Source organism: uncultured Methylobacterium sp. (genome assembly GCF_964251405.1).
Taxonomy (GTDB): Bacteria; Pseudomonadota; Alphaproteobacteria; order Rhizobiales; family Beijerinckiaceae; genus Methylobacterium.
This window is the reverse complement of the sequence record NZ_CAXUJR010000001.1, coordinates 40,601-85,588: the sequence shown is the minus strand read 5'-3', so window position 1 is coordinate 85,588 and position 44,988 is coordinate 40,601. Positions and strand designations below refer to the sequence as shown.

Genomic DNA, 44,988 nt, shown 5'->3' with positions numbered 1-44,988 from the left:
CTCGAAGCCGGCCATATCCGTGCCGGCGAGACCCTGACCGACGCCCGCGGGCGCCATTCCGCGATCGTCCGGCCCGACGGCACCCTGATGGCCGGCCCGGCGATGGGTTCGATCCACAAGATCGGCGCCCTCGTCCAAGGACTTCCGGCCTGCAATGGCTGGGATTTCTGGCACGCCAAGCGCGACGGCCGGCCGGTCGTGATCGACGTCTTCCGTGGCAAGATGCGCGCCGCGATGGGCTCGGCGGCCTGAACCGCAGCTAAGGTCGCCGTGCGCGAGCCTTCGGGCGCTTGCGCGTCGGCGCCGCTCTTTCCGCCTCCGGGACCGTGTCCAGTGGGTCCGGTTCGCCCTGAGCCGCGGCCTGGATGCGGGGTTGCGGTTTCGGAGCCGGTCGGACCGTGATCACCGGCTCCATCGTCAGGAGAGGTGTCGAGCCGGCCTCGCGCCTTGGGCGTCCACGAGGCGCCTTCACCGCCTCAGGTTTCGGATCGAGGGCGTGAGCGATCACCTTCAGCATCACACCGGGCAGCGGTTCCGCGCCGAGGTCGCGCCTCGGCGTGAACCTCATGCCGACGGGTATCGATGCGCCGAGGCCCACGCGTGCGGAGAAGACCGTCAGCTCCAGCGGGAAATGCGTGAAGACGTGGCGCACGATGCCCGGCAGCCGTTTCCAGCGCGCGTCGAAGGGTGCGTCGAGGAGGGCGCGGCTGGGATCGTAATCGGCAGCCCAGTCGCTGGTCGGCGGCTCCGCCATCGAGCCGAGCAGGCCCTCCGGGGGGCGGGTGCGCAGGAGAATCGCCTCGTCGCCGCTCCGGATCGCCACGAAGGCCGAACCCCTGCGCAGGACGCCCGGCACCTTCTTGGTCTTGCGCGGGAACGTCTCCTGCAACCCGAGCGCCCTCCCTCTGCAGGGGTGCATCCAGGGACAGAGTGCGCAAGCCGGGCGCTTCGGCGTGCAGATGGTGGCGCCGAGATCCATGACGGCTTGCGCGAAGTCGCCGGGTCGCGCGGCTGGGACCAGATCCTGCGTCAGCGTGCGGATGACCGGGCGCGCGGCGGGGATCGGCGTCTCGATGGCGAAGAGCCGGGTCACCACCCGCTCGACATTGCCGTCCACTGCCGCTTCCTGCCGACCGAACGCGATCGCCGCGATGGCGCCGGCCGTATAGGCGCCGATGCCGGGAAGCTTGCGCAAGCCGTCGAGGGTGTCGGGGAAGGCACCGGCAGCGGCCACCGCCTTGGCGCAGGCGTGAAGGTTGCGGGCGCGGGAATAGTAGCCGAGGCCGGCCCAGGCCGACATCACCGCCTCCTCGGGGGCCTCGGCGAGGGAGGCTATGTCGGGAAAGCGTGCCAGGAAGGTCGCGAAATACGGCTTCACCGCCGCGATCGTCGTCTGCTGCAGCATCACCTCGGAGAGCCAGACCCGGTAGGGATCGGGCGTCTCACCGGCGAGCGACCGCCAGGGCAGGACGCGGCGGTGCCGGTCGTACCAGGTCAGGAGGTCGGTGGCCTGGGGCCGGGGAATCGACGCGTCGGGCGCTGGCATGCGGCACGGTCCATACGCTCAAGCCATCGGCCGGTCCAAGGGCAACGGTCTCCGCCACGTGCGACCCTCGACCCCTGCGCTATCGCCGTGATAGCCAAGCTCGACCGAACGGGCGCGAGGACAGGCCGGCATGCTCACGACCCAGGACCGCATCCTCATCGAGACCAGGGTTACCAACGACGGTCCGAGCGTCGCCGTCGCCTACGGTTTGTGGTTCTTCCTGGGCTTCCTGTCGGGCCACCGGTTCTATCTCGGCCGCCCGGTATCGGCGATCCTCCAGATCCTGTCCTTCCTCGTCCTGATAGGCTTCGTCTGGCTCCTGGTCGATGCCTTCCTGATTCCCGCGATGGTCCGCGAGAAGCAGGCCGAAATCCGCGATCGCCTGACTGTCGAGGCCGGGGGCGGAATCTAGCCGGGTCCCGCTTCGGCTCCCGCCCGCGTCGTGATACCTTGGCTTTCCGTCGGAGACAGGACATCCCATGGCGCGGGTCAAGCCGCTGGCGGAATTGCTCGAAGCCTGCGTCGGCAAAGCCTTCGCGGCACAGGGATTCGCCTCCACCGATATCATCGCCGCCTGGCCCGACATCGTCGGCGAAAGCCTGGGCCGCTTCTGCCAGCCGTGCAAAATCGAATGGCCGCGTCGCAAGCGCGGCGAGGAAGCGGGCTGCCCCGACCCCGGAACGCTGATCGTGCGCGTCGAGGGGGTGTTCGCCCTCGAATTGCAACATCTCGCGCCGGTGGTGATCCAGCGGGTCAACGCCCATTACGGCTGGGCCTGCATCGGCCGGATCGTCATGCGCCAAGGCCGGATCGAGCGTCCCATGCGGCGTCCCTCTCCCGCACCGATCGATCCCATCCGCCGCGGCGAAGTGGCGCTTGCGGTGTCCCGGATCGCCGACGAGGGCTTGCGCGATGCCCTGGATCGCCTCGGGATCGCGATCGTGGCGGAGCCGGCGAGGCGCTGAAGCGCGCACCTGCGCCTTGTCAGGCGGGCTCGGGGATTCTACCGCAGGCGCAACGAGCCTTGCGGTTCGACACGCCAGTGGAGCCCAAACTCATGATCACCCGGCGCGACGCCCTTAACCTCACCGGCCTCGCCATCGGCGCCGCCGTCCTTCTACCTCGCCTGTCGCTCCAGGCTCTGGCGCAGGACGCCTCCGCCCCGAACCTTTCCACCCTGATGGAGCCGGGGCCGCTCGGCGACGTCTGGCTCGGGCCCAAGGACGCGAAGGTCACGATCATCGAATACGCCTCGTTGACTTGTTCGCATTGCGCGGCCTTCCATCGCCAGACATGGCCGGCCCTGAAGGAGCGCTACATCGATACCGGCAAGGTCCGTTTCACCCTGCGCGAATTCCCGCTCGATCCGCTCGCCACGGCGGCCTTCATGCTGGCGCGCTGCGACGGCGAAGCGAAATACTATCCGATCACCGACCTTCTGTTCGACCAGCAACAGGCCTGGGCCTACGTCCAGAAGCCGCAATCGCCCGTCGACGCCCTGGAGCAGATGCTGCGACAGGCCGGCTACTCGAAGGACAAGTTCGAGGCCTGCCTCAAGGACCAGAAGATCTACAGCGCGGTGAACGCCGTGAAGCAGCGCGGCCTCGACGTTTACAAGGTCGATTCGACGCCGACCTTTTTCATCAACGGCGAACGCTTCAAGGGCGACATGTCGATCGACGGCATGGAGAAGATCATCAAGCCGATCCTCGGTGCGTGAGACGCGATCCGCCGACGATCTCGGCCCTGCGAAATCACCATCGCAGCCATGCTGCAGACGATCTGCCGAAAGCACCGGCAGAAGCGCGATTTCTCGATGTGGAACAAGAGCTTAAGTCGATCGTGCGGCGCCTTGACACTCAAGGTGGGCGAAACTATGGTGCGCCGCGCTTAAGGGGCGGTCTGGACGGTTCCCCTCGCTCTCGCCAATGTGAGTTTTCGCCGTGAGCGGCAACGAACCAAGCGACGAGCGTGGGACATCGTCGGGCGGGAAACGGGACGATGACCTCGCCGCGAGGCTCAAACGTCTCGAGACCCAGATCGAGCGGAAGCAGCCTGGTTCTGTTTCCGCCCATTCGTCGCGTCCGGGTTCTTCGACCGGGCCTTCGCCCCTCGGCCAAGCGATGCGACTCTCGACGGAGTTCATCGCGGGCGTCCTGGCGGGGGGCATTCTCGGCTGGATGTTCGATCGCTACCTCGGGACGAAGCCCTGGGGTCTGATCGTTTTTCTGATGCTGGGCTTCGCGACCGGCGTCTACAACGTCATGCGTGTTTCGAGCTCGCTCTCGAAGACGTCGAAGAAGGACCGGGCTCCTTAGACGGAGGCCGGATCGGGTCATCGCCGCGCAATGGCGATGAGAGTTGCAGGCGCGGGTCGTGCCGGGTTTCGTAGAGGACGGGAGCGGCAATGGCCGTAAAGATGGATCCGATCCACCAGTTCGAGCTGAAGCCGCTGGTCTCGTTCGGGCATATCGGGGGCCAGGAGATCGCGTTCACGCAATCGGCCCTCTACATGTTTGCGGCGGTGGGGATCATCGCCCTCATCACGATCGTGGCGACCTCCAACCGGTCCGTCGTGCCGGGCCGGATGCAGTCCATGGCGGAGGTCTTCTACGAGTTCATCGGCTCGACCCTGCGTCAGTCGGCCGGCCACGGCAGCGAGCGCTTCATGCCGCTGATCTTCTCGCTCTTCATGTTCGTGCTGGTGCTGAACATGCTCGGCATGGTGCCCTACGCCTTTGCCGTCACGAGCCACATCGTCATCACCTTCGCCCTCGCCTTCCTGGTGATCACCACCGTCATCGTCTACGGCTTCATGGCCCACGGCACCGGCTTCCTGAAGGTGTTCGTTCCCTCTGGCGTGCCCGGCTGGCTGATGCCGATGATCGTGGCCATCGAGATCGTGTCCTTCGTCTCGCGGCCGATCAGCCTCGCGGTTCGTCTCTTCGCCAACGTGCTCGCCGGCCACATCGCCCTGAAGATCTTCGCGGGCTTCGTGCCGGCGCTGCTCGCCGCGGGCGCCTGGGGCGTGATCTCTCCGCTGCCGCTGGCGCTCAGCATCGCGGTGACCGCGCTGGAGTTCCTGGTCGCCGGACTGCAGGCCTACGTCTTCGCGACGCTCGCCTCGATCTACCTGAGCGATGCCCTTCATCCCGGCCACTAGCGGCCGGCGACCTCCCTTCCGTCCCCGGTTCGCGGTCGCGGCCGGATTTCCTCTCCACGCAACGTACGCACCGACCTTAGGAGCAATTTGATGGATCCCTTAGCCGCCAAGTACATCGGCGCCGGCCTGGCCTGTCTCGGCATGGCGGGTGCCGCCATCGGACTGGGCAACCTCTTCGGCCAGTTCTACGCCGGTGCACTGCGCAACCCCTCGGCCGCCGACGGCCAGCGCGGCAACCTGCTCCTCGGCTTCGCCCTCACGGAAGCGCTCGGCATCTTCTCGCTGCTCGTGGCCCTTCTGCTCCTGTTCGCCGTCTGATCGACGACGGTCAGCCGATTTCTCGGACGGGCGGACCGGCCTTCGGGTCGTTCCCGCCCGTCCGACGTGAAGCACTGCTCGCGCAAGACGTTTAAGCGAAGGACGACATGGCTCAGCCGGCCCAACCGACCGCCCCCCATCAGGCCACCGTCGTGGTGCCGGATTCAGAGCATGGCGGCGGATTTCCGCCATTCGAGACACATACATTCCTGTCCCAGCTGATCTGGCTCGCGATCGCCTTCGGGCTTCTCTACTATCTCATGGACAAGGTCGCGCTGCCCCGCATCCAGGGCATCCTGCACGACCGCGCAACACGCCTTTCCAAGGATCTCGACGAGGCCAACCGTATGAAGGCCGAGGCCGAGGCCGCGGGTGCGGCCTACGAGAAATCCTTGAACGATGCCCAGGCGAAGGCCCGCGCCATCGCGGGCGAGACCCGCAATGCGCTCGCCCAGGAAACCGACGCCAAGCGCAAAGCGCTGGAAGCCGAGCTCAACGATCGTCTGGCGGCCTCCGAAGCGACCATCCGGTCGCGCACCGCCGAGGCGATGGGCAGCGTCCGCGGCATCGCCTCCGAGACGGCGTCTGCCATCGTCGAGCGGCTGATCGGCCACAGCCCCGACCAGGCCGCCCTCGACCGGGCGCTCGACAAGGCCGCCGCGGCCCACTGACCGGACCGGTTTGGCTGATGAGTTTCGCACCCGGTTCGACCGGCCGGGTGCCATAGGATGGTGGGACGACGAGCATGTTGTTGGAAGCTGAATTCTGGGTCGCGATCGCCTTCGTCCTGTTCATGGTCGTAGTCTGGAAGGTCGGCGGATTCGACCAGCTGACCAAGGGCCTCGATGGGCGGGCAAAGCGCGTGCGCAGCGAACTCGACGAGGCGCGTCGCCTGCGCGAGGAAGCGGCCGGCGTACTCGCCGATTACAAGCGTCGCAGGTCTGACGCCGAGCGCGAGGCCGAGGACATCGTGGCCAGCGCCCGCGCAGAGGCGGAGCGCATCGCCGCCGAGAGCCATGAGCGCCTCAACGACTTCATCGCCCGCCGCACCAAATCGGCGGAGAACAAGATCGCCCAGGCCGAAGCCCAGGCGACCGCCCAGGTCCGTGCCGCCGCCGCCGATACGGCGGTGCGCGTCTCCGAGGTCATCCTCAAGGACCGCATGCAGGGCGACGCGGCCCAGGATCTCGTCCGCCTCAGCCTTGGCGAGGTGAGGAACCGCCTCCGAGCCTGAGCGGCTTAACGGACTTAGGAGAGCCGCCTTCGGGCGGCTTTTTTCGTTCTATTGACCCGAACCCATTTGTCAGACACGCGGGTCTCTCCTTCCCCACAAGTCTCGTGCTTGCCCGCGACCCGCAATCAGGGTGCCCAAGTCGGCCGGGGCAAACTTGAGTGTGGCGAGGGAAGGCACGAATTGCGATCGGCCGAATCGTGATCCGGCCGGCGATCCGTTCGCGCTTCGGCATGCTATAGGCCGCCCGCACGATCACCCAATGCCCGATCGCGCCCACGCCGCGGAGAAACGATGCCGTCGATCATCTCGATCGCCAACCTGTCGAAGGTCTACGCCACCGGCCACCAGGCCCTGCGCGACGTCAGCCTGGAGATCCGCAAGGGTGAGATCTTCGCGCTCCTCGGCCCGAATGGCGCCGGCAAGACCACGCTGATCAACATCGTCTGCGGGATCGTTACGCCGAGTGGAGGCCGCATCCTCGCCGATGGCCACGACATCGCCAAGGATTACCGGGCCGCACGCAAGGCGATCGGCCTCGTCCCGCAGGAACTCACCACCGACGCCTTCGAGACAGTGTGGGCGACGACGAGCTTCACCCGCGGCCTGTTCGGACTGAAGCCGGACCCCGCCCATATCGAGCGCGTCCTGCGCGACCTCTCCCTGTGGGACAAGCGTGACAGCCGGATCATGACCCTGTCGGGAGGGATGAAGCGCCGCGTGCTCATCGCCAAGGCGCTCTCTCACGAGCCGCGCATCCTCTTCCTCGACGAGCCCACCGCCGGCGTCGACGTCGAGCTTCGCCAGGACATGTGGCGGCTGGTGCGGACCATGCGCGACAAGGGCGTCACCATCATCCTCACCACCCATTACATCGAGGAGGCCGAGGAGATGGCCGACCGGGTCGGGGTGATCGCCAAGGGCGAGATCATCCTGGTCGAGGAGAAGGCCGAGCTGATGCGCAAGCTCGGAAAGAAGCAGCTCACCCTCCAGCTCCATGGCCCACTGACCGCCCTGCCCGCTTCGCTGGGGGGCCATCGCCTCGATCTCGCCAATGACGGACGTGAGCTGACCTATACCTACGATACCCAGGCCGAAGAGACCGGCATCCCGACGCTGCTGGCCGACCTCGCCGCGGCCGGCATCTCCGTGAGCGATCTCTCCACCCGCCAGAGCTCGCTCGAAGACATCTTCGTCGACCTCGTCAGGACCAGCGCAGCGGCATGACCATGAACTGGCCGGCAGTCGGCGCAATCTATCGATTTGAGATGGCGCGCTTCTGGCGCACGGCGCTGCAGAGCATCGTCGCCCCCGTCATCGCGACCTCGCTCTATTTCGTGGTCTTCGGGGCGGCGATCGGCTCACGCGTCACGGCCGTGGACGGAGTCGCGTACGGCGCCTTCATCGTGCCGGGCCTGATCATGCTCTCGCTCCTGACGCAGAGCATCGCCAACGCGTCCTTCGGCATCTACTTCCCGCGCTTCGCGGGCACGATCTACGAGATCCTCTCGGCCCCGGTCTCGCCGTTCGAGATCGTGCTCGGCTATGTCGGGGCGGCGGCGTCGAAATCAGTCCTGATCGGGCTGATCATCCTCGCCACCGCGACCCTGTTCGTGCCCTTGCGGATCGAGCACCCGGTCATGATGGTGGTGTTCCTGCTGCTGACCGCCGTGACCTTCAGCCTGTTCGGCTTCGTCATCGGCCTGTGGGCGGACGGGTTCGAGAAGCTTCAGCTCGTCCCCCTCCTCGTGGTGACGCCGCTGACCTTCCTCGGCGGCAGCTTCTACGCCGTCGACATGCTGCCGCCCTTCTGGCGCGCGCTGAGCCTGTTCAACCCCGTCGTCTACCTGATCAGCGGGTTCCGATGGAGCTTCTTCGGCAAGGCGGATGTCAGCCTCGGGATCAGCCTCGGCATGACATTGCTGTTCCTGACCTTATGCCTCGCCGCCGTGACATGGATCTTCCGGACGGGGTATCGGCTCAAGAGCTGACGGTTTCCACCACGGCGCGATGACGTGCGATGTCGGGCAAGGACGTCCTCGCCTCGGGAATGATCGAGGGCATGGCAGGGTGCCTAGGCCATCTCGATGGATTCCTTGCGGGCGGCTGATTGCCGGCTGCGACGTGGATCCGAATCGCAACGTCATCGTCCGACGTGAAGCCAGACCCCGGAGTGCGCCGATGTCCGCGTCACGCGACCTCGGCGACCGGTTCACGATCCGGCGCGCCTTCCCGCTAGGTTTCGAGCCGCTCGCGCTGCTCGTTCGGTTTGCCGAATAGCTCGGCGGCCGTCGGTGGGAAAGCGGCTCCGCAGCCGGAACGATGGGTGCCGGACTGGCTTCCGCTGGGCGCAGGCACCCGACCGATGGTCAAGGCCGCTCCGCCAGGAACGCCAGCACACCCTGACGATGGCCCTTGTCGCCGACCGCTGTGCTGTGATCGCGGTTGGGCAGGTCCACGGCCTTGGCGTTCGGCATCAGGGCTGCAAGCGCCGGCCCGGAGCCGGCCACGGTGTCGAGGGTGCCCACCGTCACGAGGGTCGGAACCTCGATCTGCGCCACCTCGGCCCGCGACAAGGTCTGGCGCGAGCCCCGCATGCAGGCGGCGAGCGCCCTGAGGTCGCTGCGGGTCTGCTCGGCGAACATCCTGAAGGCCGCCGCGGTCGGGTTGGGTGCCGGCGTGCCGGGCGGCGCTTCCAGGGCTTCCGAGATGCCACTTGGCAGGCCCTTGCCCTCGACGAGATGCAGGCCGAGGCCGCCGAGCAGCAACGAGCGTACGCGCGTCGGTTCGTCGAGGGCCAGATAGGCGCCGATACGCGCGCCCATCGAGTAGCCCATGACGTCCGCTCGGGCGATCCCGAGATGGTCGAGGAGGCGGCGGGCATCCTGCGCCATGAGGTCGGAGCCGTAGGCGTCCGGATCGTAGAGTTTCTGGCTTTGGCCGTGGCCGCGGTTGTCGAACGCGACCACCCGGTACCCGGCCTGGGTCAAGGTCCGCACCCAGAGCGTGTTGACCCAGTTGACGGCGTGGTTCGACGCGAAGCCGTGGATCAGCAAGACCGGATCGCCGCTCCCGCCTTCCGCGGGAACGTCGATGAAGGCGATGGCGACGCCGTCGGAATCGAATTGCTGCATGGGCTCCGGCACGTCCTCGCATCCCCTCGCAGGTGACTGATCCCGCTGCCTATCACGCCCGCAGGCCTCGGCAACCACGCTTGCCCCCGGCCGCACCGGCTGGCATCACCCGGCCGTCATGAAGAATACCCAGCCATTCGGTTTCTACGCCCCCACCGGCCTCGTCGCGCGGCTTCTGGCACGGACCGGTACGATCTCCAGCGCGAGCTGGACCGGGCGCCGCCTCGCCCTGTTCCTCCGCCGGATCGGGATCACCCTGCTGCGCGGCCAGCCCCTCGACGTCGAGCGCTACGGCGCGAAGATGCGGCTGCACCCCTACAACAACAACTGCGAGAAGAAGGTGCTGTTCACGCCGCAATTCTTCGATCTCGAGGAACGCGCGATCCTGAAGGAGCGCCTGCCGCAGGGCTGCACCTTCCTCGACATCGGGTCCAATATCGGTGCTTACGCGCTCTTCGTCGCCGCCTTCGCGGGACCTCGCGCCCGCATCCTCGCCATTGAGCCGCAGCCCGACGTCTTCGATCGCCTGACCTACAACATCGCGCAGAACCCGTTCGCGACGATCAAGGCGGTCGCCTGCGCGGTCGCCGACAAGGCCGGAGAACTCACGCTCTTCGTCGATCCGCGCAACCGAGGCGAATCAAGCCTCAAGATCGTCGGCACCAACGAGAGCGCCCAGATCCGCGTGCCTGCCGTGACGCTGCTCGGCCTCGCCGAGAGCGAGGGCATCACCAAGATCGACGCGATCAAGCTCGACGTCGAGGGCGCCGAGGACTTGATCCTGGAGCCGTTCCTGCGCGAGGCGCCGAAAAGCCTGCATCCGACCCTGATCCTGGTCGAGAACGGCACCGACCAGTGGCAGGTCGACCTCTCCGCGCTCCTCGAAGGCCACGGCTACCGCCGCATCGCCACGACCCGGCTGAACCTCGTCTTCGAACGACCGGCCTGAGCCCGTTCAGGTCTCTACGCTGCCCCGCTCGTTGAGCTCGCGGTCGAGGTCGGGCAGGAGCACCACGCTCTCCTGCTCGTTCGGGTCGGTTCGGGCGATCACCGCCACGCATGGTACGCTGTCGCTCGGATTGTAGGGCCGATGCGGTACGCCGGCGGGGATGTAGAAGAAGTCCCCTGCCCGCACCATGGCGTGGTGTTCCAGGGCCTCGCCGTACCAGCAGCCGGACTCACCGCTGAGCACGTGGATGGCGCTCTCGTGGGCCTCGTGCTTGTGCGCCTTCGCGCTCACGCCTGGGGGCAACGTGACGAGTTGCATGTGCAGGCCCCTGGCGCCGACGCTCTCGGCCGAGATGGCGACGGCGTAGTCGAGGCCCTGTTTTCCGGTGAACGGCTCGCCAGGCTGGACGAGCCGGCAGGTTGGGGCGATGTCGCTCATCAGGCAGTTCCCGATGCTCACGGGTGAGGGCTGTCCAAGCACCGCAAGATCGGCCAGACCTCGTCCCCGTGCAAGTCTTGATACCTTCAGGTGACGGTGATCTCCTCGGCGACGGTGATCTCCTCGCGCGTCACCCGGCAGCGATAGGCGTGGACCGCCACGCCCGCTCCGCGGGCCGCCTGGAAGGCCCGGTCGAAGGCCGGATCGAGGTCGCGGGCGACGTCGAATCGCTCCGCCTGCATCTGCACCACGACGATCACCATTGCCCGACCACCGTCTGCGACCACCTGCGCGAGATCGTTCATGTGCCGGGCACTGCGGGCGGCCACGCAATCCGGGAATTCCGCGAGACCGGCATCCCGCATGAGGTGGCAGTTCTTGACCTCGACATGGCAGGGCGGCAGGCCATCGCCCTGCGCCAGGAAATCGACCCGGCTCGCCTTCGCGTAGCGCACCTCGGGCCGCAGCACGGTATATCCGGCAAGCGGCGCCAGACGCCTTTCATGAAAAGCCTCCGCCACAAGGGCGTTCGGGCGCATCGTGTTGATGCCGACCCATTGCCGGCCGCCGGGAAGGTCCGCGTCGACGAGTTCCCACGAGTACCCGAGTTTTCGCGATGGATTCGTCGAGGCCGAGAGAAGCACCCGGTTGCCGGGCGCGTTGAGGCCGAGCATCGCTCCGGGATTGGCGCAATGGGCCGTGATGACGGTCCCGTCGGCGAGTTCGACGTCGGCCAGGAAGCGCTTGTAGCGCTGCACGAGGCGCCCTTCGATCAGCATCTCGGGAAGTCGCATCGGTGGCGGTGTCGCGGGTTCCGGGATGGGAGGGACGGGCCATAGCCAGCATGCGTCCCTCGCGCTAGGTCGAAGGCATGCTTCCGAGACGAGCTGGGACCCAATGACCACGACAGCCCCCGTCACCGCCGCCATCCTCGTCATCGGCGACGAGATCCTGTCCGGGCGGACCAAGGACAAGAACATCGGCACCATCGCCGATTACCTCACCGCGATCGGCATCGACCTGCGCGAGGTCCGCGTCGTGCCGGACGAGAAGGATGCGATCGTCGAGGCGGTGAACGCCCTTCGGAGCCGCAACACCTATCTCTTCACCACGGGCGGCATCGGCCCCACCCATGACGACATCACCGCCGATTGCGTCGCAGCCGCCTTCGGCGTGCCCATCGACGTCGATCCGCGCGCCAAGGCGATGCTGCTGGAGCGGCACAAGCCGGAGGACCTGAACGAAGCGCGGCTGCGCATGGCCCGCATCCCGCAGGGCGCCGACCTCGTGGCGAACCCGATCTCCAAGGCGCCGGGATTCCGCCTCGGCAACGTCTTCGTGATGGCGGGCGTGCCGGCGATCATGCAGGCGATGCTCGACGAGATCGGCCCGACCTTGGAGACGGGAGCGAAGGTACTCTCCGAGACGATCGAGGCCGGCAACCTGCCCGAGGGTGCCTATGCGGGGGAACTCGGCGCCATCGCCAAGGCAAACGCGGCAGTGTCGATCGGGTCCTACCCGTCGATGACGCCGAACGGCTTCGCCAACCGCATCGTGGTGCGGGGACGTGACGAGGAGGCGGTCCGGCAGGTACGGGCCGCGATCAGCGAACTGGTGGCCCGGCTCGGCGGTGGGACCCCGGCCTGATCGCCGATCCTCCTTTGCGGGGGGCGAGCCTCACCGTAGGTTTCCGTCTTATCGTTATTCGCCTGGTGAGGACCTCAAGCCCGAACCACGGGCTTCGCCTTCACCGCAGCGGACAAGGCCTTGAGCTGGCGGTTGAGGTCGGCGAGCTCGTTCAACGCGATGGTCTTGTGGCCGTCCTTCACCGCGCGTTCGATATCGCTGACGTGGACGCTCGCCATGCGCTTCAGCTCGGCGGCGAGTTGATCACGGGTCATCGGCGCTCCTGCCAGGGCTCATGGGATAGTTCGATCCTGATAGGGCAACAGGCTTAACCGGGCGTTGTCGAGCACCCGCCGCGAGACCGGCGCCTCGCGCTCCGTGTTGTCCCGTCAGCAACACCTTTGCACGATTGCGGCAATTGCCGGGCAAAGCGGCAAACGTTCCGCCGGTTGGTGTTGCATTGTAGGCATAGGGTGAGCACCGGAACACGAATACTCTGCGCGAGAGATGGGCTCTTCTGGATAAACATCGTCATGTTCACCAAGCTCTTCATGGCCGGGACTGCAGCGATGCTTGTCGTCGGCGTCGCCTCGGCCGCCGATCTGCCGCGACGCGAAGCGCCGCCGGCCGTCTTCACACCGATCCCGGTCTTCACCTGGACCGGTTTCTATGGCGGAACGCACAGCTCCTACAGCTTCAGCGACAGCCAGCAGATTCGCACCGTCGGCAACAACAATGGCGCCGGCGGCATCACCAACACGATCGGCAACGTCCAGACGTTGCGGCGTCCGCCGAGCATTCGCTCCGAGCAGGACGGTTTGGGGAATTTCGGCGTCGGCGTCGGTTACAATTATCAGTTCACGCCAGGCTCGGGCTTCGTCGTCGGCGTCGAGGCCGATTGGACCTGGACCGACCTGCGGAAGAACTACCTCTATCTCGGCCCCGCCCTGGCGGCGAATAACGGCATTCCCGATCCGAGCTCGTTCCGGCAGGGCCTCAACTGGCTCGGCACGGCACAGGGGCGGATCGGATACGCCTTCGACCGCGTCCTGGTCTACGGCACCGGCGGTTTCGCCTATGGCGACGTGAACTACAACGCGAAGTTCTACAACGGCGCCCTGAACCTCGCCTATCTCGGCCGCAATGACGGGATCGAGACCGGCTATGTCTATGGCGGCGGCATCGAATACGCGATCCCGACCGACAGCTTCCTGAATCGGTTCAACTTCATCGGCAACTTCCTCGGCGCCAGCGCGATCACGCTCAAGGCCGAGTACCTGCGCTACGACCTCGGCAGCCGCAACGTGAGGGTCGCCTCCACCGGCCTGACGCCGGCAACGGGCTCGTACACGACCCGCTTCGAGACAGAAGGCAGCATGGTCCGGGCCGGGTTCAATTATAAGTTCGGCGGCTTCTAGACCCACACCGGCGGTGCTTCGAACGCCCGCCGCGCGAACCGGGCGGAACGAAAAAAGAGGGGCGTCCCCACATGGAACGCCCCTCTTTTTTATGTCGCCGGATCAGGGCCGGCGACCCGCTTGCCTCAGGTGCGCCAGGGATGAGCCGGCAACTCGGTGGAGCCGACGGCGCTGGCCCCGGCGAGGGCGACGGAGTGGTCGTTCTCGACCGTCGAGCCGCTGACGCCGATGGCGCCCGACATCACGCCGTCCTTGTCGACGATCGGGATGCCGCCCGGGAAGGTGATGAGACCATCGTTGGAATGCTCGATGCCGAAGAGCGGGCCGCCCGGCTGGGAGAGCTGGCCGATCTGGCCCGTCATCATGCCGAAGAACAACGAGGTCTTGGCCTTCTTCTGCGAGATATCGATAGAGCCGACCCACGCATCGTCCATCCGGTAGAACGCCTTGAGGTTACCCCCGGAATCGACGACGGCGATGCACATCTGCGTGCCGAGTTCCACCGCCTTTGCGCGGGCGGCCTCGATGGCCTTGTGGGCATCTTCGATGGTGACGTGCATTGTCGTTTCTCCGTTGAGGCTGTGAAGTCGTTCGGCGTAGCGCCTTCAGTGCCGTCACTGTGGCAACGATCGACACCGGTATTCGGTGCTGACACGGCAACGGCCGCCTCCTCTCGGAAACGGCCGTTGCCTCGGTCGTCGGACCATGGATGCGATCAGTTCGCCGTCATCGCGTTGGCCTTCTCGATCAGTGCCTCGGCCATGCGGATCGACGCGATGTCGATGAGGCGCCCGTCGAGGGAGACGGCGCCCTTGCCGGCCTTGGCGGCGTCTTCCATCGCGGCGAGGATGCGGCGGGCCTTGTCGACCTCGGCAGGCGACGGAGTGAACACCTCATTGGCGAGATCGATCTGCGAGGGGTGGATCGCCCACTTGCCCTCGTAGCCGAGCGCGGCGCAACGGCGAGCCGCCGAGATGTAGCCGTCCGGATCGGAGAAATCGCCGAACGGCCCGTCGATCGGGCGAAGCCCGTAGGCGCGGCAGGCGACCATCATGCGGGCCTGGGCGAATAGCCACGGGTCCTGCCAATGGGTCTGGCGGTTGCCGGCTTCGTCCTTGTCGGTGAGCACGCTGTAATCGTGGTTGACGCCGCCGATCACCTGCGAGCGGGCGCGAGTCGAGGCGGCGTAGTCGGCCACGCCGAAGGACATCGCCTCGAGGCGCTTCGAGGACGTCGCGATCGCCTCGACATTGGCCATGCCGAGGGCGGTCTCGATCAGCACCTCGAAGCCGATCTTCTTCTCGCGCTTCTTGGCCTGCTCGATCTGCGTGACCATCACGTCGATCGCGTAGACGTCGGCCGGGACACCGACCTTGGGGATCAGGATCATGTCGAGGCGCGGACAAGCTTCGACGATATCGACGACATCACGGTACATGTAGTGGGTGTCGAGACCGTTGATGCGGATCATCATGGTCTTGTTGCCCCAGTCGATCTCGTTGAGCGCCTGGATGATGTTGGTGCGGGCCTTCTCCTTGTCGTCGGGAGCGACCGCGTCCTCGAGATCGAGGAAGATGACGTCGGCCTTCGAGGTCGCCGACTTCTCCATGAAGGTCGGGTTGGAGCCGGGGACGGCGAGTTCCGAGCGGTGGAGGCGGGGCGTCGCCTGCTGGATCAGGGTGAAGCTCATGGGTGTTCCTTCCTGTTGTAAAGCGATGTCTGGCGGCCGAGGCTCTTTCCTCTAGCCCGTAGCGCCGAATCCGACGGCGATGCAATTGATCGAGAGCAGCAGCGCGGATTTCACCGCCTCGCGCTTGTCCTCGTCCTCCTCGGCGCGGAAGCGGCGCAGCAGCTCGACCTGCTCACGGCTGACCTGGTTGATGGTCGGCAGCCGACCGTTGAGACGGTCGCGGAACAGCGGGAAACGCTCCGCGAGCTCGCGGTCGCCGCTGACCCGCAGGGCCATTTCCCGGGTGAGTTCGTACTCGGCCTCGATCAGCGGGAAGATGGCGTTGCGCGCCGCCTCGTCCGGCACGAGGCCGGCATAGTCTTTGGCGATGGTGAGATCGACCATGAGCAGGGTCTTCTCGACCTCGTCGAGGATGAGACGGAACAGGCGCGATTCGGCAAAGAGCCGCTTCAGCAGCGCCTCGCCCTGCGCCCCGCGCACGTCGAGGAAGCTCTTCAGGCTGGAGCCGACCCCGTACCAGCCGGTGATGACGTGGCGGTTCTGCGACCAGGCGAACACCCAGGGGATCGCGCGAAGATCGCTCAGGGATCTTGCACCGAAGCGGCGGGCCGGCCGCGAACCGATATTGAGGAGCGCAATCTCGTCGAGGGGACTCGCCGCACCGAAATAGGTGACGAGGTCCGGGTGCTGGATCAGGTTGACATAGGCCGCGCGCGACGCCCCCGAGAGCGCTTCCAGGGCGTCATCGAACTCGTTGCGCGGGAGCTTGGCCGCCTCGCGCTCCGATTTCAGTGCGTGGGCGAAGACGCTGGAGGCCAGAAGCTCCATCTGGTAGGCGGCCGTGCCGCGGTTGGCATATTTGAACGAGACGACCTCGCCCTGCTCCGTGGTGCGGAAGCGCCCATTGATCGAGCCCGGCGGCTGGGCCGCGATGGCGCGCGCTGTCGGTGCGCCGCCCCGGCTCACCGAGCCGCCGCGGCCGTGGAAGAAGGCGATGGGCACGCCGCAGGCACGCCCGAGTTCGGTGAGCTTGCCCTGTGCCTTGTACAGCTCCCAGTTCGAAGCGACGAAGCCGCCGTCCTTGTTCGAATCCGAGTAGCCGATCATCACCTCCTGCACGCCGCCCTGCCAGCGTGTGGAGCGGCGCACCACGGGGATCGCGAACAGTTCCTTCATGATCGCGGGCGCGGCGCGCAGATCGTCGATGGTCTCGAACAGCGGCACGATCGGCAGGCAGCAGATCTCGGTGCCGGCCGCGTCGAGGAAGTTGCCGGCTTCCTTGGCGAGCAGGTAGGCCCCGAGGATGTCGGGTACCGAGCGCGTCATCGACAGGACGAAGGCACCGAAGGCCTCGCGGTCGAGTTGCTCGCGCATCTCGCCGACGAGCGCGAACGTCTCCAGCGTCTCGCGGGCGTCGTCGGGCAGGTCCTCGAAGGTACGCTCGCCGGACCTAGGCTTGGCGAGTTCGGCGAGCAGCCACTTCTTCCACTCGGGCGAGTCGAGATCGGGGGGCGTCTTGTTCTGGCCGTTGGCCTGATGCCAGAGCGCGTGCAGGGTCTTCGTCGTGCGGGTCGTATTTTCGCGAAGATCTAGGCGCACGGTGGAGAAGCGGAAGATCTCGACCATCCGTCGCACCGGCCGCACGAGATCGCGCGCCAGCGACGGGCACTTCGCGTCGATCAGCCCCTGCTCCAGAATACGCAGGTCGTTGATGAGGCCGTCCGCGCTCGGGTAGTCGGGGTCGGTCGAGCGCAGGCCCTTGTTGCGGGCGATGGTTGCTTCGAGCTTGCGCAGTACGCAGGTGAGGTACTGGCGGTAGGCCTCGCCTGGGTTGCGATTGGCGATGGCCCGCCCGTCTCCGCTCTCGACGAGGCGATGAGCCAGTTCCTGCTTGAACGAGGCCGGCACCGGCAGCGAACGCTCCGCCAGCGAGAGCGTGCGGCCGAGCGCCGTGACGCCGTCGCGGTAACGCCGCAGGGAGGCGAGGGCATTGCGTTGCAGGGTGGTGCGGGTGACCGAGGCCGTGACGTAGGGGTTGCCGTCGCGGTCGCCGCCGATCCACGAGCCGAACTGGAAGAAGGCCGGCACCTCGAATTTTTCGTCCGGGTAATACTCGGCCAGGGATTCCTCCAGCGAATACAGCACCTCCGGCAGCATCTCGAACAGGGTCTCGTCGAAGAAGTGCAACCCCCAGGCGACTTCGCGCTCGACGGTGGCCTTCTCCAGGTGCAGCTCGCCGGTCATCCACACGAGCTCGATCTGGTCGCGCAGCTCGCTCATCAGGCCGTTGCGCTCGCGCTCGGTCCAGCGCGGCAATTCGAGCTCGCGCAGGACGAGGTAGATGCGCCGGAACTTCTCCAGCACCGTCACGCGCTTGCCCTCGGTCGGGTGCGCCGTGATCGTCGGCCGGATGCGCAGGTCCTTCAGGAGCGCGTGGATCTCGGGCGCCTTGATGCCGTCCTTGACTGCATCCGCGAGCACGGCGCTGAAGCTGCCGGTGAGGTCCGCCCGGCCCTTCGTGCGCTCCACCTGCCGACGGCGGCGCATGGCGGCGTTCTGCTCGGCGATGGAGAGGAGCTGGAACCAGATCCCCTGGACCTGGAGGGCGCGGGCCAGCAACTCGGGGGTAAAGGTCGAGATGTCGGCGCGCCCGTGCAGCACGTCCTCGAGTTCCGGCTCGTGGCGGCGGGCGACGTCGAGGAGCGCGTGGAACAGGATGTCGAGCGCCTCCTTCGACGAGGTGCCGGTGATCACCGGCGGCGCGAAGGTCTGATCGGTGGCGCCGAGGGGGGCGTGAAGGGTGTCAGTCATCGGATGGCCACCTCGGTTGGGGTCGGTGCGATGGCCGCATCGCTCCTAGGTCGCATGGCACGCCGTCGGCGCGCGCTCCCCTCCCCCTTGCGGGGAGAGGTTAGGGGTTGGGGTTGGCGCAGAAGGCACCGCGCGAGCCTCATCCGGACTCACCCCCACCTCCCTACTCCTCCCCGCAAGGGGGAGGAGAGGTGTCACGTGCGGACGGCGTCGAGCCGTCGTCCTATGCCGGTCACGCCGCGAGCTTGCCCATCACGTCCGCCACCGTGGAGCCGAACTCGCCCGGGCTCGGGGCGACGGTGAGACCATACGAGCGCATGATCTCCGCCTTCTCGGCGGCGCTGTCGCCGGTCGCCGAGATGATCGCACCGGCGTGGCCCATCCGGCGGCCCTTCGGAGCGGTCAGGCCGGCGACGAAGCCGATCACGGGCTTCGACATGTTCTCCTTGATCCAGGCCGAGGCCTCGGCCTCCTGCGGGCCGCCGATCTCGCCGATCATCAGCACCGCCTTCGTCTCCGGGTCCTGCTCGAACAAAGCGAGGTGGTCGAGGAAGGACGAGCCGTTGATCGGGTCGCCGCCGATCCCCACCGAGGTCGAGATGCCGATGCCGACCGCCATCATCTGCGCCGCGGCCTCGTAGCCGAGCGTGCCCGAGCGCGAGATCACCCCGACATTGCCCTTGAGGTAGATGTGGCCGGGCATAATGCCGAGCATCGACTTGCCGGGCGAGATGATGCCGGCGCAGTTCGGGCCGACCACCATCGAGCGGCGGTCCTTGGGGTAGCGCATGAGGTAGCGCTTCACCCGCATCATGTCCTGGGCCGGGATGCCGTCGGTGATGGAGCAGATCAGCTTGAGGCCGGCATCGGCCGCCTCCATGATCGCGTCGGCGGCAAACGGCGGAGCCACGAAGGTGATCGAGGTGGTGGCCCCGGTCTGCTTGACCGCCTCCTTGACGGTGTTGAACACCGGCAGGCCGAGATGGGTCTTGCCACCCTTGCCCGGCGTGACGCCGCCGACGACGTTGGAGCCGTACTCCACCATCTCGCGGGCGTGGAAGGTGCCCTTGTCGCCGGTGATGCCCTGGACGATGATCGGGGTCTTCTCGTCGATCAGAATGCTCATGATGCGGTCTCCCCGACCCTAGTGCTTGCGCTTGGCGGCGTCGCAGGCCGCGACCGCCTTGGCGGCTGCGTCGGACAGGCTGTCGGCGGTGATGAGGTCGAGCCCGCTCTCGGCCAGGATCTTCCGGCCCTCCTCGACATTCGTTCCGGCCAAGCGGACGATGAGGGGAACGTCGATCTTCACCTCCTTCGCCGCCTGGATCACGCCTTGGGCGACCCAGTCGCACCGGTTGATGCCGGCGAAGATGTTGACCAGGATCGCCTTCACGTTGCGGTCGGACAGCACGAGCCGGAACGCCGTGGCGACCCGGTCGGGGCTCGCGCCGCCGCCGACGTCGAGGAAGTTCGCAGGCTCGCCGCCCGCGTGCTTGATCATGTCCATGGTCGCCATGGCGAGCCCGGCGCCGTTGACGATGCAGCCGATCTCGCCTTCGAGGCCGATATAGCTGAGATTGTGCTCGGCGGCCTGGGCCTCGCGCGGGTCGCCCTGCGAGGGGTCGTGCATGTCGGCGATGTTGCTGCGCCGGAACATGGCGTTGTCGTCGAAGGACATCTTGGCGTCGAGGGCCAGCACCCGGTCGTCCTTGGTCACGACGAGGGGGTTGATCTCCAGCATGGTGCCGTCGCAATCGCGGAACGCCCGGTAGGCGTTCATGATCGTCTTCACGGCCGCCGAAACCTGCTTGATGTTCAGTCCGAGCTGGAACGCGATCTCACGCGCCTGGAACTGCTGCAGGCCGACCGCCGGTTCGACGACGACCTGGATCAGCGCCTCGGGTTCGTTCGCCGCGATCTCCTCGATATCCATGCCGCCGCGCTGCGAGGCGATGACGCGTACGCGCTCGGTCTTCCGGTCGAGCACGTAGCCGAGATAGAGCTCGCGCTCGAACGGGTCGGCGGTCTCGACATAGACCCGTTGGACCGGCTTGCCTTCGGGTCCGGTCTGGAGGGTCACGAGCCGCTTGCCGAGGAGGTCCTTCGCCGCGTCGCGGACCTCGTTGTAGGTCCGGCACAGCTTGATCCCGCCGGCCTTGCCGCGGGCACCGGCATGGATCTGGGCCTTCACGGCCCAGAAGGAGCCGCCGAGTTCGGTGGCGGCGTAGACGGCCTGATCCGGGCTGAACGCCACCGCACCCTTGGGAACCGCGACGCCGAACCCGGCCAACAATTCTTTGGCTTGGTATTCGTGGACATCCATCTGATAGCTCCTCGACGCTTCCCTTTGGCGCGGACCTTCTCGTAAATTTGACTTCACGAAAAGGGCTTCGCCAATTATATTTTTTTACATTCTCTTTAAGTCTGCCTTGAAGGCAGGCGGAATGCTTAGGTTTAGAAGGTGAATCGGCTCAGTTTACCTTAGCCTTGACCACCTCGTAGATCGCTTCGTTGCGCGCGCCGGCTTCGCCCAACAGCGCTTCGAGCTCGTCGAGGCGCGTTTGCGCGAAGGTGCGATCATCCAGGCCCTTGGCGTTGACGTAGACGTTGAGCGCGGCGCTGCGCAGGCCGGCATGGGCCGAGAGCACGGCCACCCCGGCATCCGAGATGACGTTGAGGTTGCCCTTGTCGGCGACAGCCTGCGCCAAGTCGATCACCTCGCGGCAGGCACGGCAGCAGGCGAGCGGAACGTCCGTGGCGACCTTGAGGGCGTCCTGGATCTTCGCCGCACGGGCAGCCTTCTCGTCGTCCGTGCCCTTGGGCAGGCCATAGGCACCCATCACCGCGTCGAAGGCTTCGACGTCGTCGGCGATCATGGCCGTGAGCTTGGCCCGCAATGCCTCCGACTGGCCGAGGATGCCCTTCAGCTCCTCCTCGACCTCGACGTATTTCTTCTTCCCGATGGTCAGGTTGCAGACCATGCTGAGGAGCGCGGCGCCCATGGCGCCCGAGATCGCGGCGGCACCGCCGCCGCCGGGCGTCGGGGCCGAACTCGCCAGCCCGTCGAGGAAGCCCTGGATGGTCTCTTGAGCAGTCTCTTGCGCTGCCATGGTTCAGGCCATCGACTTCGCGAGAGCGTAGATCTCTTCGGCGTCGAACACCGTTTCGGTGTTCTCGAAGAGCTTGCCGACGCAGGCGCGGTGGAGCTTCAGCTTCAGGCCGCCGATGCCGAGCGCGCCGAAGACGTGCTTGCCGTGACGTTCCTTGGCCTTGTCCATGGCGTCGATGCCGCCGAAGCCGAGCGGCGGCTGGGCGTTGTAGTCGGCGATGAACTGGATGCTCGCCTCGTCCTTCCAGTCGGCTTCGGAGAGGAGCTCGATGCCGATGGCGCCGGCCGAGAAGATCACGTTCTGGCCCTTGACGATGGCGGCCCGGGAGGCGGCATCCGGCGTCGCCGCATAGGTGACGTTCACCTTGAAGCGCGCATTGACGGCATCGGCCGCCTCCTTGGCGCGGTCCTCCTGGCGGGCGGTGAGGATCACCGCCGCGCCTTCCTTTGCGAGCAAGGCCGCCGAGCGCATGCCGACCGGGCCGGTGCCCGCGAGCACGACGGCCTTCTTGCCCTGAAGCGAGCCGGCGGCCTTGGCCACCAGGGCGACGCCGGCGGCGGCCGTCGTGTTCGAGCCGTTGGAATCGAGCATCGTCGAGACGCGGAACGGGCCGAAGAAGCGCTTCTTCACCGCCTTGAAGACGGCTTCGCCGGCCGCCATGTTGCCGCCGCCGACGAAGATCGCTGTCGACTTCTTCTCGGAGCCGCCGCGGGTGTAGATGGTGCCATCGACGAGGGCGCCGACATTCTCGGGCGTCACGTTGCCGTAGCCGGTGATGTGGTCGGCCCCGCCATCATAGCCGACCACCGTGTCGAACACGCTCGGCATGGCATCGGTATCGAACTGGAACAGCAGTTTTTTCATGTGTTTCACCTCTGTCCGCGTCATGGCGCGGTTGGCGTTTCCTCAAGACCTTCGACGTTTTGGGTCGGTCTGCGTGATCGCTTCGTCATTCAGGGGCGCCGGAGGCGAGCCCGGAACCTAGAACCGTCACCGGCTCTCCGTCTTGCCGCTTCGGTGGCTCTGGGTTCCGGGCTCTGCTTCGCAGCCCCGGAATGACGACGGTCCAGTGTCCCGACCGGCTTATCCCTCGACCACGTTCTGCGGCTTGCCCGCCACGAAGGCCTCGACGTTGTCGACGAGCTGGTCGGCGAGAATCTGCATCGCCTGCTTGCTCGCCCAGGCCACGTGAGGCGTGACGATGAGGTTGGGCAGGTCGAGCTCGCACAGGATGTCGCCGTCCTTTGGGGGCTCGGTCATCACCACGTCGAAGCCAGCGCCGCCGATGGTGCCGGCCTTGAGGGCCTCGGCCAGGGCCTCTTCGTCGACGAGGCCACCGCGGGCGGTGTTGATGAGCAGCGCGGTCTTCTTCATCTTCGCGAGCTCGGCGCGGCCGATCATGTTGCGGGTCTCGGGCGTCAGCGGCGCGTGCAGCGTGATGACGTCGGATTCCGTCAGGATCGTCTCGAAATCGACGAGGCCCGGCTGCGGGAACACGTCGTAGGCGATGACCTTCATGCCGAGCGCCTCGGCGCGTTTGGCGATGGACTTGCCGAGCGCCCCGTAGCCGACGATGCCGAGCGTCGAGCCGGCGATGTCGTGGATCGGGTAGTCGAAATAGCAGAACTGGGTCGACTTCGCCCAGTCGCCCCGGCGTACCGAGTTGGCATAGGGCACGATCGCACGGCGCAGGGCGAACATCAGGCCGATCACGTGCTCGGGCACGGTGTTGAAGGCGTAGTTGCGGATGTTGACGACCGTGATCCCTTGCGCCTTCGCGGCGGCCTTGTCGACGACGTCGGTCCCGGTCGCGGCGACCGCGATCAGCTTGAGGTCGGGAAGCTTCGCCAGCGTCTCGGCGCGCATCGGCACCTTGTTGATCAGCGCGATCGAGGCGCCCTTCAGGCGCTCGACGGTGTCGTCCGGCGTCCATGTCGACTCGTACTCGGTATACTCGTGCGGGAAGCTGAATTCACGCACCGTGGCGTCGAGGGATTCACGGTCGAGGAAGACGATCTTGTGCGTCATGGGAACTCTCGGTGACGTCCCGCGCCGGGCGCGGCGTAACGCGGATACATGCCAGTCGACGGGGGCCGGCGCGATACCGACCCCCGAATTTTCAGAACCTTACGACTTGGCGAGCGGATTCTCGCGCAGGTAGCTCGATGCGGCAGCGACGCCGGAGCCGGGCTGCACCTTCACGCCGTTGTCGAGCATCGACATCTCGGCGCCCGCGATGGCACCGAGCAGCGAGAGTTCGTTGAGGTCGCCGACGTGGCCGATCCGGAACACCTTGCCGGCCACTTTGCTCAGGCCGGCGCCGAGCGCCAGGTTGTAGCGGGCATAGGCGTGCTTGATGATCGCGGCGGCGTCGACGCCCTCGGGCGCCAGGATCGCCGTGACCGTGTCGGAGTTCCACTTGGGCTCCTTGGCGCAGGTCTTGAGACCCCACGCCGCCACCGCCTGGCGGGTCGCTTCGCCGAGCACGTGGTGCCGGTGATAGACGTTCTCGATCCCCTCCTCCTTGAGGCAGGCCAGCGCCTCGCGCAGGCCGTAGAGCAGCGGGAGCGAGGGTGTGTAGGGGAAGTAGCCGGACGGGTTCTGCTTCAGGTGGTCGGCCCAGTCGAAATAGACCCGCGCGAGGCGGTCGTTGCGGCCGGCCGAGCCCTCGGCGGCCTTGAGGGCCTTGGGGCTGATGCAGATGACGCCGAGGCCGGCGGGCAGCATCAGGCCCTTCTGCGAGCCGGCGATGGCGCAATCGACCTTCCACTCGTCCATGTAGAAGGGCAGCGAACCGATCGATGAGACGCCGTCGACGAACAGCAGCGCCGGGTGCCCGGCCGCGTCGATCGCCTTGCGCACCGCGCCGATGTCGCTGGTGACGCCCGTGGCGGTCTCGTTGTGGACGACCATGACGGCCTTGATCTCGTGCCCCTTGTCGGCGCGCAGGGCCTCCTCGATCTTCTCGGGATCAGCGCCGGTGCCCCACTCCTCCTCCTGGACGATCACGTCGAGGCCGAGCCGCTGGGCCATGTCGATCCAGAGATGGCTGAACTGGCCGAAGCGGGCCGACAGAACCTTGTCGCCGCGGGCGAGCGTGTTGGAGAGGGCCGATTCCCAGATGCCCGTGCCGGAGGCCGGGAACAGGATGATGGTGCCGTCGGTGGAGCCGAACACCATCCTGGTGTCCGTGAACAGAGGCTTCGTCAGCGACGGGAAGTCGACCGAACGATGGTCCTCCGAAGCGACCATCATCGCCCGCTGAACGCGATCGGGGATGTTCGTCGGGCCGGGCACGAACAGGTGATTGCGACCAGGCCGTCTCGTTGCCGCCATGATGATGTCTCCGGTTTCCTAGGTTCGTCTGGGCCGCGGACATGCGGCACACTGGATCGATGAAGGGGTGGGCGGCCGGCTCAGGCCAGGTTCGTCGATGTCGGCTGGTCCTACGCTCTCGCGTCCGCGTCTCCTAGAGGGGCGAAAGGATCCGATCACCGCGTTGGTGAACAGGTGCGCGGACCCGGACGACTTCCGAACCGCTCGCCCTCGCATGAAGGCGTGCGAATGCCCGGCTCTCGCCACCTCACCGCGCACGCAATATGGCGGGCTTCGGCCCTCAAGGAAAACGGAAAAAACTTGCCCGTACGACTCAAAAAATTGCGGTGCACGCGCGGCGTTCGACGATCGGTGAACCGAACCGATCGACGGCGACCCAAGGCGTCGGCCAGCCACCCGATCCGCCCACGTCATCAAACTGATACGGGAATCCGGTTTGGCTCACGGCAGAAGCAGACGCCCAGAGATCACCGTGAGCGAAGACAACGAGAAGACGATCCGCGTCCGAACGCTCTTCCTGTCCGACATGCACCTCGGCACGAAAGGTTGTCAGGCCGCCCTGCTGCTGGACTTCCTGCGGGATTTCGATGCCGACGAGATCTATCTCGTCGGTGACATCGTCGACGGCTGGCAACTGAAGTCCGGCTGGTACTGGCCTCAGAGCCACAACGACGTGGTCCAGAAGCTTCTGCGCAAGGTGCGCAAGGGTTCGTCGCTGATCTACGTGCCGGGCAACCACGACGAGTTCCTGCGCGATTACATCGGGGCGAATTTCGGCGGCATCGAAATCGCCGACCAGCGCGTCCACGTGGCCGCCGACGGCAAGCGCTACCTCGTGATCCACGGCGATCAGTTCGACATGGTCGTGCGCCACGCCAAGTGGCTCGCCTTCCTGGGCGACGGCGCCTACACGGCGGCGCTCTTCATCAACACTCACCTCAACACCGTGCGCCGCCGCCTCGGGCTCGCCTATTGGTCGCTCTCGGCCTGGGCGAAGCTGAGGGTGAAGAACGCGGTCAACTTCATCGGCAAGTTCGAGGAGTTGCTCGCGGCCGAAGCCAGGCGTGTGGGTGCGGACGGTGTCATCTGCGGCCACATCCACCATGCCGCCAACCGGCAGATCGACGGCCTCACCTACCTGAATACGGGCGACTGGGTGGAATCCTGCACCGCCATCGTCGAGCATTACGACGGCACCATGGAGGTGCTGCACTACCCGAGCCTGCTGCGCGCCCGCGATCTTGAGATCGCCGTGCCGGTGCAGATGGATAGGGGCGAGGCCCGGGCTGTCGCGTGAGGCTGCTCATCGCCACCGATGCCTGGCACCCGCAGGTCAACGGCGTCGTGCGCTCCCTCGAGCACATGGCCCAGGCCGGACGCGCCTTCGGCTTCGACACGGTCTTCCTGACCCACCAGGATTTCGCGTCGTTCCCCCTGCCGGGCTACCCCGAGATCCGGCTGTCCTACGCCACCAAGTCCAAGGTCGCCCGTCTCTGGGAGGAGCTCGCGCCCACGCATGTCCACATCGCTACGGAAGGGACGGTCGGCTACGCCACCCGCAGGTTCTGCCTCGACCGTGGCCGCCCCTTCACGACGAGCTACCACACGCGCTTTCCCGAATACCTCGCCGCGCGGCTGCCGGTGCCGGAAGCCTGGAGCTACGCCTGGCTGCGGCGCTTCCACGGCGCCTCGAACGGCATCATGGTGAGCACGCCCTCCCTCGAACGCGAACTCGCCGGCCGAGGCTTCACCGGGCTCATGCGCTGGACGCGCGGGGTCGACACCGACCTCTTCTGCCCGCAGGCGAGCGATGCCCTCGACGGCTTGGCGCGGCCGATCTTCCTTTTCGTCGGGCGACTCGCCGTCGAGAAGAACGTCGCGGCCTTCCTCGATCTCGACCTGCCCGGCACCAAGGTGGTCGTCGGCGACGGCCCCGACCGGGCAAGGCTCGCCGCCCTCCATCCGGCCGCGCACTTCCTCGGCATGCGGACCGGCCCGGATCTGGCCCGGGTCTACGCCGCGGCCGACGTCTTCGTCTTCCCGAGCCTCACGGACACCTTCGGCATCGTGCTCCTCGAAGCCTTGGCCTCGGGCCTGCCGGTGGCCGCCTATCCGGTCACCGGCCCCCTCGACGTGATCGGAGGGACCGGGGCCGGCATCCTCGCCCACGACCTGCGCGCCGCCGCGCTGGCGGCATTGGACATCACGCGCGAGACCTGCCGCGCCGAAGCCCTTCGCTACACGTGGGCCGAGAGCGCGCGCCAGTTCTTCGGCAATATCGAGCAGGCACACGGAATGCCGCCGCGGCAGCGCGATCGCCATGCGCATCCCGTCGTCGGCGCAATGGAGCACAGCCAACTCGGATGACGGCGGCGATGCGGAATGCGATGGTTCCTCGACCGTCGCGTCGCAAGAGAAACACATGCCGCCGTTCGACCCCACCGAGGCCACGCGATATCCAGCCGTCATCGGTTGCGACGAAGTCGGGCGCGGCGCGCTGTGCGGGCCGGTCGTCGTCGCGGCCGTGTGGTTCGACCCCGCCGAGATCCCCACGACCCTGCTCGCTCGCCTCGACGACAGCAAGCGCCTCGACCGGTCCATGCGCGAGGCCCTGGCGCCGCTGATCCGCACGTCGGCCTTCGTCGCTCTGGCGGCGGGATCGCGGGCGCTCGTCGACCGGATCAACGTCCGGGCCGCCACCCTCGACGCCATGCGGCGGGCGGTGGAGCGCCTCGGGCTCGACGCGCCCGTGCTGGTCGATGGCCGCGATGCCATTCCGGGCCTCGCCCAACCGTGCCGGGCGGTGGTGGGCGGGGACCGACTGGTGCCGCAGATCGCCGCCGCCTCCATCGTGGCCAAGACGGTGCGCGACCGCATCATGCGCATCCTGGCAACGCGGCACCCGGCCTATGCGTGGGAGCGCAACGTCGGCTACGGCACGGCGGCCCATCTCGCAGGCCTGGCGCTGGCCGGGCGCTCGCCGCATCACCGGGTCAGCTTCACGAAGCGCCACGGTGGACCGCTTCAGAACAGCGTCATCTGATCGCCGGGCGCGGGCGGCACCGCGAACAGGTCGGTCGCCAGCCTCAGGCGTTCGCTCGGGTAGCCGAGGCGCTCCTTGGCGAGGCGGACGCGGTCGCGGATCAGGGCGGCATAAGGTCCGGCGCCGGTCATGCGCTCCCCGTAGGCGGCATCGTAGAGCTTGCCGCCCCTGGCCTGCCGCACGAGCGAGAGCACGTGCCGGCGCCGGCCCGGATAATGCTCGCTCAGCCAGTCGCCGACGAGGTCGTCGAGTTCGTGCGGCAGGCGCAGGAGGACGTAATGCGCCTCCCCGGCCCCGGCCTTCCTGGCGCGGGCCAGGATCGCCTCGATCTCGTGATCGTTCAGCGACGGGATCACGGGTGCCGCCATCACCATCACGGGGATGCCGGCCGCGGACAATCGACGGATCGCGTCGAGGCGCCGCTCGGGATGGGGAGCCCGCGGCTCCATCCGGCGGGCGAGGACGGGATCGAGGGTCGTGACTGACACCGCGACCTTGACGAGGCGCAGCCTCGCCATCTCGGCCAGGATGTCGATGTCCCGCACCACGAGGTTCGACTTCGTGACGATGGCGACGGGATGCTGGAACGCCGCCAGAACCTCGAGGATCTCCCGCGTGATGCGATGGGATCGCTCGATCGGCTGGTAGGGGTCGGTCGCCGTCCCCAGCGCGATCTGTGCCGGGCGGTAGCCAGGGGCGGAGAGCTCCCGGGTCAGAAGCCGCGCCGCGTTCGGTTTGGTGAAGAGCCGGGTCTCGAAATCGAGGCCCGGCGACAATCCGACATAGGCGTGATTGGGCCGAGCGAAGCAGTAGACGCAGCCGTGTTCGCAGCCGCGATAGGGATTGATCGAGCGATCGAACGAGATGTCGGGAGACGCGTTGCGGGTGATGATGGTTCGTGCCTGCTCGGGCAGCACCTGTGTCTGCAGGCGCGGCGCCTCGGAACCCCCCTCCCAGCCGTCGTCGAAGAGTTCGTGTCGGGCCGCCTCGCAGCGGCCGTCTGGATTCGCTGTGGCACCGCGTCCTCGACGCTCGGAAGCCGGCCTGGTCGTGCCGGCTAGGCGTCGCGGCGCCTCGACGGACGACATCAGCCTTGCCGGCGAGAACAGCGGCGATCGGGACCCGGCATCACGATTCCGACCAAACCGCCAGCTCGCTCCCGGCCGGATCCCGGAAGTGGAACCGTCGCCCGCCCGGAAAGGGGTAGATGGGTTTCACGATGATACCGCTCGCCGCTTCCACGCGCGCCTGCATGGCGTTCAGATCCGTCGCGTAGAGGACCGGCAGGGGCGCCCGGGTACCGAGTTCGGGATCGCCGTCGAATCCTCCATCCAGCCCCTCGTCATACGCGGCATAGCGTGGTCCGTAATCTACGAAGGACCACCCGAACACGTCCGTGTAGAAGGCCTTGGTCGCGGCCATATCTCTGCCTGGCAGCTCCAGGTAATCGATCTTGCCGTCAGCCCGCATGGTCGCCTCCTCGAAACCGCTTACCGCGAGACTATATCGTGACTGGAACATAGCAAGAACACTATCGGCCGCTCCTGCCCGTATTTTCGGCAATCGCACCGATTGGACGGATCGCCCGGCATTCCAGCAGTGCCGCGGCGGCACGCTAGCTTTGCGTCCTGGAAAAATGCGGTATGGGCGCACATGATTTCGGGCCTGATCCATGTTCCCCGACCGAGCGACCCGAGCGCCGTCGACCGCCTCGCCGATTCCCTCGCGGCCTTGGTCGCCGGCGTCGCGGCGGGGCTCGTGGGCGATGCCGTGATCGTGGTGCCTGCTGCCAGCGCAGCGATCGAGACGGTGGCCGAGGCCACCGGCGCGACCCTTGTGGTGAGGATGCGGGGATCGAGCCCCTGGTCAGCGGGCGCCAAGGCGGCGCGGCGGGAATGGGTGCTGTGCCTGGAGGCGGGCGACGTGCTCGCCGAGGGCTGGATCAGAACCCTCGATCGCTTCATCGGTACGGCGCGGCCCGACATCGCCCTCGGGCGCCTACGCCGCCCGCATACAGCCTTGCCGACACGAATCGCCGCCCGCGGCGAGACGGTGATCGGAGCTCTCCAGCCACGGGCCGGAGACGTCGTGCGCCGGGAGCGTCTGCTCTCCGGCTCCGCCTTCTCGCCGCGAATCCGGCCGCGCCGTCTTCTGGCCCGCCTCGAACGACCCTGAGAGGACGGCCGATCAGACGCTGATCGTCGCGCCGCGGCGCAGGTGCTCGTCGAGCCTCGGCATGATCTCGACGAAGTTGCAGGGCCGGTGGCGGTAGTCGAGCTGCGCCGCGAGAATACCGTCCCATGCGTCGCGGCAAGCCCCGGGCGAGCCCGGCAGCACGAAGATGTAGGTGGCCCCCGCGACCCCGGCGGTGGCGCGCGACTGAAGGGTGGAGGTGCCGATCTTGTCGTAGGAGATGCGATGGAAGACGGCCGAGAAGCCGTCCATCCGCTTCTCGAACAGAGGCTCCAGCGCCTCGGGCGTCACGTCGCGCCCCGTGAATCCGGTACCGCCGGTCGTGACGACGACGTCGATGGCGGGATCGCGGATCCACTCCTCCACGCGCGCGCGGATCGCCGGAACCTCGTCTGGGACGATACCCCTCGTTGCGAGGTGATGACCGGCTGCCGTCAAGCGCTCGACGAGGGTATCCCCTGAGCGGTCATCCTCCGCCACCCGCGTGTCCGACACCGTGAGCACGGCGATCGAGAGGGGGATGAAGGCGCGGGTCTTGTCGGAGGCGACCATCGGGTTGTCCTAAGTGAGGCCGCGCCGAGCGAGGTCGTATCGGCGCCGGGAAGGTTAGGCCCGCCCGAGCCCCGGATCTCCCCCAACCGACAATGTCAGTTGGCGGCGGCGCGGAACGTGTCGCAGGAGCGGGTCTGTCCGCTCTTGTAGCCGGTCATGAACCAGCGCATGCGCTGTGCCGACGACCCGTGCGTGAAGGAGTCGGGCACGGCGTAGCCCTGAGACTGCTGCTGAAGCTTGTCGTCGCCGATGGCGCTGGCGGCCTGCATGGCCTCCTCGATGTCGCCCGGCTCGAGGGAGTTGAAGCGGTTGTCCGAGTTCTTGGCCCAGACGCCGGACAGGCAATCCGCCATCAGTTCGACCCGGACGGACAGCTTGTTCGACTCCGTGTCCGGGGCGGATTGCTGACGACTCTGAACCTTGCCGAGGATGCCGAGCTCGTTCTGGATGTGGTGGCCGACCTCATGGGCGATCACATACGCGTAGGCGAAGTCGCCTTTGACTGCGAACTTGCGTTCCATTTCCTTGAAGAAGGACGTGTCGAGGTAGACCTTGCGATCGAGCGGGCAGTAGAACGGGCCCATCGCCGCCTTGGCAGAGCCGCAGCCGCTGCGCGTCCCACCCGTGTACAGCACCATGCCGGCTGGCCGGTACTGCTTGCCGGTCTGATTGGGCATGATCTCTTTCCAGACATCTTCGGTATTACCCAGGATCGCGGCCGCGAAGCGCCCGTTATCGTCGGTCGGCTTCGTGCCGCGCTTGGCCTGGGTCTGTGGGTCGACCTGCTCCTGCCGAGGTGCGCCTCCGCCCATCATCTGCTCGGCGCCGCCGATCAGCACCGCGGGGTTGATGCCGGTGACCCAGCCGATGATGCACAGGATGACGATGGTGCCGATGCCGAGCCCGCCGGCGCCGCCACCCGGAAAACCGATCCCGCCGCCGCCACCTTCGTCGCGGCGATCCTCGACATTGTCGGACGAGCGAAAATCCTGCCAGCGCATGTCGAGGCTACCACTTATATCCGGACGTCTTCGCAGCGGCCTAGGGCCGAGGCTGCCGGAGGTAATTCCGGGCCGAGCGTAACGGTTCCGCGAGCCTCCGGCCTACCCGCCTCAGGCCTTTCCGTCGAGAGCGTTGCGCAGCAGGCGGAAGTCCCGCCAAGCGAGACGCTTCTGAACGGGCTGGCGCAGCAGATAGGCCGGATGCAAGGTCGCCAGGGCGCGAATCTCGCGGGTACCGACCCGATAGGGATAGAAGCGCCCGCGAGCCTTTAGGATGCCGTCCTTGGTGCCTGTGAGCGCCTGCGTCGCCGGGCTTCCCAGGCAGACGATGAGATCCGGCTCGGCGAGCTCGATCTGCCGTTCGATGAAAGGCCGGCAGATCGCGACTTCCTGGGGTGTCGGGTTACGATTCCCCGGCGGGCGCCACGGCACGATGTTCGTGACATAGGCCTTGCTGCGGTCGAGGCCGATCGCCGCCATCATCCGGTCGAGGAGCTGCCCGGACCGCCCCATGAACGGTTTGCCGATCCGGTCTTCGTCGGCACCGGGGGCCTCGCCCACGAACATCAGCCTCGCGGCCGGATTCCCATCTGCGAAGACGAGGTTCTTCGCCGTGAATTTGAGCGGGCAGCCATCGAAGGTGGCGAGCAATGCCTCGAGCTCTTCGAGGGTGGTGCAATCCTTGGCGCGCTCGCGGGCATCGCCCGCCGCCGCCTCCGGTTTCGCCGAGGCCGAACGGCCGAAGGTCCGTGGCGGGGGCTTCTCGGTCGGAGCGGGCGCGTCGTAGCCGGGCAACGGCGGTTTGCCTGCAGGCTGGCCTCGATCCTGGCCTGGCGAGGCAACCGGAGCAGGCGCTGCGACTTCGACCTCGGTAAACCGGTCGTGCGGATGGTCGTCGAGGGCGATATCGACGCCGGCCTCGGTGTGGAAGTCGAGATGGGCAATCAGGTCGCGCCGCTCGTCGTGCGTCTCGCTCATGGGTCATTATGTGGAGCGCGGCCTACCTGTGGACAACTGGTTCTGCCGCTGGCGGCGACGTCGCAGGATCACCGCCGAGTTCAACCCTGCGACGGTTTAGATATGAACTATCGACTTGCCTTCCAACCTTGGAATGGGTTGAGAGTAACGAAGCGTGATGTTTGAGGCCGGCCCAGCCGCCTCAAGAAACCAATTCAGGGCAAGGGACATCGGGAATGGCGCTGCCGGAACGCGAGGCGATGGATTTCGACGTGGTGATCGTGGGCGCGGGGCCGGCCGGCCTCGCCGCCGCGATCCGCCTCAAGCAGATTGCCGAAAAGACGGGCAACGAGATCAGCGTCGTCGTCGTCGAGAAGGGCTCGGAAGTCGGCGCGCATATCCTGTCGGGCGCCGTCATCGACCCGCTCGGCCTCGACAGGCTCGTGCCGGATTGGCGTCAGGACCCGGACCGTCCGCTCAAGACCGCGGTCGAGCGCGACGAGTTCATGTTCCTCACCGCCAATAGCGGCGTCGGGATGCCGAACTTCGCTTTCCCGAAGTTCATGAGCAACCACGGCAACTTCGTCGGATCGCTCTCCAACGTGGCGAAGTTCCTCGGCCGCAAGGCCGAGGAGGTCGGCGTCGAGGTCTATCCTGGGTTTCCGGCCTCCGAGGTTCTCTACGACGACAAGGGTGCGGTGGTCGGCATCGCGACGGGCGACCTCGGCATCGGCAAGTCCGGCGAACCGCGCGACGACTACACCCGCGGCATGGAGCTGCGCGGCAAGTACACGGTGTTTGGCGAGGGCGCGCGTGGCTCGCTCACCAAGACGCTGATCGACCGGTTCAAGCTCAACGCGAACAGCGACCACCAGAAATACGGTCTCGGCATCAAGGAACTCTGGCAGCTCTCGCCGGACAAGTTCCAGCCCGGCCTCGTCCAGCACACGATGGGCTGGCCGCTGCCGAACAAGGCCGGCGGCGGCTCATGGCTCTACCACTTCGACGATGGGCTGCTCTCGGTCGGCTTCGTCACGCATCTCAACTACGAGAACCCGACCCTGTCGCCGTTCGATGAGTTCCAGCGCTTCAAGACCCACCCGATGATCCGCGAGGTGTTCGAGGGCGCCAAGCGCATCGGCTACGGCGCGCGGGCAATCATGGAGGGCGGCTGGCAATCGGTGCCCAAGCTCGTCTTCCCCGGCGGCTGCCTTGTGGGCGACTCCGCCGGCTTCGTGAACGTGCCGCGCATCAAGGGCTCGCACAACGCGGTCCTCTCCGGCATGCAGGCGGCCGAGGCCATCGGCGCTGCGCTCGCCGCCGGCAGGCAGGGCGACGAGCTCTCCGACTACGAGGCCGGGTGGCGCGATAGCGAGATCGGGCGCGACCTGAAGGCCGTGCGCAACGTCAAGCCACTGTGGTCGCGTTACGGCACCCTCGTCGGCGTGGCCTTGGGCGGCGTCGACATGTGGGCCAATACCCTGCTCGGCGTCTCGCCCTTCGGCACGCTGGCCCATGGGAAGCCGGACTATGCCTGCACCAAGCCGATCGCCGAGGTGAAGCCGATCGTCTACCCGAAGCCCGACGGCGTGCTCACCTTCGACCGGTTGTCCTCGGTCTACCTCTCGAACACCAATCACGAGGAAGACCAGCCGCCCCATCTCAACGTGAGGGACATGGCGCTCCAGAAGGCCTCGGAGCACGACATCTATGGCGGCCCCTCGGCGCGCTACTGCCCGGCCGGGGTCTACGAATGGGTCGCCGAGGCCGCCGCGGCGGACGGGGTGCGCTACCAGATCAACGCGCAGAACTGCGTCCACTGCAAGACCTGCGATATCAAGGACCCCAACCAGAACATCAACTGGGTGACGCCGGAGGGACCGGGCGGGCCGAACTACCCCAACATGTAGGGCTCGAACCCGAGGCGCCGCCTCGCGTCATCCTTTGGCCTTGCGGGCATGGCGTGATGAGTTCAGTGTCCGCCGCCAATTGAAAGCCGGTCCCGAGGGTCGGTCGGCGCGCGTCGCGACCCGTGTGCAGGAAATCAGTGTCTAGGAAATCGGTGCTCATGAACGGAACCTCGATGACCTCAAGCGCTGCACGGCGGACCCTGCTCGCCTTCTCGCTCCTCGCGTCGGTGGCCGTCATCGGTGGGCCGGCCTTGGCGATGCAGCCGCGGGAATCGGCTCCGGTGTCGAGCTTCGAGCCGGCGGAATCCCTCGAAGGAAACTTCCTCTCCGCCTACATCGCTGGTGCGTCCCGCGACACCGCCGCAGCGGCGACGTTCTACCGCGAGGCCCTGAAGGCGGATCCGCGCAACTCCGAGCTGCAGGAGCGCGCCTTCATCTCGCTTCTGGCCGACGGCGCCCTCCCCGATGCGTTCCGCACGGCGGAACGCCTCACCGCCCGCGACGGCTCCAACGGCCTCGCCCAACTCGCGCTCGGCGTCCGCCAGATCAAGGCCGCTCAGTTCGCCCAGGCTCGCCAGAACTTCGCCCGCAGCGGCAAGGGCGCGGCGGCCGACCTCACCGGCACACTGCTCTCGGCCTGGGCCTATGCGGGTGCCAACGATGCCAAGCGCGCCATAGAGACGGTGTCCAAGCTCAAGGGCGAGCGCTACTACAACACCTTTCGCGATTACCATGCCGGCCTGATCGCCAGCGTGGTCGGAGACCAGGCCGAGGCGGAGCGCCGCCTCAAGGCGGCCTACGACGCCGACCACAACACCCTGCGGATCGTCGACGCCTACGGCCGCTTCGAAGCGCAGGCCGGCCGCACCGACGTCGCCATCCAGGCCTATACCGAGTTCGACCAGTTGATGGCGCGCCACCCGATCGTGCGCGATGCCCTCGACCGCCTGAAGGCCGGCAAGCCGCTCGGCCGCCTCATCACGACCGCGCAGGAGGGTGCCGCCGAAGTACTTTATGGGCTCGGCTCGGCCGGCTCGACGCAGGGGGACGAGCTCCCGGCGGTGGTGTACCTGCGCCTCGCCCTCTACCTCGCTCCCGACCATGCCCTGGCCCGCCTGACGCTGGCCGACCTCCTCGACCGCATGAAGCAGGCCGAGCGCGCCAACGAGGCCTATGCCCAGATCCCGGCCGGGTCGCCGTTGCGGCTGAACGCCGACATCCAGGTCGGCCTCAACCTCGAGCAGATGGGCAAGGGCGACGAGGCGCTCCAGCATCTCGACGCCGTGATGAAGGCGCATCCCAACGACATCGACGCCGTGACCGCGCTCGGCAACGTCCAGCGCTCGCGCAAGAAATACGCGGAGGCGGCGGGGACCTACAGCCGGGCCATCGACCTCATCGGCGCGCAGCCCGCGGCGAACTACTGGACGACATTCTATTTCCGCGGCACCGCCTACGAGCGCGCCAAGGAATGGCTGAAGGCCGAGGCCGACCTCAAGAAAGCCCTCGAACTGGTGCCGACGACCCAACCCGGCGCCCGCGCCCAGGTGCTGAACTACCTCGCCTATTCGTGGGTCGACCAAAACATCAACATCGACGAAGCCTTCACCATGCTCAAGCAGGCGGTGGATGCGAGCCCGCGCGACGGCATGATCATCGACAGCCTCGGCTGGGCGTATTTCCGTCTCGGCCGGTGGGACGACGCGGTGCGCGAGCTCGAGAAGGCGATCGAGCTGAAGCCCGGAGACCCGACGATCAACGACCACCTCGGCGACGCCTATTGGCGCGCCGGCCGGCGCCTCGAGGGCAAGTTCCAGTGGCAGCATGCCAAGGACCTGAACCCCGAGCCGGAGGATCTCGAGAAGATCAATGCCAAACTCAAGGACGGCTTGCCTGAACTCGACAAGCCTGCGGCCACGGCGGAGAATCCGCCTGCCGCCGAGGCCAACCCCGAGCTGCCCAAGGGCGCTCCCGCCCCCAACGAACCTCCGGGCGCGGCCGACAAGAAGAGCGGCGGCTGAGCCATTCCGACGGGCGGCTTGACCGTCGGGCCGGCGGCGGGCCATAGGCGAGACGCCCCGGCCGTCGCCCGTCCTTGATCCACCGAGAGCCCGTGTCCCGCCTCGTCACCCGCGCTCCGGCCAAGGTCAATCTGACCCTGCATATCCTCGGCCGCAGGGAGGACGATGGATACCACGAGCTCGAAAGCCTCGTGGCGTTCACCGGCTCGGGGGATACGCTGATCCTCGATCCCGGCGACCGCCTCGGATTGACCGTTTCGGGACCAACGGCGGGACCTGCGGGGCCGATCGACCACAACCTCGTGATCCGGGCGACCCGTCACCTCGAGGCTTCCGTCCCGGGGTTGCGGTGGGGCGAGTTCCATCTCGTCAAGCGACTGCCGGTGGCGGCTGGAATCGGCGGCGGCTCGTCCGACGCAGCCGCCGCCCTGAGGCTCCTGGCCCGGCTCAACGGCATTCCGATCGACGATCCCGTGGTCCGGGACGCGGCCCGCCGCACAGGCGCCGATGTCCCGGTCTGCCTGGAGCCGAGAGCCCGCATGATGCTCGGCGCCGGTGAGTCCATCGGCGGCACCCTGAATTTGGCGCCGCTGCCCGCGCTGCTGATCAATCCGGGCGTCCCGGTGGCGACCGCCCCGGTCTTCCGCGCGCTCGGCCTGTCCGCGGGCCAGCGCCACGGCGGCGCTCCTCACCCGGACTTCTCGGCCTGCCTCGGCATCGATGGAGCGCTCGATCGCCTCCTGCCCGCCCGCAACGACCTCGAGGCCCCGGCCCTGACGGTGGCTCCGGTGATCGGCGTGGCACTGGATGCCCTCCGGGCCGAACCCGGATGCCGGCTCGCCCGGATGTCGGGGTCAGGCGCCACGGTTTTCGGCCTCTTCGGCGATCGCGCTTCGGTGATCCGGGCGGCGCGGCGGATCAGGGCCGGGAATCCGGGTTGGTGGGTCAGGCCGTCCCTGCTGCGCTGAACTCGCCTCGTGTCGGTTCCGGCGGGCCGGTGTCGACGGACGCAACCACGGATATCCGTTTACGGCCGGGAAAGACTTCGGTTGCTAAGACGAGGGCAACAGGAGCGACCGATGAGCGACGATCAATCTGCCTCATGGGCCGAGGGAGAACTGCGCGAACTGCTCTCGCTCATGATGATCGGCGTCTGCGTCTGGATCGTCGGAACCCAGCTCGGCCTCTTTGCCGTCGTCCTCCAGTTTACCGCCCTTCACGGCCTCGAGCATCTCGTGATGCTGGGCATCTGCATGTCCCTGGGCGTCGTGGTCGCATCGATCCGCAAGTCATTCACTTTGCGGCGCGTCATGATGGCTCGGGACGGTGCCTGGGCCCGAGCCGAGTCGGTGGCGCGTCACGACGCGATGACAGGGCTCGCCAACCGCCGGCTGTTCAAGGAGACGCTCGACGCACGCCTCGCCCGAGCGAATGGCGTACCCAGCATCGCGGTTCTGCAGATCGACCTCGACCGCTTCAAGCCGGTCAACGACGTACACGGCCATGCGGCCGGTGACGCGGTCCTGTGTGCCGTGTCCGATCGCCTCCGCCTGATCCTCGCATCCGGCAACGTCGGAGCGCGGCTCGGGGGCGACGAGTTCGCGGTGCTGTTCGATTATGGTCGCGACGGCGAGGCGGTGGGCCGGCTCGCCCAGCAGATCATCACGACCTTGTCGCAGCCGATCCCGTGGGGGGCAGGCCATCTCGAGATCGGCGCCACCGTCGGGATCGCGGTCGCCACGATTGAGACCGCAACTTCGGACTCGCTGCTGCATGCGGCCGATGTCGCGATGTACCAGGGCAAGCGGGACGGTCGCAGCACCTATCGGTTCTTCCAACCGGAGATGGGCCACGCCCTGAAGGTACGGGCAAGGCTGGAGCAGGAGCTGCGCGCCGGCATCGAGCGCGGCGAGATCGAGCCATTCTATCAGCCCGTCGTCGCCCTGCCGGGCCGCGAACTGATCGGCTTCGAGGTCCTGGCCCGCTGGCGTCATCCGGACCAGGGGCTCATGAACCCCAGCGAGTTCATTACCCTGGCCGAAGAGACCGGCATGATCGCCGCCCTCAGCTGGTCGCTGATGCGGCAGGCCTGCAGGGACGCGCGGTCCTGGCCGGCCCATCTGCAGCTCGCGATCAACATCTCGCCGCTGCAGCTTCAGGACAAGCAGATGCCCGAGCATGTCTTGGCGATCCTGACCGAGACCGGCTTCGCACCGAGCCGTCTCGAGATCGAGATCACCGAGACGGCCCTCGTCAACGACCTCGAAGCTGCCCGCGTCGCTTTGAAGTCCCTGCAGAACCTCGGGGTGCGGATCGCTCTGGACGATTTCGGGACCGGGTATTCCAGCCTCTACCACCTGCGCGAGCTGAAATTTGACAAGCTCAAGATCGACCGGAGCTATGTCGCCTCGATCCCGCTGGGGTCGGAGAGAGCGAAGCTGGTCGATGCGATCATCGCGTTGGGATCGAGCCTCGGCCTCGTCACGACGGCGGAGGGTATCGAGACCGCATCGAGCGTCGATTGGCTCGCAGACCAGGGCTGCACCTATGGCCAGGGCTTCCTGTTCGGCGCACCGATGGGAAAGTCCGCCACCGACCTGCTCCTCACGGAATGGTCCGACGAGATGGGCAATGTGGTGCTCGACGGCGTCGCGGAAGCGAGCCGAGAAGCCATCAAGCGTGAGCTCAGGGCTGCAGCCGCCTGAACCCGGCGTTGCAGCGACGGATCATCGTCCGGGGCCGAGGGTCGTTTAGGCTCAGTGCGCCCGAGCGATGCAGAAATCCACGACCTTAAGGAGCGCGGACTTCATCGGGCCGTTCGGAAACAAGGCCAACGCGTCGCGAGCCATGGCGCCGTAGTGACGGGCGCGTTCGATCGTGTCCTCGAGCGCCCGGTGCCGCCGCAGGATCGCCAGGGCCGCGTCGAGGTCGCCATCCGCGACCTCGCCCTGCTCCAAGGTCCGGCGCCAGAACACGCGCTCCTCGTCGCTGCCGCGCCGGAAGGCCAGCACGATCGGCAGGGTGATCTTCCCCTCTCGAAAATCGTCGCCGACATTCTTGCCCAGCGACGCGCTGGTGCCGCCGTAATCGAGGGCGTCGTCCACGAGCTGGAAGGCGATGCCGAGATTCATCCCGTAGGAGCGGCAGGCCGCCTGCTCGGCCCGCGGGCGGTCGGCCAGGACCGGCCCGACCTCGCAGGCGGCGGCGAACAGCTCCGCGGTCTTGGCGCGGATGACGGCGAGGTACTCGTCCTCGCTGGTCTCGGTGTTCTTGGCGGCGGTGAGCTGCATCACCTCGCCCTCGGCGATCACCGTGGCGGCGGCCGAGAGGATGTCCAGCGCCCGCAGGCTGCCGACTTCCACCATCATGCGGAAGGCCTGGCCGAGGAGGAAGTCGCCGACGAGGACGCTGGCCTCGTTGCCCCACTTGATGCGGGCCGCGACGCGGCCGCGGCGCATGTCGCTCTCGTCGACCACGTCGTCGTGCAGAAGCGTCGCGGTGTGCATGAACTCGACGCTGGCAGCGAGCTTCACGGCGCCCTCTCCTGCGCCGTAGCCGCACAGATCCGCCGTGGCGAGGGTGAGGATCGGACGAAGGCGCTTTCCACCCGACGCGATAAGGTGGTTCGCGACTTCCGGGATCATCTGCACCTCGGAGCCGGTGCGGGACAGGATCGTCGCGTTGACGCGCTCCATCCCCTTGGCGACCAGAGCGACGAGATCGTTCAGGCTCGCTTCCGGATCGGAGCGGCCCTCATCGAAGGGAACCACGACACCCAATGGGCCAAGCCTCCATGCTGAGCGGTCCGCGAGGGACCCGGCTGGCCGCCGCCCCGGCCGTGTCCCGATCCTTCGTCCGTGAAGGCACCGGGCATCCTCTATCAGGCTCCCATGGCACGCGGCCCCGGCGCCCGCAACACGCAGCATGCCGCAACGAAAAAGGCTAAGCTTCTTCGAGATCGGCTGATCCGCGACCGGATGGCCGACGGCCTTACAGTGCGTTCGGAGACCCATGCTCCATGACAGAACTCATCCGTAGCAACGACATCGTCCTCATGGGTTTTGCCCAGTCGCTGCTCGAAGTCGCCGAGATTCCGGTCCTCATGGCCGACAACCACATGAGCCTGATGGAGGGTTCGATCGGGGCCTTCCCGCGCCGCCTGCTCGTTCCCGACGACCATGCCGCTCAAGCGAGACGGCTCCTCGTCGATGCCGGCCTGGCGCACGAGCTGCGTGCCCCGTGAGCCCCGAGGCCGACGCCTGGCTCGGGGGGAGGCTGCGGCTCCGACAGCCGCCGCGCGGCGCACACCGGGCCGGGACCGACGCGGTGTTGCTCGCCCGGCTGATGACGCCGCAGCCCGGCGCCACGATCTGCGACCTCGGGGCCGGGACGGGCGCGGTGGGGCTCGCCGTCGCCATCCTCGACCCCTCCTGCCGGATCGTGCTGGTGGAGGGTGACCCGGAGGTCGCCGGTCTGGCACGAACGAATGCCGAGCTGAACGGGCTGGCCGACCGCGTTCGCGTCGTCGAGGCCGATATCCTGGCCGGGGCGGCCGCGCGTCATGCCGCCGGACTCGTTCCGGGGCTGGCGGATCTCGTCCTGACGAATCCGCCTTTCTTCGACGAAGCCCGGCATCGGCCCTCGCCGGTCACGGCCAAGCGCCAGGCCCACAGCTTCGGCACCGGCGACCTCGATGCCTGGATAGCAACCTGTGCCGACCTTCTCGCCGCCAAGGGCCGGCTCGGACTGATCCACCGGGCCGACGCATTGGGCGAATGCCTCGACGGTCTGCGAAACCGTTTCGGATCCCTGGCGATTCGCCCGGTCCACGCGCGCGCTGAACGACCGGCGATCCGCATTCTGATGACCGCCCAGAAGGGCAGCCGCGGACCTTCGACACTACTCCCTCCGCTGGTCCTGCAGAACGCGGACGGTCGCTTCACCCCGGAGGCCGAAGCCCTGCATCGCGGCGAAGCGTGGTCCTCGTCCTGAGGATGCGGCGACGCATGCGCGGGGCGCCGCCGATCTCGCGTGTTAAGGATGCGGCCGCTGCTGCCACCGACGGCCTCACACCTGCGCGGACTCTGCGATCATGCTGACAGCCCTCCCGAACTGGCTTCGTGCCCTGGGTCCGAACCGGTGGCGGAAGTCGGCGCCGCGCGTGGCGGTTCTCCGCCTCAGCGGTGCGATCGGGGCGGTGTCGCCGTTCCGGGCGGGGCTCTCCCTCGCAGGGGTGGCCGGCAGCCTGGAACGGGCGTTCTCGCTGAAGGGGATCAAGGCGGTCGCCATCGTCATCAACTCTCCCGGGGGCTCGGCGGCGCAATCACACCTCATCCATCGCCGCATCCGCGCACTCGCCGTCGAGAAGAACCTCAGGGTATTCGCCTTCGTGGAGGATGTCGCCGCGTCGGGGGGCTACATGATCGCCTGCGCCGCCGACGAGATCGTCGCGGACCCGGCCTCGCTGGTCGGCTCGATCGGCGTGGTCTCGGCCGGGTTCGGTTTCAATAAGCTGATCGACCGGCTCGGTGTCGAGCGCCGCGTCCATACTCAGGGTGAGGCAAAGGCCATGCTCGATCCGTTCCGGCCGGAGGATCCGGCGGACGTGGCGCGACTTCTCAAGATCCAGGCGGATGTGCAGGACCTGTTCACCTCGCTCGTGCGCGAGCGCCGGCCGAAACTCCCGGCGGGCGAGAACCTGTTCACCGGGGCGGTCTGGACCGGACGGCAGGCCCTGGAACTCGGCCTCGTCGACGCGCTCGGCGACGTGCGCTCGACCCTTAGGGAGCGCTTCGGCGACAAGGTCGAGCTCACCTTGGTGGCGGATCGCCAGGGTTCGCTGGTGGCGCGCCTGCTCAGGCGGGCCGGACCCGGCACTGCCGGATCCACTCTGGCGCAGGACGCGGTCGCCGCTCTCGACGAACGCGCCGCCTGGGCGCGGTTCGGGCTGTGATCGGCCGGTCAGCGCGAGGTGGTGCAACCCGGCGCGGCATAGCCCGCATAGACCACCCGCACCTTGCGCTGGCAGGTCTCTGCCACGACGGGAGCGGCCACCGGCGCAACGTCGATGACGGTGACGGCAGCCGGCAGCTGCGCAGTCTCTGTGTGTTCGGAAGTCGCCAGAGCGTTCGTTGCGCTGATCACCAGAGGTGTCGCGACAAGCGAGGCGGCGAGGAGGGCGGCGAAGACCGTGAACGACTGGCGCATGGTAGGAAATTCCGATTCTCGGGACTGTCCGAAGACGTCCGTGACCCCTTGATTGCTGCATAAACTTGGCTGCAAGCGGGACGGTTCCGGCTCTATGACGAATCCTGGCGAATTTGCGTGATCCAGCGCACATGGCCCTGGACTGGTCCGACGTTGACAGGGCGTCACGCCCACTTAAACGCTGCCCGTCTCTCGCACCGCACCCGGACCGCAATCCATGTCGAGCGCCGTCGACCTCGCGCCCCAACGATCGTTCCAGGGGCTGATCCTGACCCTCCAGAACTTCTGGGCGGCCCAAGGCTGCGTCATCCTCCAGCCCTACGACATGGAGGTGGGCGCGGGCACCTTCCATCCGGCCACCACCCTGCGGGCGCTCGGCCCGAAGCCCTGGAAGGCGGCCTATGTGCAGCCCTCGCGTCGGCCCAAGGACGGCCGTTACGGCGAGAACCCCAACCGGCTGCAGCACTATTACCAGTTCCAGGTCATCCTGAAGCCGAACCCGCCCAATTTGCAGGAGCTCTACCTCGCGTCGCTGGACGCCATCGGCGTCGATGTGAGGCTTCACGACATCCGCTTCGTCGAGGACGATTGGGAGAGCCCGACGCTCGGCGCCTGGGGCCTCGGCTGGGAATGCTGGTGCGACGGCATGGAGGTGAGCCAGTTCACCTATTTCCAGCAGGTCGCCGGCTTCGAATGCGCGCCGGTGGCGGGCGAGCTGACCTACGGTCTCGAACGCCTCGCCATGTACGTCCAGGGCGTCGAGAACGTCTACGACCTCAACTTCAACGGTGGAACCGGTGACGACCGAGTCTCTTACGGCGACGTCTTCCTCCAGGCCGAGCAGGAATATTCACGCCACAACTTCGAGGCCGCCGATACCGCGATGCTGTTCCGCCAGTTCAAGGACGCAGAGGATGCCTGCCGGATCTACCTCGGCGCCGGGGCGCCGACCACCGAGACCGAGCATCACCGCATGGCGCAACCGGCCTACGACCAGTGCATCAAGGCGAGCCACGTCTTCAACCTGCTCGACGCCCGCGGCGTGATCTCGGTGACCGAGCGGCAGAGCTACATCCTCCGGGTGCGGGAACTGGCGAAGGCGTGCGGGGCGGCCTGGCTGCGGACGGCGGGCGGTGGGGCATAAGCTTCGGCACCAATCTCGGAGAAAGCTGCCGCTTTTCGGGTGACAGAGTGTACTTCCGCGCCAACGACATCCTGAACATCATCTCGGACGCCGCCTGATCCCATGCCTGACCTCCTCCTCGAACTGCGCTCCGAAGAGATCCCCGCCCGCATGCAGCGGCGTGCGGCCGACGACCTCAGGAAGCTCGTCACCGATGCGCTGGTCGAACGCGGATCCCTGTACGAGGGCGCCAAGGCCTTCGCGACACCGCGCCGCCTCGCGCTGCACGTCGCCGGGCTCCCCGCCCGTGGGGCGGACGTGCGCGAGGAGCGCAAAGGCCCCCGTGTCGGCGCGCCGGAGGGCGCCGTCCAGGGCTTCCTCAAGAGCGCGGGATTGGCGAGCCTCGATCAGGCCACCATCGTCACCGACCCGAAGAAGGGGGAGTTCTATGTGGCCGTCATCGAGCGCCCCGGCCGCCTCACCCTCGACGTGCTCGCTGAGATCCTGCCTCAGGTCATCCGCGGCTTCCCCTGGCCGAAATCGATGCGCTGGGGTGCGGCCTCGGCGCAGCCCGGCTCCCTGCGCTGGGTGCGCCCGCTGCAATCGATCGTCGCGACCTTCGGCCCCGAGACCGAGACTCCGGACGTGGTGCCGTTCTCGGTCGATGGGATCGAGGCCGGCACCACGACCTATGGCCACCGCTTCCTCTCGCCCGGCCCGATCGAGGTCCGCCGCTTCGACGACTACGTCCAGGCCCTGGAGCGCGCCCACGTCGTCCTCGACGCGGACCGGCGCAAGGACATCATCCTGCACGACGCCCGCGACCTCGCCTTCGCCCGCGGTCTCGACCTCGTCGAGGACGAGGGATTGCTGGAGGAGGTCGCCGGGCTCGTGGAATGGCCCGTTGTGCTGCTCGGAACCTTCGACGAAGCCTTCCTGGAGATTCCCGGCGAGGCGGTGCGGGCGACGATCCGCGCCAACCAGAAGTGCTTCGTGCTCCGGCAGGTCGGGACCGACACGCTGGCTCCCGCCTTCATCCTGACCTCGAACCTCGTCGCAAGCGACGGCGGGCTCGCGATCACCGCGGGCAACGAGCGGGTGGTGCGCGCCCGGCTCTCCGACGCGCGGTTCTTCTTCGAGACCGACAAGGCGGTGAAGCTCGAAGACCGGCTGGGCAAGCTCGACACCATCGTGTTCCACGAGAAGCTCGG

General features: G+C 67.2%; 47 protein-coding genes and 1 pseudogene. 27 read left to right on the top strand and 21 right to left on the bottom strand.

Going from position 1 to position 44,988, the window contains the following annotated elements; all coding sequences use genetic code 11:
* Positions 1–252 (top strand): annotated as a pseudogene (locus tag ACFE7U_RS00435) (modification methylase); the annotation flags it as partial.
* A 7-nt stretch (positions 253–259) separates the two neighbouring features.
* Here the strand turns inward: ACFE7U_RS00435 and ACFE7U_RS00430 are convergent.
* Positions 260–1,546 carry an A/G-specific adenine glycosylase gene (locus ACFE7U_RS00430; RefSeq protein ID WP_375407750.1) on the bottom strand — a complete coding sequence of 429 codons (1,287 nt, stop codon included), beginning with the start codon at positions 1,544–1,546 and terminating at the stop codon, positions 260–262.
* 130 nt (positions 1,547–1,676) lie between these two features.
* Between ACFE7U_RS00430 and ACFE7U_RS00425 the strand changes: the two genes are divergently transcribed.
* The 10 genes from ACFE7U_RS00425 (at position 1,677) to ACFE7U_RS00380 (ending at position 8,249) form a co-directional block, all read left to right on the top strand.
* Complete coding sequence (locus ACFE7U_RS00425) at positions 1,677–1,958, top strand: TM2 domain-containing protein (RefSeq protein ID WP_375407749.1); 282 nt, start codon at positions 1,677–1,679, stop codon at positions 1,956–1,958.
* 67 nt (positions 1,959–2,025) lie between these two features.
* A complete protein-coding gene (locus tag ACFE7U_RS00420) occupies positions 2,026–2,511 on the top strand; it encodes a DUF721 domain-containing protein (RefSeq protein ID WP_375407748.1) in 486 nt (161 codons plus the stop codon).
* A 92-nt stretch (positions 2,512–2,603) separates the two neighbouring features.
* Positions 2,604–3,266 (top strand): DsbA family protein, encoded by a 663-nt coding sequence (locus tag ACFE7U_RS00415; RefSeq protein WP_375407747.1) that lies wholly within the window; start codon positions 2,604–2,606, stop codon positions 3,264–3,266.
* 403 nt (positions 3,267–3,669) lie between these two features.
* Complete coding sequence (locus tag ACFE7U_RS00410) at positions 3,670–3,864, top strand: AtpZ/AtpI family protein (protein WP_375407746.1); 195 nt, start codon at positions 3,670–3,672, stop codon at positions 3,862–3,864.
* Positions 3,865–3,953: 89 nt separating this feature from the next.
* Positions 3,954–4,709, top strand: coding sequence for a F0F1 ATP synthase subunit A (locus ACFE7U_RS00405; RefSeq protein WP_375407745.1), 756 nt, complete (start codon positions 3,954–3,956; stop codon positions 4,707–4,709).
* 90 nt (positions 4,710–4,799) lie between these two features.
* Complete coding sequence (locus tag ACFE7U_RS00400; protein ID WP_018044493.1) at positions 4,800–5,027, top strand: F0F1 ATP synthase subunit C; 228 nt, start codon at positions 4,800–4,802, stop codon at positions 5,025–5,027.
* A gap of 107 nt (positions 5,028–5,134) precedes the next feature.
* On the top strand, positions 5,135–5,698 hold the full coding sequence (locus tag ACFE7U_RS00395; protein WP_375407744.1) for a F0F1 ATP synthase subunit B': 564 nt from the start codon (positions 5,135–5,137) through the stop codon (positions 5,696–5,698).
* A gap of 77 nt (positions 5,699–5,775) precedes the next feature.
* A complete protein-coding gene (locus ACFE7U_RS00390) occupies positions 5,776–6,261 on the top strand; it encodes an ATP F0F1 synthase subunit B (protein ID WP_375407837.1) in 486 nt (161 codons plus the stop codon).
* A gap of 291 nt (positions 6,262–6,552) precedes the next feature.
* A complete protein-coding gene (locus tag ACFE7U_RS00385) occupies positions 6,553–7,485 on the top strand; it encodes an ABC transporter ATP-binding protein (RefSeq protein ID WP_375407743.1) in 933 nt (310 codons plus the stop codon).
* Between the two features lie 2 nt (positions 7,486–7,487).
* A complete protein-coding gene (locus ACFE7U_RS00380) occupies positions 7,488–8,249 on the top strand; it encodes an ABC transporter permease (protein WP_375407836.1) in 762 nt (253 codons plus the stop codon).
* A gap of 378 nt (positions 8,250–8,627) precedes the next feature.
* Here the strand turns inward: ACFE7U_RS00380 and ACFE7U_RS00375 are convergent, their stop codons facing one another.
* Positions 8,628–9,392, bottom strand: a complete 765-nt coding sequence (locus ACFE7U_RS00375; protein ID WP_375407835.1) for an alpha/beta fold hydrolase — start codon at positions 9,390–9,392, stop codon at positions 8,628–8,630.
* A gap of 118 nt (positions 9,393–9,510) precedes the next feature.
* Here ACFE7U_RS00375 and ACFE7U_RS00370 point away from each other — a divergent pair, with 118 nt between their 5' ends.
* A complete protein-coding gene (locus ACFE7U_RS00370; protein ID WP_375407742.1) occupies positions 9,511–10,341 on the top strand; it encodes an FkbM family methyltransferase in 831 nt (276 codons plus the stop codon).
* Between the two features lie 6 nt (positions 10,342–10,347).
* On the opposite strand, the gene ACFE7U_RS00365 is transcribed toward ACFE7U_RS00370, so the two are convergent.
* Positions 10,348–10,779 carry a cupin domain-containing protein gene (locus ACFE7U_RS00365; RefSeq protein WP_375407741.1) on the bottom strand — a complete coding sequence of 144 codons (432 nt, stop codon included), beginning with the start codon at positions 10,777–10,779 and terminating at the stop codon, positions 10,348–10,350.
* Between the two features lie 86 nt (positions 10,780–10,865).
* Positions 10,866–11,573, bottom strand: coding sequence for a DNA/RNA nuclease SfsA (gene sfsA / locus ACFE7U_RS00360; protein WP_375407740.1), 708 nt, complete (start codon positions 11,571–11,573; stop codon positions 10,866–10,868).
* 103 nt (positions 11,574–11,676) lie between these two features.
* Here sfsA and ACFE7U_RS00355 point away from each other — a divergent pair, with 103 nt between their 5' ends.
* A complete protein-coding gene (locus ACFE7U_RS00355) occupies positions 11,677–12,426 on the top strand; it encodes a competence/damage-inducible protein A (RefSeq protein ID WP_375407739.1) in 750 nt (249 codons plus the stop codon).
* Between the two features lie 74 nt (positions 12,427–12,500).
* Here the strand turns inward: ACFE7U_RS00355 and ACFE7U_RS00350 are convergent, their stop codons facing one another.
* On the bottom strand, positions 12,501–12,680 hold the full coding sequence (locus ACFE7U_RS00350; RefSeq protein ID WP_055884212.1) for a hypothetical protein: 180 nt from the start codon (positions 12,678–12,680) through the stop codon (positions 12,501–12,503).
* A 258-nt stretch (positions 12,681–12,938) separates the two neighbouring features.
* Between ACFE7U_RS00350 and ACFE7U_RS00345 the strand changes: the two genes are divergently transcribed.
* Positions 12,939–13,823, top strand: a complete 885-nt coding sequence (locus ACFE7U_RS00345) for an outer membrane protein (protein ID WP_375407738.1) — start codon at positions 12,939–12,941, stop codon at positions 13,821–13,823.
* 125 nt (positions 13,824–13,948) lie between these two features.
* Here ACFE7U_RS00345 and ACFE7U_RS00340 read toward each other — a convergent pair whose 3' ends face one another.
* From ACFE7U_RS00340 to ACFE7U_RS00300, 9 genes are all read right to left on the bottom strand, one after another.
* Entirely contained in the window at positions 13,949–14,383 is a 435-nt protein-coding gene (locus ACFE7U_RS00340; protein WP_375407737.1) for a heme-binding protein, read from the bottom strand.
* Between the two features lie 155 nt (positions 14,384–14,538).
* A complete protein-coding gene (locus ACFE7U_RS00335) occupies positions 14,539–15,513 on the bottom strand; it encodes an HpcH/HpaI aldolase/citrate lyase family protein (protein ID WP_375407736.1) in 975 nt (324 codons plus the stop codon).
* Between the two features lie 51 nt (positions 15,514–15,564).
* Positions 15,565–18,324 (bottom strand): phosphoenolpyruvate carboxylase, encoded by a 2,760-nt coding sequence (locus ACFE7U_RS00330; RefSeq protein WP_375407735.1) that lies wholly within the window; start codon positions 18,322–18,324, stop codon positions 15,565–15,567.
* Positions 18,325–18,556: 232 nt separating this feature from the next.
* Positions 18,557–19,450, bottom strand: coding sequence for a succinate--CoA ligase subunit alpha (sucD, locus tag ACFE7U_RS00325; protein WP_375407734.1), 894 nt, complete (start codon positions 19,448–19,450; stop codon positions 18,557–18,559).
* 18 nt (positions 19,451–19,468) lie between these two features.
* Positions 19,469–20,647 carry a malate--CoA ligase subunit beta gene (locus tag ACFE7U_RS00320; protein WP_375407733.1) on the bottom strand — a complete coding sequence of 393 codons (1,179 nt, stop codon included), beginning with the start codon at positions 20,645–20,647 and terminating at the stop codon, positions 19,469–19,471.
* 148 nt (positions 20,648–20,795) lie between these two features.
* The gene (gene fchA / locus ACFE7U_RS00315; RefSeq protein ID WP_375407732.1) at positions 20,796–21,434 is read right to left on the bottom strand and encodes a methenyltetrahydrofolate cyclohydrolase; all 639 of its coding nucleotides are present in this window, start codon (positions 21,432–21,434) and stop codon (positions 20,796–20,798) included.
* 3 nt (positions 21,435–21,437) lie between these two features.
* Positions 21,438–22,298 (bottom strand): NADP-dependent methylenetetrahydromethanopterin/methylenetetrahydrofolate dehydrogenase, encoded by an 861-nt coding sequence (locus ACFE7U_RS00310; protein WP_375407731.1) that lies wholly within the window; start codon positions 22,296–22,298, stop codon positions 21,438–21,440.
* Between the two features lie 219 nt (positions 22,299–22,517).
* On the bottom strand, positions 22,518–23,462 hold the full coding sequence (locus tag ACFE7U_RS00305; RefSeq protein WP_375407730.1) for a D-2-hydroxyacid dehydrogenase: 945 nt from the start codon (positions 23,460–23,462) through the stop codon (positions 22,518–22,520).
* A gap of 99 nt (positions 23,463–23,561) precedes the next feature.
* A complete protein-coding gene (locus ACFE7U_RS00300) occupies positions 23,562–24,770 on the bottom strand; it encodes an aminotransferase class V-fold PLP-dependent enzyme (protein WP_375407729.1) in 1,209 nt (402 codons plus the stop codon).
* A 472-nt stretch (positions 24,771–25,242) separates the two neighbouring features.
* Between ACFE7U_RS00300 and ACFE7U_RS00295 the strand changes: the two genes are divergently transcribed.
* Genes ACFE7U_RS00295 through ACFE7U_RS00285 form a run of 3 tightly spaced genes read left to right on the top strand, consistent with a single transcriptional unit; the run spans position 25,243 to position 27,813 of the window.
* A complete protein-coding gene (locus ACFE7U_RS00295) occupies positions 25,243–26,067 on the top strand; it encodes a UDP-2,3-diacylglucosamine diphosphatase (RefSeq protein ID WP_375407728.1) in 825 nt (274 codons plus the stop codon).
* Entirely contained in the window at positions 26,064–27,137 is a 1,074-nt protein-coding gene (locus ACFE7U_RS00290) for a glycosyltransferase family 4 protein (protein WP_375407727.1), read from the top strand. Before ACFE7U_RS00295 ends, ACFE7U_RS00290 begins: the two co-directional genes overlap by 4 nt.
* A 55-nt stretch (positions 27,138–27,192) precedes the next feature.
* Positions 27,193–27,813: a ribonuclease HII gene (locus tag ACFE7U_RS00285; RefSeq protein ID WP_375407726.1), complete on the top strand. Its 621-nt coding sequence runs from the start codon at positions 27,193–27,195 to the stop codon at positions 27,811–27,813.
* Here the strand turns inward: ACFE7U_RS00285 and ACFE7U_RS00280 are convergent.
* Positions 27,795–28,901, bottom strand: a complete 1,107-nt coding sequence (locus ACFE7U_RS00280) for a PA0069 family radical SAM protein (protein WP_375407725.1) — start codon at positions 28,899–28,901, stop codon at positions 27,795–27,797. The genes ACFE7U_RS00285 and ACFE7U_RS00280 overlap by 19 nt on opposite strands.
* A gap of 40 nt (positions 28,902–28,941) precedes the next feature.
* A complete protein-coding gene (locus ACFE7U_RS00275) occupies positions 28,942–29,283 on the bottom strand; it encodes a VOC family protein (protein ID WP_375407724.1) in 342 nt (113 codons plus the stop codon).
* 183 nt (positions 29,284–29,466) lie between these two features.
* Here ACFE7U_RS00275 and ACFE7U_RS00270 point away from each other — a divergent pair, with 183 nt between their 5' ends.
* Complete coding sequence (locus ACFE7U_RS00270; RefSeq protein ID WP_375407723.1) at positions 29,467–29,988, top strand: hypothetical protein; 522 nt, start codon at positions 29,467–29,469, stop codon at positions 29,986–29,988.
* A gap of 12 nt (positions 29,989–30,000) precedes the next feature.
* Here ACFE7U_RS00270 and moaB read toward each other — a convergent pair whose 3' ends face one another.
* The 3 genes from moaB to ACFE7U_RS00255 all read right to left on the bottom strand — a co-directional run bounded on the left by moaB (position 30,001) and on the right by ACFE7U_RS00255 (position 32,537).
* Positions 30,001–30,558 carry a molybdenum cofactor biosynthesis protein B gene (gene moaB, locus ACFE7U_RS00265; RefSeq protein ID WP_375407722.1) on the bottom strand — a complete coding sequence of 186 codons (558 nt, stop codon included), beginning with the start codon at positions 30,556–30,558 and terminating at the stop codon, positions 30,001–30,003.
* A gap of 95 nt (positions 30,559–30,653) precedes the next feature.
* Positions 30,654–31,559: a neutral zinc metallopeptidase gene (locus tag ACFE7U_RS00260; protein ID WP_375407721.1), complete on the bottom strand. Its 906-nt coding sequence runs from the start codon at positions 31,557–31,559 to the stop codon at positions 30,654–30,656.
* Between the two features lie 111 nt (positions 31,560–31,670).
* The gene (locus ACFE7U_RS00255; protein ID WP_375407720.1) at positions 31,671–32,537 is read right to left on the bottom strand and encodes a uracil-DNA glycosylase family protein; all 867 of its coding nucleotides are present in this window, start codon (positions 32,535–32,537) and stop codon (positions 31,671–31,673) included.
* A 215-nt stretch (positions 32,538–32,752) separates the two neighbouring features.
* Between ACFE7U_RS00255 and ACFE7U_RS00250 the strand changes: the two genes are divergently transcribed.
* The 4 genes from ACFE7U_RS00250 to ACFE7U_RS00235 all read left to right on the top strand — a co-directional run bounded on the left by ACFE7U_RS00250 (position 32,753) and on the right by ACFE7U_RS00235 (position 39,152).
* Positions 32,753–34,426 carry an electron transfer flavoprotein-ubiquinone oxidoreductase gene (locus ACFE7U_RS00250; RefSeq protein ID WP_375407719.1) on the top strand — a complete coding sequence of 558 codons (1,674 nt, stop codon included), beginning with the start codon at positions 32,753–32,755 and terminating at the stop codon, positions 34,424–34,426.
* A 173-nt stretch (positions 34,427–34,599) separates the two neighbouring features.
* Complete coding sequence (locus ACFE7U_RS00245) at positions 34,600–36,447, top strand: tetratricopeptide repeat protein (RefSeq protein WP_375407718.1); 1,848 nt, start codon at positions 34,600–34,602, stop codon at positions 36,445–36,447.
* A 92-nt stretch (positions 36,448–36,539) separates the two neighbouring features.
* Positions 36,540–37,415, top strand: coding sequence for a 4-(cytidine 5'-diphospho)-2-C-methyl-D-erythritol kinase (locus tag ACFE7U_RS00240; protein WP_375407717.1), 876 nt, complete (start codon positions 36,540–36,542; stop codon positions 37,413–37,415).
* A 111-nt stretch (positions 37,416–37,526) separates the two neighbouring features.
* Entirely contained in the window at positions 37,527–39,152 is a 1,626-nt protein-coding gene (locus ACFE7U_RS00235) for a putative bifunctional diguanylate cyclase/phosphodiesterase (protein WP_375407716.1), read from the top strand.
* A 51-nt stretch (positions 39,153–39,203) separates the two neighbouring features.
* Here ACFE7U_RS00235 and ACFE7U_RS00230 read toward each other — a convergent pair whose 3' ends face one another.
* Positions 39,204–40,226 carry a polyprenyl synthetase family protein gene (locus ACFE7U_RS00230; protein WP_375407715.1) on the bottom strand — a complete coding sequence of 341 codons (1,023 nt, stop codon included), beginning with the start codon at positions 40,224–40,226 and terminating at the stop codon, positions 39,204–39,206.
* Positions 40,227–40,465: 239 nt separating this feature from the next.
* On the opposite strand from ACFE7U_RS00230, the gene ACFE7U_RS00225 reads away from it, so the two are divergent.
* From ACFE7U_RS00225 to ACFE7U_RS00215, 3 genes are all read left to right on the top strand, one after another.
* Entirely contained in the window at positions 40,466–40,690 is a 225-nt protein-coding gene (locus ACFE7U_RS00225; protein WP_375407714.1) for a DUF2007 domain-containing protein, read from the top strand.
* Positions 40,687–41,439, top strand: a complete 753-nt coding sequence (locus ACFE7U_RS00220) for a tRNA1(Val) (adenine(37)-N6)-methyltransferase (RefSeq protein ID WP_375407713.1) — start codon at positions 40,687–40,689, stop codon at positions 41,437–41,439. Before ACFE7U_RS00225 ends, ACFE7U_RS00220 begins: the two co-directional genes overlap by 4 nt.
* A gap of 100 nt (positions 41,440–41,539) precedes the next feature.
* Positions 41,540–42,400, top strand: coding sequence for a S49 family peptidase (locus ACFE7U_RS00215; protein WP_375407712.1), 861 nt, complete (start codon positions 41,540–41,542; stop codon positions 42,398–42,400).
* A gap of 8 nt (positions 42,401–42,408) precedes the next feature.
* Here the strand turns inward: ACFE7U_RS00215 and ACFE7U_RS00210 are convergent, their stop codons facing one another.
* On the bottom strand, positions 42,409–42,654 hold the full coding sequence (locus ACFE7U_RS00210; RefSeq protein WP_375407711.1) for a hypothetical protein: 246 nt from the start codon (positions 42,652–42,654) through the stop codon (positions 42,409–42,411).
* Between the two features lie 217 nt (positions 42,655–42,871).
* Between ACFE7U_RS00210 and ACFE7U_RS00205 the strand changes: the two genes are divergently transcribed.
* Entirely contained in the window at positions 42,872–43,798 is a 927-nt protein-coding gene (locus ACFE7U_RS00205; protein ID WP_375407710.1) for a glycine--tRNA ligase subunit alpha, read from the top strand.
* A gap of 102 nt (positions 43,799–43,900) precedes the next feature.
* On the top strand, positions 43,901–44,988 hold a 1,088-nt coding region (glyS, locus tag ACFE7U_RS00200; RefSeq protein ID WP_375407709.1), incomplete at its 3' end, for a glycine--tRNA ligase subunit beta.

Excerpts from the sequence above, each read along its gene's own strand:
- fchA (WP_375407732.1), bottom strand. The coding sequence starts at position 21,434 with ATGGCAGCGCAAGAGACTGCTCAAGAGACCATCCAGGGCTTCCTCGAC.
- ACFE7U_RS00225 (WP_375407714.1), top strand. The coding sequence starts at position 40,466 with ATGACAGAACTCATCCGTAGCAACGACATCGTCCTCATGGGTTTTGCC.
- ACFE7U_RS00410 (WP_375407746.1), top strand. The coding sequence starts at position 3,670 with ATGCGACTCTCGACGGAGTTCATCGCGGGCGTCCTGGCGGGGGGCATT.
- ACFE7U_RS00210 (WP_375407711.1), bottom strand. The coding sequence starts at position 42,654 with ATGCGCCAGTCGTTCACGGTCTTCGCCGCCCTCCTCGCCGCCTCGCTT.
- ACFE7U_RS00370 (WP_375407742.1), top strand. The coding sequence starts at position 9,511 with ATGAAGAATACCCAGCCATTCGGTTTCTACGCCCCCACCGGCCTCGTC.
- sfsA (WP_375407740.1), bottom strand. The coding sequence starts at position 11,573 with ATGCGACTTCCCGAGATGCTGATCGAAGGGCGCCTCGTGCAGCGCTAC.
- ACFE7U_RS00255 (WP_375407720.1), bottom strand. The coding sequence starts at position 32,537 with ATGAGCGAGACGCACGACGAGCGGCGCGACCTGATTGCCCATCTCGAC.
- ACFE7U_RS00380 (WP_375407836.1), top strand. The coding sequence starts at position 7,488 with ATGAACTGGCCGGCAGTCGGCGCAATCTATCGATTTGAGATGGCGCGC.
- ACFE7U_RS00275 (WP_375407724.1), bottom strand. The coding sequence starts at position 29,283 with ATGCGGGCTGACGGCAAGATCGATTACCTGGAGCTGCCAGGCAGAGAT.
- moaB (WP_375407722.1), bottom strand. The coding sequence starts at position 30,558 with ATGGTCGCCTCCGACAAGACCCGCGCCTTCATCCCCCTCTCGATCGCC.
- ACFE7U_RS00430 (WP_375407750.1), bottom strand. The coding sequence starts at position 1,546 with ATGCCAGCGCCCGACGCGTCGATTCCCCGGCCCCAGGCCACCGACCTC.
- ACFE7U_RS00425 (WP_375407749.1), top strand. The coding sequence starts at position 1,677 with ATGCTCACGACCCAGGACCGCATCCTCATCGAGACCAGGGTTACCAAC.
- ACFE7U_RS00335 (WP_375407736.1), bottom strand. The coding sequence starts at position 15,513 with ATGAGCTTCACCCTGATCCAGCAGGCGACGCCCCGCCTCCACCGCTCG.
- ACFE7U_RS00205 (WP_375407710.1), top strand. The coding sequence starts at position 42,872 with ATGTCGAGCGCCGTCGACCTCGCGCCCCAACGATCGTTCCAGGGGCTG.
- ACFE7U_RS00250 (WP_375407719.1), top strand. The coding sequence starts at position 32,753 with ATGGCGCTGCCGGAACGCGAGGCGATGGATTTCGACGTGGTGATCGTG.
- ACFE7U_RS00405 (WP_375407745.1), top strand. The coding sequence starts at position 3,954 with ATGGCCGTAAAGATGGATCCGATCCACCAGTTCGAGCTGAAGCCGCTG.
- ACFE7U_RS00215 (WP_375407712.1), top strand. The coding sequence starts at position 41,540 with ATGCTGACAGCCCTCCCGAACTGGCTTCGTGCCCTGGGTCCGAACCGG.
- ACFE7U_RS00235 (WP_375407716.1), top strand. The coding sequence starts at position 37,527 with ATGAGCGACGATCAATCTGCCTCATGGGCCGAGGGAGAACTGCGCGAA.
- ACFE7U_RS00245 (WP_375407718.1), top strand. The coding sequence starts at position 34,600 with ATGACCTCAAGCGCTGCACGGCGGACCCTGCTCGCCTTCTCGCTCCTC.
- ACFE7U_RS00270 (WP_375407723.1), top strand. The coding sequence starts at position 29,467 with ATGATTTCGGGCCTGATCCATGTTCCCCGACCGAGCGACCCGAGCGCC.
- ACFE7U_RS00300 (WP_375407729.1), bottom strand. The coding sequence starts at position 24,770 with ATGGCGGCAACGAGACGGCCTGGTCGCAATCACCTGTTCGTGCCCGGC.
- ACFE7U_RS00345 (WP_375407738.1), top strand. The coding sequence starts at position 12,939 with ATGTTCACCAAGCTCTTCATGGCCGGGACTGCAGCGATGCTTGTCGTC.
- ACFE7U_RS00415 (WP_375407747.1), top strand. The coding sequence starts at position 2,604 with ATGATCACCCGGCGCGACGCCCTTAACCTCACCGGCCTCGCCATCGGC.
- ACFE7U_RS00400 (WP_018044493.1), top strand. The coding sequence starts at position 4,800 with ATGGATCCCTTAGCCGCCAAGTACATCGGCGCCGGCCTGGCCTGTCTC.
- ACFE7U_RS00260 (WP_375407721.1), bottom strand. The coding sequence starts at position 31,559 with ATGCGCTGGCAGGATTTTCGCTCGTCCGACAATGTCGAGGATCGCCGC.
- ACFE7U_RS00310 (WP_375407731.1), bottom strand. The coding sequence starts at position 22,298 with ATGAAAAAACTGCTGTTCCAGTTCGATACCGATGCCATGCCGAGCGTG.
- ACFE7U_RS00320 (WP_375407733.1), bottom strand. The coding sequence starts at position 20,647 with ATGGATGTCCACGAATACCAAGCCAAAGAATTGTTGGCCGGGTTCGGC.
- ACFE7U_RS00420 (WP_375407748.1), top strand. The coding sequence starts at position 2,026 with ATGGCGCGGGTCAAGCCGCTGGCGGAATTGCTCGAAGCCTGCGTCGGC.
- ACFE7U_RS00355 (WP_375407739.1), top strand. The coding sequence starts at position 11,677 with ATGACCACGACAGCCCCCGTCACCGCCGCCATCCTCGTCATCGGCGAC.
- ACFE7U_RS00305 (WP_375407730.1), bottom strand. The coding sequence starts at position 23,462 with ATGACGCACAAGATCGTCTTCCTCGACCGTGAATCCCTCGACGCCACG.
- ACFE7U_RS00385 (WP_375407743.1), top strand. The coding sequence starts at position 6,553 with ATGCCGTCGATCATCTCGATCGCCAACCTGTCGAAGGTCTACGCCACC.
- ACFE7U_RS00280 (WP_375407725.1), bottom strand. The coding sequence starts at position 28,901 with ATGTCGTCCGTCGAGGCGCCGCGACGCCTAGCCGGCACGACCAGGCCG.
- ACFE7U_RS00350 (WP_055884212.1), bottom strand. The coding sequence starts at position 12,680 with ATGACCCGTGATCAACTCGCCGCCGAGCTGAAGCGCATGGCGAGCGTC.
- ACFE7U_RS00285 (WP_375407726.1), top strand. The coding sequence starts at position 27,193 with ATGCCGCCGTTCGACCCCACCGAGGCCACGCGATATCCAGCCGTCATC.
- ACFE7U_RS00395 (WP_375407744.1), top strand. The coding sequence starts at position 5,135 with ATGGCTCAGCCGGCCCAACCGACCGCCCCCCATCAGGCCACCGTCGTG.
- ACFE7U_RS00375 (WP_375407835.1), bottom strand. The coding sequence starts at position 9,392 with ATGCAGCAATTCGATTCCGACGGCGTCGCCATCGCCTTCATCGACGTT.
- ACFE7U_RS00365 (WP_375407741.1), bottom strand. The coding sequence starts at position 10,779 with ATGAGCGACATCGCCCCAACCTGCCGGCTCGTCCAGCCTGGCGAGCCG.
- ACFE7U_RS00330 (WP_375407735.1), bottom strand. The coding sequence starts at position 18,324 with ATGACTGACACCCTTCACGCCCCCCTCGGCGCCACCGATCAGACCTTC.
- sucD (WP_375407734.1), bottom strand. The coding sequence starts at position 19,450 with ATGAGCATTCTGATCGACGAGAAGACCCCGATCATCGTCCAGGGCATC.
- ACFE7U_RS00340 (WP_375407737.1), bottom strand. The coding sequence starts at position 14,383 with ATGCACGTCACCATCGAAGATGCCCACAAGGCCATCGAGGCCGCCCGC.